The sequence below is a fragment of the Empedobacter stercoris genome (assembly GCF_020281205.1).
GTDB lineage: Bacteria > Bacteroidota > Bacteroidia > Flavobacteriales > Weeksellaceae > Empedobacter > Empedobacter stercoris.
Map to the genome: position 1 here is coordinate 1 of NZ_JACXZC010000009.1, position 57,671 is coordinate 57,671.

Consider the following 57,671-nt stretch of genomic DNA (forward strand, 5'->3'; position numbering starts at 1 on the left):
TAATTAAAGTTAATGATTTTTAAAACACTACCTTAAATTTTAGGTCTTAGATGTCCACTTTTTGCTGACGATTTACACAAAAATAAATTAATGTTTATTGATAAATCAGATAGATTGAAAAGTTTTAACTCATATCGTGTATCGCGATACGCAATATGAGTTTTTAATTTATTGTTTTTTAGAATTAAAATTTGTAATATTGCGTATCGCGATATGCAATATATGAAGAAGAACCAACAAATGAAACCACAAGATATTGTTTTACTACTAAAAATAATAGCTGTAAACAATGAAAACTGGGAACAAAAACCAATAGCCGAACAACTAGGATTAAGTCAGTCTGAAGTAAGCGAATCCGTTGCAAGATCTAAATACGCTGGTTTGTTAAATCCGAAAGGAAAATCGGTAATGCGTTTTGCTTTATTAGAGTTTCTAGAACATGGTGTAGCGTATGTTTTTCCACAAAAACCAGGATCAATTGTACGTGGTGTAGCTACAGCACATTCTACAGCACCATTAAGTACTATCATTCAAAGTAATGAATTTTATGTTTGGCCCTATGGTAAAGGAAATGAAAAAGGACATGGAATAGAACCATTATACAAAACAGTCCCAAAAGCAGTCTTACAAGATTCAAAATTGCACGAGTTATTAGCATTGGTTGATGCAATACGTGTTGGCCGTGCTAGAGAAAAAGAACTAGCTGTACAGGAACTGAAAAATAGAATTTTAAATGGAGAATAAAACAATAAATGTTGGTGTTGTTGCTAAAATTGCAGAAGCATTAAAAGATCTTAACGATAAAGTCGTGTTTGTTGGTGGAGCTGTAGTTAGTTTATATACAGATGATCCTGCGGCAGATGAGATTAGACCTACTGCGGACATCGATTTTACGGTGAATATTGCTAACATATCTAATTTCTCTGTTTGGAATGATCTAATAGAAAAATTGAATACATTAGGTTTTTCACCAGATCCATTTGGACATGCAATTTGTAGTTACAAATACATGGACATTCCTGTTGATATTATGGCGCCAGAAGATGGACCAAATGGACCATCAAACAAATGGTACAAAAAGGGTTTTAATGATCTATGGAAAGTAGATGTAAAAGAACAGACGGTAAACATATTATCTTCTCCATATTATTTGGCTTCAAAATTTGAAGCATTCAATGATAGAGGGAAAGATTTTAGAACAAGTCATGATTTAGAAGATATCATTTATATTTTAGACAATAGAACCACAATGGTAGATGAGATAATAAATGCAGAAGATGAAGTAAAGAGCTTTATCGTTTCTCAATTTATGAACTTTAAAAAAAAAGGTATTCTAGAAGAAGCTTTAATTGCGCACATTCACCCAATTATGCTAGATGAAAGATTATCAATTGTAGAAGAAAAACTTGAAATGATATTACAATACTAAGACTACTATTACTATAAACAACACTAACATGAAATTTAACGAAACAAATACTGTAGAGGCTTTTGTGGTAGATCAATTAGCTGGTGCTAAACTAGGTAATAGTTCTATTGTAGAAGAATCTCCATTAACATATAAAAATAAACCGTGGCAATACGTTGCTCCACAAGATTTAAACCGTAGTACAAATCAAGTTTTACTAGAGGAAAATCTTCATCAAGCTTTACAACGCTTAAACCCAAGCATAGCGGATAATCCACATTTGGCTGATGAGGTAATTTATAAATTACGTGCAATATTATTGTCTGTGGATCAAATTGGTTTGGTGCGAGCAAATAAAGCTTTTCATAATTGGATGTGTGGGAATGAGTCAATGCCATTCGGTGAAAATAATCAACACGTTCCTATTCATTTAATAGATTTCGAAAACTTCGAAAACAATGAGTTTATAGTTACCAATCAATTAAGGGTCCATGCAAGAGAAACAAAAATTCCAGATATTGTGTTATACATAAATGGAATTCCAGTGGTGGTTGGTGAATTAAAAACTCCAATACGACCTTCAATTTCGTGGCAAGATGGTGCGAATGAAATAATAAGTGTTTATGAAAATTCAATTCCTCAATTATTTGTTCCAAACATTTTAAACTTTGCTACGGAAGGTAAAACCTTTGGTTATGGAGGTATTCGTACACCATTGCAATTTTGGGGACCATGGCGAATGGATTTAGATGAAAGCAAGGTTTTAAAATACGCTAGTCTAGAAGATGTTAGTGCAGAACTAAATGACTTATTACATCCAGAACGCTTATTGGATATTCTTAAAAACTTCTCATTATTCAGTGCCAACAACAAAAAACAACTGATAAAAGTTTTACCGCGTTTCCAGCAATACGAGGGAGCAAATAAAATAGTTGATCGTGTAATAAAAGGTAAAGTAAAGAAAGGTTTAATTTGGCATTTCCAAGGTTCAGGAAAATCATTTTTAATGGTATATGCTGCACAAAAATTAAGAAACACATCTGTGTTAAAAAGTCCTACGGTGATAGTATTAGTAGATCGTACTGATTTAGATACACAGATTTCTGGAACACTTAAGGCAGCAGATATTTCTAATGTTGTGACGACAGAAAATATTACCGAATTACAAAACCTTTTAGAACGTGATACACGTAAAATTATCGTATCGATGATTCATAAGTTTAGAGATGCTAAACCTGATATGAATACACGCGATAACATCATTGTCTTAGTGGATGAAGCACACAGAACACAAGAAGGTGATCTTGGTCGACAAATGCGAGCAGCTTTACCTAATGCATTTTTATTTGGTTTAACAGGAACACCTGTTAATCGTGCGGATAAAAATACATTTTGGGCATTTGGAGCAGAAGAAGATAATGGGGGATATTTATCACGCTATACGTTTCAAGATTCAATAAGAGATGGAGCGACGCTACCATTACATTTCGAACCGCGTTTAGTGGATGTGCATTTGAATAAAGAAGAATTAGATAAGGCATTTGAAGAATTAAAATCAAGTGTGGATCTTAACGATGAAGATGCAGATTTATTGAATCAAAAGTCAGCTAAGATGGCAAGCTTTTTAAAAGCGCCAGAGCGTGTTGAAAAAATAGTTGAAGATATCGCAAAGCACTTTAGAGAAAAAGTGGAGCCTAATGGACTGAAGGCGATGATTGTTACTCCAGATCGTTATGCTTGTGTTCAATACAAAGAAGAGTTAGATAGGCATTTCCCAACCGAAGCAAGTAAAGTTGTTTTCTCTACGACAGCTAATGATGATGCCGATTTTAAAGCGAAATGGGCTGTAGATAAATCCCAACAAGAAAAAATAGTTGAAGAGTTTAATCAAGCAGATTCTCCACTAAAGTTTATTATTGTTACGGCTAAATTATTAACTGGTTTTGATGCGCCAATTCTACAAACGCTTTACTTAGACAAATCTTTAAAAGATGTGACGCTATTACAAGCAATTTGTAGAACCAACCGATTATATCCGAATAAAGAGTTCGGTCGAATCGTAGACTATTTTGGGATTTTTGACGATGCTGCAAAAGCTTTACAATTTGATGATCAAACGATGAGGTCTATTATTACGAATCTAAATGAACTTAAAGATAAACTTCCAGATTTAATGAAAAATGCACTTTCACATTTTGATGGGGTAGATCGTAATTTGGATGGATATGAAGGAATTCAGGCTGCACAAGAAAAACTAAAGACTGATGAGCTGAAAGATGCCTTTGCAAAGGATTTTAAACCTCTAATGAAAGTTTGGGAATCATTATCACCAGATCGTATATTAGATCCTTATCAAGCGGATTTTAAATGGTTGTCAGGCATATTTGAATCGGTTCGTCCAGCATCTACACATACTGGTAAGTTATTGTGGATGACTTTAGGAAATGCAACTACAAAATTGATGCATGAAAATATTAAGGTAGGTGACGTACATGTTTTAGAAGAATTTATACTTGATGCAGATGTAATAGAAAATATTTTCAATAATCCAGATCCAAAAGAAGCGAAGAAGATTGAGGAGATTTTAGTGAAACGTTTCAAGAAATACGGTGGCGATACTAAATTTAGAAAATTAAGCGAACGTTTAGAAGATCTTAGAACTAGAGCAGAACAAGGGTTAATCACTTCCATTGAATTCGTGAAAGAGTTGTGTAAACTTGCTAAGGATACTCTACAAGCGGAAAAAGAATTGGAGGAAGAGCTAATCAACAAAACGCCCGTTGCAGCACTAACAGAGTTATTTATTGAGCTTAAAACAGATGAAACACCAGCAGTTGTAGAGCGTATTGTAAATGATATTGATGGTATTGTAAGAGTTGTTCGTTTTCCAGGTTGGCAAACTACTGCTGCTGGAGAACGTGAAGTGCAAAAATCATTGCGAAAGGCTCTGTTGAAATACCAATTGCATAAAAATGAGATGTTGTTTCAACGAGCATACGAATATATAAAAGAATACTATTAGTATAGAAAACTCAGTATAAAGCTGAGTTTTTTTATTACCCTACTTCTGGAGGGTTCGCTCCGTATCCTGCTAAATACCCCTCCCTACTATACTAATTTAAAAGTGGAGCAGGTAGTTAAAAAACATTTTTTAAAATTTTAATTAATAGTCAATTTAATGGGACATAATCTCCATAGAAATTAAAAATTAATGTTTTTGTATAATTTTTTTATAAAAAATATAAATTCATAAACACTTGTAGTTTAGTTATTTGGTATTTATTGTAAAAATTATTTTAGGTCATAACTTGACTTTTTTGTAAATGGTTACTATGTATATATAAAAAGGGCTCATTACGCCTTTATGTTATATATATGAAAGAATATAAACCAATACGATACTTTGTAGAAAATAACCTAACTACACTTAGTACAAGACAATTAAAAAGAAATGCTTCTAAAGCTTTTATTTCAGGTTGTAATTATGTAATTCAATCCTTAACATTAAATAATAAAAAACAATATGAAATTTTAGTTGACGAAATTGAAAGAATAGGAGAGAGAAAAAGAAAACCAAAGCAATCAAAGAAACCAGTCAAAATTATTAAAGAATTTGAATCTAAAACTTCAAGAAATTATATTACGGTTGTAACTATAAATTTTAAAGACACATCAGATGTTTTATTTTATGATGATTTAGTTTTAAAATTTTTTGAATACTCTAAAAAAGAAGATATGTATTATAGTATAGAGGTTGATAACGATGGTTATACCCATGTGCATTTTGCTTCAACAGGAGACATAAATTTTACATATAATTATCTTAACCAGATAATAAATATTGAATTGAAATTAAATCAAAAAATAGCAATAAGTATGAATGGGGAAAAATCATTTGCTCCAGTTGAGATTTCGCCAATGCGAGACCACCAATGCTTTCTTGAATATATTAGTAAAGAATCATACATTATTTACTTGAACGTAGTTGCTCAGAAATGGTCTTAAATGCTGGGTTTTAATACTCAATGTTAATAATATAAATTAATTTTTGAAAATTGAAATAATTCTTCTGATAATCAAATATATAAATGTTGTATTTTAAAATTTTTTGAATTAAAAGCCCGCTATTTACATCAATTAATAATAGCTAAAAATAATGTGGGTGTAACGTAATAACTATAGATTCTTTTTGATGTTTTTTTCCTATATTTGTAAACGAAATAGAGGACTCTTTATAGAATACCAATTTATCCAAAAATCCCCCTAAATCTCACCCTCGACAAAAACACATTTTTTAAATCATTTATTTTCAGTGATTTAATGCGTTAAGAAAGGAATTGATTGGGGCTTTGATTTAGAGACCACAAAAGATTAGTGTTCTTATTGGATTGAATGATATAAATATAATTGTATATTTGATAAACGTTCAGAATGAAAATTCTGAACTTTTTGTATTTAAAATTATACAATAAGTTGTAAATTTTGTGCTCATTATTGTAGATTAATAATTAATAACCCTTTATTTATGAGTAAAGAAGTAGCAGTTTTAGGAGCTGGTTGTTTTTGGTGTGTCGAAGGAATATTTAATTCGATCAATGGAGTTGAGAAGGCTATTTCTGGATTCGCAGGAGGCGATGTAGAAAATCCAACTTATCGTCAAGTTTGCGATACAGAAACCAATCATGCTGAGGTAGTTGAAGTAACTTTTGATAATGAAGTCATTTCGTATGAAGAATTATTAGAAATTTTTTGGAATATTCATAATCCAACGCAATTAAATAGACAGGGAAATGATGTTGGTACACAATATCGTTCGAGTATTTTTTACACATCAGAAGAACAGAAAAAACAAGCAGAAAATTCGTTGAAGAAGTTTGATAACGGAACTTTATATGAGGATAAATTCGTTACAACAATTGAGCCTTTAGATCAATTTTGGCCAGCCGAAGATTATCACCAAGGTTATTATAACGAAAATCCCGATCAGCCCTATTGTTCGGCTGTAGTTGGACCAAAAATAGCCAAATTTAAATCAAAATTCAAACAGATTTTAAAATAAGAAAAGCGACCAATTGGTCGCTTTTCTATTATTTTCCTTTTTTACGTGCTTTTGCTTTTTGTTTTTGCTGACCACGATTTTTAGGTTTAGATTTTGGTGGTTTACGTTTTGTAGGACCGCCTAAATTCACCTTTTTATTTTTATCTTTTTTCTCGTGAAAAGCAGCGCCACGCTCTTCAATTTTTACAGTTGTAAGCGCTTTCATTTTTACAACTTCTTTTTCGAATTCACGTTTTACAGGATTAATTTTTACTTTGTCTTCAGGGAAGGGAAGTACATCAATCTCTTTGTTCATCAATTCTTCAATAGCATCTAATCGTTCAATTTCTTTTTCAGAAAAATAAGAAATAGCTTCACCTTTTTTATCTGCACGACCTGTACGTCCAATTCGATGAATATATTGTTCTGGTACATCAGGAATTTCAAAGTTGATAACATGGGTTACATCAGGAATATCTAATCCACGCGCCATAATATCAGTTGTAATAATACCACGATATTCATCTCGAGAAAAAGCTTCCATCGTTCTCAAACGATAATTTTGCGATTTATTCGAATGTATAACACCAAATTCATCAGGATAAATTTCGTCTAAATGATTAAAGATTAAATCTGCATGTTTCTTATTGTTTGCAAAAATCAAAACTTTTTCAAATTTTGCTTTATCTTCTAATTGATAGCTAACTAAATTTAATTTCGTATTGAAGTTTTCTACTGCAATAGCTGCTTGAGCTATTTTTTCTAATGGTGTTCCCGAACGAGCTAAAGAAATTTCGACAGGATTTTTAAAGTATTCATGCAACATATCATCAACTTGATCAGTCATTGTTGCAGAAAATAGAATGTTTTGACGTTTATCACTCATCATGGTAAACAAATGAATCAATTGCGGGCGAAAACCTAAACTTAACATTTCGTCAAATTCATCTACCACTAATTTTTTCATTTCTTTGAATGATAAAATATTGTCAATCGCTAAATCCAATACACGTCCTGGTGTTCCAACCAAAATATCGACACCTTCGTAGACCAATAATTTTTGTGTGTTAATGTTAACACCTCCATAAATACCAAGCACACGAACATTGATAAACTCAGTTAATTGTTCTAAAATATCAGTCACCTGAACCACTAATTCGCGAGTCGGAACCAGAATAACAATCTTTGGTTGATTTGTTTTAGAATATTGATAGGTATTCAGCAAAGGCAATAAATAAGCCAATGTTTTACCTGTACCTGTTTGTGCAATACCCATTATATCACGTCCAGAAAGAATCGGTCTGAACGATTTTTCTTGTATTGGAGTAGGGGTTGTGATATTCAACTTTTCTAAAGCTGAATTCAATTGTTTTGTTAATTCGAAATCCGCGAATGTAGCTTTCATTTGGCAAAGATAAGTTTTCTTGATGAATTCTTAAAAACTCAATGAGCAATCCGTTTAAATTCGTCTAATCTTTGTACTTTTGCATTTCGATTAAGTAAAAAGGAATAAAATGAGTTTAAAACAATACATCACACAGAATGTTTTAGAAGCGATTCAAAACGTTTATCAAATTAACCCAGAATCTGTTGAAATTCAGTTTACAAGGAAAGAATTTGAAGGTGATTATACATTAGTTGTTTTCCCATTAATTAGAACTTTGAAAGGTAAACCAGAAGATATCGGTACTAAAATCGGTGAAAATTTGGTCGAAAATAATAAAATTACAGCATTTAATGTTGTAAAAGGTTTCTTGAATATGAGCTTAAATTCTGTAGATTTTTTAGAAAATTATGCTCAAAATGCTCAAAATGCTACATTCGGAATTACGAAAGTTGACGAGAATTCGAGAACTGTAATGGTAGAATATTCTTCTCCAAATACAAACAAACCGCTGCATTTAGGACATGTTCGTAATAATTTGTTAGGTTTTTCGGTTGCTCAAATTATAGAAGCGGCAGGAAATAATGTGATTAAAACACAAATTATCAACGATCGTGGGATTCACATTTGTAAATCGATGATTGCATGGGAAAAATTTGGAAATGGTGAAACACCAGAATCTACAAATATGAAAGGCGATCATTTGGTTGGAAAATATTATGTAGAATTTGATAAACATTACCGCGAAGAAATCAAAGCATTGGTAGCGCAAGGAAAAACGGAAGAAGAAGCAAAAAAGGAGGCTCCAATTTTTTTAGAAGCTCAAAAAATGTTACGCCAATGGGAAGCACATGATGCGAAAGTGATTGAGCTATGGCAAACGATGAATGGTTGGGTGTACGATGGTTTTGCGAAAACATATAAACGTCTTGGGGTTGCTTTTGACGAATATTTATACGAATCAAATACGTATATTTTAGGTAAAGATATTGTTGAAGAAGGTTTAAACAAAGGTGTTTTCTTCAAAAAAGATGACGGTTCTGTTTGGATTGATTTGACTGAAGATGGTTTGGATGAAAAATTAGTTTTACGTTCAGATGGAACTTCAGTTTATATAACACAAGATTTAGGAACTGCTGTAGAGCGTTTCAAGAACAATCCAACGTTAGAAGAATTGACGTATGTTGTAGGAAATGAGCAAGATTATCACTTCAAAGTTTTATTCTTAATCCTTAAAAAATTAGGTTTTTCTTGGGCAGATGCTTTACATCATTTATCATACGGAATGGTTGATTTACCAAATGGTAAAATGAAATCTCGTGAAGGTACAGTTGTCGACGCGGACGAATTGATGGAAGATGTATACATAACAGCCAAAGAAATTTCGGAAGAGTTAGGTAAATTGGATGGCTTATCGGAAGATGAAAAAGCTGAATTGTACGAAACAATTGCGATGGGAGCTTTGAAATATTATATTTTGAAAGTAGATCCGAAGAAACGTATTTTATTTGATCCAAAAGAATCAGTAGATTTTAATGGTAATACAGGACCATTTATTCAATATGCGTTTGCACGAATTCAATCTTTGTTGAGAAAAGAATCTCCAAAAGAGTTTGATGCAAATTCTATTCAATTGAATGATGCAGAAAAAGAAATTATTCGTGCCTTATATGATTTTGAAGATACGATTAATAAAGCAGCTGTGGAAATGAGTCCAGCGTTGATTGCGAATTATGTGTACGAATTGGTGAAATTATTTAACTCGTTCTACCAAAATAATCCAATCTTGAAAAATGAAGATGAAAATGTGAAAAATTTTCGTTTGTATCTTTCTCAATGGGTTGCCAATACAATTCAAAATTCGTTACGTTTATTAGGAATAGGTGTTCCAGAAAGAATGTAATTACTGTATAAAATAAATATAGAAAAAATGCCTCATGATTGATGAGGCATTTTTTTATTCATTTATCAATTGCTCAGCGAATTGATTGTATTCTTGTTCTTTTTGAATCTTCTTTAATTTCCAAAACCAATAAATCGCACCGATTGGTAAGGCAATTGCTAAAGTAGAAAAGATTGATGTAAAGTTGAAACCATAACCAAGCAACTGAAAATTAAAAAACTGAAAATCAAAACCATCTAATGGCGCATATTTAATAGTCGGAAAATTCAAAAATATTAAAGCAATATATTTTAACCATTTAAGTTTTAATTGACTTTTTCTGATCATATTAAACACATAAATATTAAAAATAGGAATCGCTAAACCTATAATTGCAACAGCATAAAATAACACCATTGAAGGCAGAGGTTGATTAGAAAATTCTGGACTTACATTTAAAACTTTCTTGGTATTATCATCGTAAATGAATTTTATAATACCATAATTTTTATCATTCTGAAATAATATATTAACATTTGTAGAATTTGGAATAGTATTGCTGTTGGTCGAATAATGTTTATTTGCGCCTAAAAAAGTAAATTCCACCTCCTTTCCGTATTGGGATATCATTTCAGTTCTGAATTGATACAGACCTTCGTTCAAAACATTTTTATCCATGTTTTTCATTCCTTCATGTTCTAAAGCAAATAAATCAATGTTTTCATCAATCTTGCCATTCATAATGTTGTCCATAAATACAACAGCGCTTTTTTTGTATTCTTTTGTATTGCTATAAAATTGACAAGAATTGGTAATTAAAAATAGGATAAGTAGAAGTGATAAGTTTTTTAAGTGAAATTTCATAATTAGTTGAATAGAAAAATAAAAATAATAAATATTGTCTAATATAATTATAAGTTTGTTACTAAATTAAGATTTATCTTTGCTTCCTTATTTTAGTAAATAAAAGATGAAAATAGGAGATTTAATCAAACAAAAAGATCCAAACGATAAATTTAATTTGAAACGATTTCATGATGCACAAAGCTTTGTGTACGACGAAATTTTGATGGAAGTTCATGCCGGGAAAAAGCAAACGAATTGGATGGTTTTTATGTTTCCTCAACTTGCTGGTTTAGGTTCGAGTGATTCGTCATTAGAGTTTTCGATTTCTTCAAAAGAAGAAGCGAGAGCTTTTGTGAAGGATGAAGAACTTTGGGAAAATTATTTAGAAGTTTTGTCTGTACTATTAATGCGTCATAAAGGAGTTATTCCTCAATTGATTTTTGGAAAAAATGATGCAATGAAATTAAAGTCAAGTTTAACGTTGTTTAATTTTATCGTTCCAAAAGAGAAAATCATCAAGGATGTGTTGAAATTTTTCTACGCAGATCAAACGGATAAAAAAACATTAAGTATTCTGAAACAGATGAATAGATAAAAAAAACTCGCATTTGCGAGTTTTTTTATTATTAAATGAGTTATTGTTTTTCGATTTATTAAAGTTTAAGTAATTTATAATCACTAATTTATTCATTTGAAGTAGTTTGATTATTATAAAGAAATTCATTGAATTCATTGATGAATTATTAAAGAAAAGAGCTTGTAATAATATTATTTTAAAAATATTTTGGCGCATTGAACTAAAATAATGAATGTAAAATTATCGAACATGAATAAATATTTATTCAAAATATTTACGAATTAGAGAATTGGTTTGTTTTTTGCTTAATTCGAGCAAATATAATTAGGCAATAAAGAAAAGGAATACTATTTTTGGACTATGCAGCTTTCCTCTAAACAAAAGTTTTTTCAATATCTCAAAAAATCAATTAATTTTTTTCAAAATTTATTGAATCTCTTAAAACTTGTACTGACAGAAAGACAATTTTTGTACTTGTCATGTATTTTAGTTGCGATTTCATCTGCATTTGCTGTGATCGTTTTAAAAACATTTGCACACATCGTTTTCCAATTTACAGTTTACATTAATAATTTAGTTAAGCTTCCTTATATTAATAGTATACTTCCGATTATTGGGATTTTGCTTACGGTTTTTGTTGTGCAAAAATTTTTGAATGGTTCAATAGAAAAAGGAACTTCTCAAATTATGATTGCTGTAGCTAAAAAATCAGGAATAATGCCTAAAAAACAAATGTATGCACAAATTGTTACCAGCTCTTTAACTGTTGGTATGGGTGGTTCAGCAGGTTTAGAGTCGCCAATTACAATCACAGGTGCAGCCTTTGGATCAAATTATGCACAATACTATAGGTTTAAATATAAAGAACGTACTTTGTTATTGGCATGTGGAGTTGCGGCAGGTATTGCAGCGGCTTTTAATGCGCCAATCGCAGGTGTATTATTTGCTATAGAAATTGTATTAGCAGATATGAGTGTTACTGCTTTTATTCCATTGTTGTTATCCTCTGCAACAGGAGCTTTGATTGCAAATTTAACATTGAAAAGTAATATGTTATTATCATTTCGGTATGCTTTAGGTTTTGATTATCACAATGTGATTTTTTATGTTATTTTGGGTGTATTGGCAGGCTTTATTTCTGTTTATCATGCCAGATTATTTCGTAAAGTGGAACATCTTATTGGCAATTATTCGGATAATGTTTATTGGCGAGCAATGGTTGGAGCAGGGAGTTTAGCAATTTTGATTTTCTTTTTTCCCACTTTATTTGGAGAAGGTTATGAAAGTATTAAATATTTAGCAAATGATGAAGCAGGTTTTATTCTGAATAATTCTTTGTTAGAAGATTTTAGGACTAATCAATGGGTTGTTTTAGCCTTTGTTTTTGTAACTATTTTAATAAAATCTATTGCAACAGGATTGACATTAGGAAGTGGTGGAAACGGTGGAAATTTCGCACCATCTTTGTTTGTTGGCTCATATTTGGGCTATGTTGTCGCAAAAGTATTTAATCTCATCGGTTTCAAAGATGTTCCTGTTGGAAATTTTACTGTTGTTGGAATGGCAGCAGTTTTGAGTGGATTATTTCATGCACCTTTAACAGCTATTTTCTTGATTGCGGAAATTACAGGAGGTTACGGATTAATGATTCCACTGATGATTGTCTCTTCTATTAGTTTTGCAATTTCTAAACGTTATGATAAATATTCGATGGATATATACGCAATAGCGGATAAAGGAATTGTTTTTACCTCGGATAAAGATCGTAATCTTTTTAATAAAATAGATTTATTTTCTATTTACATCAAGAATATTAAAACATTGACAGTTTATGATTCAATAGAAGATATCAAAACTATTTTTTCGACTACTACCCAAGATTTTATTCCAGTTTTAAATGAAGATCAATCTATTCATGGAATTATCGTTTTAGACAATATTCGATCATTTATTTTTAAGGATAATTTAGAGGGAAAAAGTTATCTTGAATGCATTACAAGCGCTTCTTCTACATCAATCTTTACAAACGCAGCAACTGTGATGAAGATGATGGAAAGTAAAAAAACAGAATATATTTTATTAACTAAAAAAGGTAAGTTTGAAGGCTATGTTACAGAAAGTTTATTGCTTGAGAATTACCGTTCTAATTTGAATAAATTACGAATAGAATAATGTTTTAATTCTGAATGCCTTTAAAAATTAATTCATAATTATCATATTTTTTTCGAAGTCGTTGTTTTGCTTTTTTAACAGAATCTGGTGTTATACCTAACAAATGAGCTATTTCTATATTCGTTAAACCTAATTTTGTAAGGTAAATAATCCGTAAATTTGATTCAGTTAAATCTGAAAAATTATTTTCTAAATACGATACAAAATCAGCCTTTTCAGATGCAAAAACTTTTTTAAAGTTATTCCAATTTTCATCCGTCATCAAATGAGATTTCAACAAATTATTCAATTGTAATTCATGTTCTTCTGTTTTTTTATTGGATGATTTTGATAAATTATCAATTTCTTTATTCAATATTTCTATCTGTGTATTTTTATCAGCTAAATATATCTTGTAAGAATCTAAGGTTTTATTAGCCTTATTTAAGCGGCTTTCAGACTTTAATTTTTCATTATGTAATTTTAATACTTTGTTGTCATTTATAGAATTTTGAATTTTCATTTTTCTTTTAAACGATATAAAAACGAATAAAATAATGATAGTTAGTAAGATAGAAACAATTATAAGTGCATTTTTTAGCAGAATGGTTTTTTCACGTTTTATTTTTTCAGTTTCATATTTATAATCAAAATTATTTTTTTGGATATTCCAATTTATTTCATTGATTACATTTTCACCATCCGTAAGCTTTATTTCAGTTTCTAACTCACTTAATTTGCGTCGAAAATCGAGTTCTTCTGCTGTATTTCCTTTTTTTATAGCAATATCCAGTAAAAGTGTGAAGATATCTTTCTCAAAACTATTAAGATAAGCTTTTCCAGAAGTGTATTTTTTTGCTTCGTTTAATATTTCTTTTGCCTCATCAATTCTGTCTAACTGCAAATATAATTTTCCAAGTTGAATATTAGCGTACATTAAATTTCTATGATTTTTACTTTCTCTAGAAATTTCGATATCCGTTATTAAATTTTGAATTGCAAGCTCATATTCTTTATTTTGAATTTGAATACCAGCAATATCTCCTAACGCTTTTGCATACCTAATTTTATCATTATTCTTTACGGCGTGTTCTTTGGTTTGATTAAAATAATGATTAGCCTTTGCGGTATCCTTTTTTTCAAGGAAAATATGTCCAATGGCATTCAGAATTGAGCCGTATTCATTGTCTTTTTTATTTGCATATTGCAGTGCCAAAAATAGATATTTTTCACTTTTATCCAATTCTTTTACATTCATAAAGAAAAAAGCATTTTTTTTGTAAACATCACTTTTCTGGAAAACATTATTATTGTCTGCAAAATCTAATAACTTAGACGATTCCATAAAATAAGGATAAGCCTTTAAATATTGATTATAACTATAGTAATAGTAACCAAATTGAGTATTTATCCAAATTTGCATATCTATTAAGCCTAAATCTTTTGCAGTTTTTCTTGCAGAATTAAAAAGTTGTTCACTTTTTGGATTTAATTTATCTAATTTTTCAGCATAAATATTGGCTAATAAAGTTTGATAAATAATATTCAGATTTTTTGAAACGTAATCATTTGATTTACTACGTAGAATATCAAAATTTCTTTTTAATTGAATAGAATCTTTCACATCTTTATTTTGATTAATTACATAATCTAATAGCACTAAATCTTTTGCTTCTCGACTGGAAGTAAATGAAGTTGTAAATAAAGTGTTACATAGTATAAACGTAAATAAAATAAAGATTCTATGCATACATATTTTTTATCAAAGATAATAGTAAAATTTATTTATATTAACATATTGTTAATTAGTAGTCTATAAATTATTAACTTTGATTATTCTCGAAAAATATATCATCTTAAAAAGATAGATCTATAACTAATTTATAATTTTAATATAATTGAGCGTGATGATTTCATCTAAAAATTATTAATGTTGTTGTTTTTTCTAATGATTATCTCTAAAATGTTTTTTTATTCTAAATTTTTATATTACTTAAATGTTTGTTAAACAGTCTTTTATTGTTTGTCCCCTTTGATGTCCCCCACAAAAAAATGATTTTTATTTTAGATGTGCATAATTTTGACACAAGTTATTAGATGATTACTAATGCTAACCTATAAAGCAAACTACATGATAACTTTAACAACTTAAACCTATTATATTAATTACAAAATGAATTCCTCTAAAGACGACTCTTAGAGGAATTTTTTTTGTATTATTTTCTTCGTAATTTGGTCTTAGAATTTTTATAATGGAAAGATTAAAGAAAATAAATTACTCAGTGTTAGATTTGGCTTATGTAAGAGAAGGAGAGTCATTAAATCAGACATTTGAAAATACATTAGAAAATGCGAAATTTGTAGATGAAATAGGTTATAGTCGTTATTGGCTTTCGGAACATCATAATATGCAAAATGTCGCAAGTGCTTCAACTTCACTTTTAATCGGCTATGTAGCAAATGGAACATCAAAAATAAAAGTAGGTTCGGGTGGAATTATGCTCCCAAATCATTCTACTTTATCGATTGCAGAGCAATTTGGAACATTAGATGCCCTTTATCCAAATCGGATAGATTTAGGTCTTGGTCGTGCTCCAGGTACGGATCAGTTAACAGCGTCTATTTTGCGTCGTGGCAATAATTTTATGAATTATAATTTTGAAGCTGAAATCAAAGACTTACAAAACTATTTTAGCACCGATAATAAAGATAGTAAAGTTCGTGCAATTCCTGGAGAAGGTGCAAATGTGCCACTTTACATTTTGGGCTCTAGTACAGATTCGGCTTTTTTGGCGGCTAAATTAGGTTTACCTTACGCTTTTGCTGGGCATTTTGCGCCTCAACAGTTTTATAACGCGGTCGAAATTTATCGTTCTCAATTTCAACCTTCAGAATTTTTGAAAGAACCTTATACAATTGCTTGTGTTAATGTAATTGCATCAAATACAGACGAGCAAGCACATTATTTATCCATGTCAATGTACCAAGCTTTTCTCAATATTATTACCGATAAACGTCAACCAATTGTGCCACCAGAAAAAACACAATTAGAGCTCGCTTCATCAGAACAGAAATACATGCTAAAAGGTATGACCGCATTATCTTTTATTGGGAGCAAAGGTACTTTATCGCAAGCTTTTGATGAATTTATTTTCGAATCTAAAGTAGATGAAATAATGGTTTCTACAAATGTTTTTGATCAAAAAGCAAAAAGAAAATCGTATCAAATTGTAAGTGAATTGTTTCGTTAAATGAACCAAAAAAAATCATTCTCAAAAGTCGCTTATTATTGGATGTTTATTGATCAGTTTAAAGATCAATTTACACTTATTTTGATGTTTAATCTTTTGCTTTTCTTTGTTGCAAATCATTGGAGTTACCTCGTTCCTGAAGTTTATTTATTTGTCAATCACAAAGATGTTTTTAATTTATTTCGAGAACAATTTGTACCAACTGCTTTTTTCGAAGTATTGGCTTATACTTATTTGGGTTCATTATTCCTTCATTTGGGAACGTATAAATTGAATAAAACATGGATGTTTAGATTAAATGCATTACTTCTAATCATCGTTTCGACTTATTTTTGGACAATTCCTTCTTTGCAAAGTCTAAAAATGATACTAGAAAGAATGCATCCTTATTTTATCTTAGCAATTGTGGGACAAATCGCTTTGTATTTAATCGTTGGGAATGATTTTTTTTGCCTTATCAAAAATAAAAGAAAACAAGCCAAAATCAATCATTCTTAGTTATATTTGCCAAAACTTAATTTTACAAAAATCAAACTATGTACTCATTTGATAAATTTCACGAATTAATTTCCGAAACAATCGATAACAATCCATTTTCTAAAAATCCAGAAGAATTATACGAACCAATGGATTATATTTTGAATATTGGAGGTAAAAGAATTCGTCCAATTTTGACTTTATTGGGAACTGATTTGTTTGATGGTGATGTTCAAAAAGCATTGAAACCTTCTTTAGCAATCGAGTTTTTTCATAATTTTTCGTTGATGCACGACGATATTATGGATAATGCTTCTTTGAGAAGAAACAAAGCGACTGTTCATGAAAAATTTGGATTGAATACAGCAATTCTTTCTGGTGACGCCATGTTGGTAAAAGCTTATCAATATTTAGAAGATATGGAACCTGAATTGTTTAAGCGTTCTACGAAACTTTTTTCACATACAGCTTTAGAGGTTTGTGAAGGACAACAATTGGATGTTAATTACGAAACGAAATTAAATGTTTCGTATGAAGATTATATCAAAATGATCTCTCTTAAAACAAGTGTTTTACTTGGTTGTGCCCTAAAATTAGGTGCAATGATTGGAAATGCTTCTGAAGAAGATGCAGATAAATTATACCAATATGGTTTGAATTTAGGTATTGCATATCAGTTGAAAGATGACTATTTGGATGTGTTTGGTAGCCTTGAACATTTAGGTAAAAAACATGCCGGTGATATTTTCGAGAATAAGAAAACAATTCTTTATATTTCAGCTTTAGAGGCTGCAAATGAAGAAGAAAAGGAAGAGTTATTATATTGGTATAGTTCAAATACCGATAATATAGATAAGGTATATGCGGTAGAAAAATTATTCAGAAAGCTGAATGTAAACCGTAAATTATCGACCTTAATTAGAGAATATACTAATAAAGCGCATAGTTATTTGGATCAAATTGATGTTCCAGAAGAACGAAAAACGTATTTAAGAGAATTGAGTGAAGTTTTAATTGATCGTCAAGGATAAGAAAAATGCAATTTAGAACGACTTTCCAAATTCAACCTTCTGATTTTAAGCTGCATCATCAACATCAAATTTTGACGATTGGTTCTTGCTTTTCAGACGAAATTGGAAAATATTTAGTCGATTTAAAATTTAATGCATGTGTTAATCCGTTTGGCGTAATTTTTAATACAATTTCTATTCAAAAATTAATCGAAAGAAGCATTCATAAAAAATACTTTACAACTGCAGATGTACATCAGAATGGAGAAGAATTTTTCTGTTTTGATGTACATTCGTCGTTTAATGCACTTACAAAAGTTGAAGTTTTAGAGAGATTAAATTCAACTCTGGAGCAAGTTTATCAGTTTATTTACTCTTGTGATGTTGTAATGATAACCTTGGGAACTTCATGGATTTACGAATGGAAAAACACCAATCAAATTGTTGCAAACTGTCATAAAGTTGAGGCAAAACAATTTGAAAAAAAATTGTTGACTACTGAAGAAAATCTAAAATCGTTAGAATTAATTGTTTCAGATTTGAAGAAAATTAATCCAAACATCAGATTGATTACAACAGTTAGTCCAGTTCGTCATACAAAAGATGGAATAATCGAAAATAATGTGAGCAAAGCAAGATTAATAGATGCTTTGTATCAACTGAATCTTCAATATAATCAAGTTGACTATTTTCCGTCTTACGAATTGGTTTTGGATGATTTGAGAGATTATCGTTTTTTTAAAGAAGATCTTATTCATCCTTCTAAACAGGCAGTTGATTACATTTGGGAAAAGTTTTCAGTAACTTATTTAGAGCAATCAACACATACTATTAATCAAAAAATAAACAAAGTCATTTCAGCGATGAATCATCATCCTTTTAATGAAGAATCAGAAAATCATCAAAAATTTTTAGTTAAAACAATTGCTTTGATGAATGAATTAGAAAAAGACAATCAGCTTGATTTTTCGCTTGAAAAAGAATGTTTAAGATCAAAATTAAAACAATGTTAATTGATACACATACACATCTTTATTCAGAACAATTTGAAAATGATAGAGATGAAGTAATTGCGCGAGCAAAAGAAAATGGAGTAGAGCGATTTTATTTGCCTGCAATCGACAAAAGTTATACAGACAAAATGTTGGCATTAGAAGCGCAGCATCAAGATTCGATGTTTGCGATGATGGGATTGCATCCGTGTTCGGTTCATCCAGACACAATAGAAGAGGAATTAACTCATGTTCGCGAATGGATTGACAAACGTTCATTTAAAGCGATTGGTGAAATTGGAATCGACTTGTATTGGGAAAAAGAATTTCTAAAAACACAACAAGATGCATTTAAAACGCAGATTGAATGGGCAAAAGAAAAGAATTTACCAATTGTGATTCATTGTCGTGATGCATTCAACGAAGTTTTTGAAGTATTAGAGGAAGTTAAAGACGAAAAATTATTCGGAATTTTTCATTGCTTTTCAGGAACAAAAGAAGATGCGCAACGTGCAATTGATTTCAATTTAAAATTAGGAATTGGAGGAGTCGTAACATTTAAAAATGGTAAAATAGATCAATTTTTAGGTGATTTTGACATCAATCATATCGTTCTCGAAACAGATTCACCTTATTTAGCGCCAGTTCCGTTTCGAGGGAAACGAAATGAAAGTAGTTATCTAACATATATTTGTGATAAATTAGTAGATATTTATCACAAAACACCAGCTGAAATAGCAACAATTACAACAAAAAATGCATTAGACATTTTCGAACGTTAGGAAAAATCAGAATAGAAAAATTATATTTGCAAAAGAAAACCTTTGACAAAATGAAATACAAAAGAATATTACTTAAATTAAGTGGAGAAGCATTAATGGGAGATTTACAATATGGTATCGATCCAAATATGCTGAAACAATATGCTCAACAAATTAGAGAAGTAGCAGAACTTGGTTGCGAAGTGGCAATCGTAATTGGAGGAGGTAATATTTTTAGAGGTGTTCAGGGTGTAGCTTCTGGTATGGATCGCGTACAAGGAGATTACATGGGAATGTTGGCTACTGTGATAAATAGTATGGCATTACAAGGAGCTTTGGAAGATGCTGGAGTTAATACGCGTTTACAAACAGCTATTCGTATGGAACAAATTGCAGAACCATTTATCAAAAGAAGAGCGACGCGTCATTTAGAAAAAGGTCGTGTAGTAATTTTTGGAGCTGGAACAGGAAATCCGTACTTTACAACAGATACAGCTGCTGTATTAAGAGCAATTGAAACACAAGCAGATGTTATTTTGAAAGGAACACGTGTGGATGGAATTTATACAGCTGATCCAGAAAAAGATCCATCTGCAGAAAAATTTGAAACAATTTCTTATCAAGAAGTGTACGATAAAAACTTAAAAGTAATGGATATGACAGCTTTTACTTTGAGTGAAGAGAATAATTTACCTATTATTGTATTTGATATGAATACAGATGGTAACTTGAAAAAATTAATATTAGGAGAAAACGTAGGTACTCTTGTAACAAATAAATAAATCCCGAAATGGAAGAATTAGATCTAATTTTAGAAACGGCAAAGGAGCAAATGCAAGGAACAGTTGATCACTTAAATGTTGCATTTGACAAATTAAGAGCAGGTAAAGCAACTCCTGCTATGTTAAGTTCAGTTCGTGTTGATTATTACGGTAGTTTATCTCCGTTAACTCAAATTGCAAACGTAAATACACCAGATGCAATGACATTGAGCATTCAACCGTACGAAAGAAATTTAATTGGTGAAATCGAAAAAGCAATAATTAATGCTAATTTAGGTTTTGCACCTTCTAACAATGGAGATTCTATTATTATTAGTATTCCACCAGTAACAGAAGAGCGTCGTAAAGAGTTGGTGAAAATGGCGAAAGCTGAAATGGAAAATGCAAAAGTTTCTATTCGTAATGCTCGTCAAGACGCAAACAAAGCGCTGAAAAGTACAAAAGATGCATCTGAAGACATGGTGAAAGATTACGAAACACGTGTACAAGGATTAACGGATAAGTTTTCTAAGAAATTAGAAGAAGCTTTAACGAAAAAAGAAGCTGAAATCATGAAAGTTTAATCTTTCAAGAAAAAATGATATTTTAAGGCAGCGTTTCGCTGCTTTTTTTATTTATTTGCATAATCAATTTCAAAAAATGAAGAACTATTTATTCTTGCTAAATTTTTGTATTTCAATTGCTGCATTTGCTCAAATAAAAGTAAGAGTTTTCGATGCTCAAGATGAATTTCGTTTAACAGGTGCTAACATTTATAGCGATACAAAACAATTTCTTGGTCAAACAGATGATTTGGGAGAATTGAACATCAACGATTCAATTCATTTTATTGATGTGATAAAAAACGGATATTTTACAGAAAGTATTCAGACTAACGGAAAGAAATTAGTCGAAATTATGATGAAACCATCTTTCATTAGTTTAGATGAGGTAACCTTTACCACTAACGATTCTGTAGGACGAAATATCATCATCAAAGCCATTCGCAATCAATCCAAAAACACGATCAAAAAAGGAGGTAATATCTTTTTGAAATCATACACCAAATTCTGGAGTACAGTAAATAATGATTCGATTCCTTATATTATTCAACCACAGAATCAAAAGGATTCTGTCAATAATCAATGGAAAAAACTGTTAGATAATAGCCACTTATTTTTAGGTGAACGTGCGATGGATCATAAAGTTTCGAAACGATTAGGTTTGAAAAATATTGTTCAATCTTCTCGAATTTCTGGTATGCGTTCTCCGTTATATGAATATTTGGCAATGCAACCGATCGTATTTAATTTTGATCAAGATAAAATCAATTTTTTCTTCAATGGAATTGTTAATCCTATAAGTAGAGAAGGTCTTTCTCATTACCGTTATGGTTTTAAAGAAGATATTTTTATTGAAGGAAGAAAAACAGCAGTTGTTAGCTTTTTTCCATCTATCAAATCAGAAAAACGTCAGATCAAAGGAACGCTTTGGATTGATGACAAAACTAATGCTTTAATCAAATTCGAAGGAGAAAATACAAGTGCCAATTATGTTGCGGAGTTAGAAGCTGATTGGAAACTGAACAATGGAACTTGGGTGCCGAATCAGCAAAAATATCGCATGGAGGCCGGAAATTTCAAGGTTACTGAAAAATTAGCATCAGACGATTTTATAGATAAAAAAGAAAAAATATGGATTAATCTCGAAACAACTTTCAAGGATATTCAAAATCCAGCGCATTTCAAACGCAACGAGTTTCTAGGTTATGAAGACGAAATTTCTTTTCAAAATATGAACGAAAAGAAATGGGATAATGTGATGGAAGATTATCGAGATAATTCGTTGTCAAATAAAGAGCGAAATACCTACACAACAATTGATAGTATTGGCAATAAATATAAATTAGAACGTCAAATGAAGTTAATGCGTATTATCAATTCAGGAGGAAAATTATCGTTAGGAAAAGTTGATCTTGATTTGACAAAAATTTTAGCGTTTAATGATTACGAAGGTTTTCGACTTGGGGCTGCTTTTAATACAAACGAAAACTGGAGCGACAAATATTCATTGAATGCGTATTCTGCTTACGGTTTTAAAGACGAAATATTCAAGTTTGGTTTTGGAGGAGATTATTTTGTGAATAAACCTTATTCAGGTCGAATTTTCGCAAAATATTCACAAGATGTTTCTGCTTCTGGAAAAACTCCAATTTTATTACAATCAAATTATACACGTTTAATCAGTGGTGCATTTAGCAATATTTATAACCGCGAATATTTTTCTTTTAAACGATATTCTTTTGGTTATGAACAAGATATATTTAAGAATGTAACCTTCAATATTTCGACAAATTACGAAAAACAACAAGCAGAATTTAATTATTCATTCTTAAATACGAATGGTTGGTACGATTTGTATAACACGCAATTAGCAATTCGTTTTGCACCAAAAGACAAATTTATCAGAACGCCCTACGGAAAAGTGACTGTTAATAGTGGTAAATCTGTTTTCTATGCAACACTAACCAAATATTGGGATGTGTTCAATTCGGACTATAATCCATTGCGTTTTAATGTTTCTTACTTTGATGTTTTTGATACGCGTGTAGGTAAAACCAATTTAAACATCAACGCAGGTTGGGTTGAAGGTAAAATGCCGTTGATGAACTTGTTCGAAGGACAAGGTAATGCAAAACGAAATGATGTTGCTAACTTTGGTGTTGGAGGTTTAACAAATTTCGAAACAATGCGACCAGGAGAATTTTATTCGGATAAATTTGTATCTTTTCAGTTGAAACATATTTTTGCTGGTGTGAAGGTTGGAAACAGAATTATTTTCCCTCAATTTGTTTACCGTGGTGTTTTAGGGGATATGGAAGATAGAGCAGATCATCAAAATTTAGAGTTTAAAACATTGAATCATTATTACCACGAAACAGGAGTTGAAGTAAATAATTTAATTTTCAAAACATTTGGTTTAGGCGCTTTCTATCGTTTAGGTGCATATTCAGAAGAAAAATTTCAAGATAATTTCTATTTAAAATTAACGGTTAATTTGAATTTCTTGTAGGGTGCAATTTTATCATTCTAAATTCGCTTCATAACGCTCATTTTAAAAGCTAAAATCACTTCAAAAAATAAACTAAAATCAAAAATCCTTTACATTTTTATTGAAATTGTAAAGGATTTTTAGGTTGGTTAAAAAATATTCGCAAAAATTATGCCTATAATTTTTATAACTTTAAATAATAACTAAATTTGTAAGGATAAATTAAAAAATTATGCAATCGTACGGAATTAAAGCCTTATTAGAAAAAGGCAAGGATTTGTTGCTACAGGAAGTAGTTGTAAATGGATGGGTAAGATCGTTCAGAAGTAATCGTTTCATCGCGTTGAATGACGGTTCTACAATTAATAATATTCAAGTAGTAGTAGATTTCGAAAATTTTGACGAGTCGATTATAAAACAAATTTCTACAGCTGCGTCTTTACAAGTAAGAGGAGAAGTCGTAGAAAGTGAAGGAGCAGGTCAAGAGATTGAAATCATTGCGAAAGAAATCAAAGTTTTAGGAACTGCGCCGTCAGAAGATTTAAAAGGAACTATTTTACAACCAAAACAGCACAGTTTAGAGATTTTGCGAGAGCAAGCGCATTTACGTTTCAGAACAAATGTTTTTGCTGCAACAATGCGTGTTCGTAATGCCTTAATGTTTGGTATTCACAAATATTTCAACGAAAATGGATTTTGTTACATCAATACGCCTATTATCACAGGTTCTGATGCTGAAGGAGCAGGAGAAATGTTTCATATCACTAACTTAGATATGGATAACCTACCTAAAAACGAAGAAGGGAAAGTAGATTATACACAAGATTTCTTTGGTAAAGCGACGAACTTAACGGTTTCTGGACAATTAGAAGGAGAAACTGCAGCAATGGGATTAGGTAAAATTTATACATTTGGACCTACTTTCCGTGCAGAAAACTCGAACACATCTCGTCACTTAGCTGAATTCTGGATGATAGAGCCTGAAGTTGCATTTTTCCGTTTAGATCAAAATATGGATTTGGCAGAAGATTTCATGAAATCTGTCATCACTTACGCAATGGAAACATGTCAAGATGATTTGAAATTCTTAGCTGAACGATTTGATAAAGAACAAAAACAAAAACCAGAAGCTGAGCGTTCTGAATTAGGTTTGATCGAACGTTTAGAATATGTATTAAACAACAAATTCATTCGTTTAAGCTATACAGAAGCAATTGATATCTTAAAAGATTCTAAACCAAATAAAAAAGGTAAATTTAAATATCCAATCGAAGGTTGGGGAGCAGACCTACAATCTGAACACGAACGTTATTTAGTTGAAAAACATTTTAAAACACCTGTAATTTTATTTGATTATCCAGCGGAAATCAAAGCATTCTATATGCGTATGAATGATGATGGAAAAACAGTTCGTGCAATGGACGTTTTATTCCCTGGTATTGGAGAAATTATCGGAGGTTCTGAGCGTGAAGAGCGTTTAGAAGTTTTAGATGAAAAAATGGAAAAATTCGGAATTGATAAAGAAGAATTATGGTGGTACCGCGACACAAGACGTTTCGGTTCTGTACCACATTCTGGTTTCGGATTAGGTTTAGAGCGTTTGGTATTATTTGTAACTGGAATGGGTAACATTCGTGATGTTATTCCTTTCCCGAGAACGCCGAACAATGCAGAATTTTAATAAGAAATAATTTACACGGATTTATGCTTAAATATTGTAACTTTAAGCTAAATCCGTTTTTTATATAAGCCAAAACCCAAAATATGTTAAAGCAGGAATTAAATTTAAAATTACAACAAAAACTATCGCCTCAACAAATTCAATTAATGAAGTTGGTTCAACTTCCTACGGTTGCTTTTGAACAACGCGTAAAGGAAGAGTTGGAAGAAAACCCTGCTTTGGATGATCAATCTTCTGAATACGATGATGATTATGGAGGAGAGCAGGAAGAATGGGATAGTCAGAATGATGAATATGGCGATGAACAGGTTATCGATACAAGTGATATCAATATTGATGATTATTTGAGCGATGATGATGTCCCAAATTATAAAACATATACAAACAATTATAGTGACGACGATGAAGATAAATCTGTTCCTTATGCTCAAGGAGAGAGTTTTATCGAGTTTTTAACCTCACAACTGTACACTTATCGATTGACTTCAGAACAATTTCAAATCGGTGAATTTATCTTAGGAAATATTGACGACGACGGTTATATGCGTCGTGATATTAAATCTTTGGTAGATGATTTGGCATTTTCACTTAATATTTATACTTCGCCAGAAGAAGTAGAAAATTTGTTGTTGAATTATATTCAACGAATGGATCCAATTGGAGTAGGAGCACGCGATTTGCAAGAATGCTTATTAATTCAGTTAGAAAATAAAACGCAAACACAAGCGGTTGAATTGGCAGAAAAATTAATTAATGAATCATTTGATGCGTTTACTAAAAAGCATTATTCGAAATTAATGGCAAAATATGACGTTGATGATAACGAATTACGCGATGCAATTACAGAAATAGAACGCTTGAATCCAAAACCAGGAAAATCTTTTTCAAGCAGTAGCAAAATTATTGAACAAATTACACCAGATTTTACAATCAATATCAATGATGGAGATTTAGAACTGACGTTAAATAGTCGAAATGTTCCTGAGTTGAAGATATCAAGTGCATTTGCTGAAATGTTGGATACCTATAAGAAAACTGAAAATAAATCGACACAACAGAAAGAGGCTGTGATGTTTGTTAAACAAAAGTTAGACTCTGCAAAATGGTTTATTGATGCGGTTCAGCAACGTCGTAATACGCTTTTGTATACGATGGAAGCGATAATGAAATTTCAAAAAGAATATTTCCTAACGGGTGACGAAACGAAAATCAAGCCAATGATTTTAAAAGATATTTCGGATCGAATTGGAATGGATATCTCGACAGTTTCTCGTGTGGCAAATTCTAAATATGTAACAACACCTTACGGAACATTTTTGATAAAAGATTTGTTCTCAGAATCGTTAACTAATGATGACGGAGAAGAAGTATCTACTCGCGAAATAAAACGTATTTTACAAGATGTAATTGCGGATGAAGACAAGCGTAAGCCTTTAACAGATGAAAAGTTAACAGAAATTCTAAAAGAAAAAGGTTATCCAATTGCTCGTCGTACAATTGCAAAATACCGCGAACAATTAAACATACCAGTTGCGAGATTAAGAAAAGAAATTTAAGAAATTCAATTTATATCAAAAAAAAGAGCTTTTTATAAAGCTCTTTTTTTGTTTTTATCCCAAGTTGTCATCCATTCAAAATAATCATCTTTGTATTGATTATCATTTAATTGAGTGATAATTTTTCGTTGAATATCTTTATTCAAATCATCGTCTATCACAGAAAAATTTAAGAAAATATCTTTTCCAGTTAATTTAGAAAAGAACTGTTCTTCTTTTAATTCGTGTAAAACTTCAATACATTTTTCATTTAATTGATTTTGGAACTGGTAAAACCAATCTTCATCATCGTCATGTTCATCAGCAATTTCTTTACAGATTTGATTGATTTCATTAAAAGATTCTTTTGCTCCCAGATAATCAAATTTCCATTCAGAAGGCTCAAACTTGTAGAAATGAAAATCGTCCTCATCTGCAACCTGTTCCAAATATTCAGTAGAATTTGCAGAAGGGTGAATGGCTATTTTCGACTCATTATTGCACAAAGCAAAGGCATATAGGTCTAGTGAAGGATTTTCGTTATAAATTTCTAAAAAGGCTTGTTTGGTAGATTGAGCTAATTTATTTTTGAATTCATTGAAATCCATTCATTTATATTTTTTATTTGGCTGTTATTATTTTTCTTGAAATGTAGTGAAATTCTCTATATATTAAAAGTTTGTTGATTTATTTTTTTAAGACAAATTCTTATTTCTTTTCCATCTTATAGAACAATAAAATAACAAAACTGATCGCAAATGAAACACCCATTGCAAGCGCAGAAGCTTTCATTCCGCCCGAATATTCTATCAATAAACCATAAATAACTAAACCTAAGAACAAAGCAAATTTTTCGAATACATCATAAAAACTAAAATAGGTTGTTGTATCTTCTGTTTCAGGTAATAATTTTGCATAAGTAGAGCGCGATAATGCTTGTAAACCGCCCATTACCAAACCAACCATTGCAGCCATAATATAGAATTGTGTTTTGACATTTGCATCGTTTTTATTGATTAAATAACCTATAATACAGGTTATAATCCAGATGAATATACCGATAAGTAATGTCTTTTTATTGCCGATTTTTCCTGATAAATAAGAGAAAAACCATGCGCCTAATACAGCTTCGATTTGAATTAATAATATAGTCATAATTAATTCCGTAGATTGCATTCCAATTTCTGAGCTTCCAAACATGGCGGCCATTAAGAAGATGGTTTGCATCGCTAAGCTATAAAAGAAAAAGCCAGCTAAAAATACACGAATGTTTTTGTATTGATTGAGGTCGTGAAAAGTAAGTTTCAAATTTCTAAAACTTGACTTGATGATGTCTTTTGGAATTTCTCGTTCAAATTTGTGATTGGGTAATTTACTTAATGCAATTTGTCCGAAACCTAACCACCAAACACCTGTTAATAAGAAACTTATTCGTGTAAACATACCTTGATTTTCTTCTGGCGCAAATTGTATCATTGCCAAACAAATTGTCAATAAAATAACTGATCCAATGTAACCAAACATATAACCTTGTGCCGAAACTTTATCCATTTTCTCTTCCGAAACAATTTCTGGTAAATAGGCATTGTAAAACACTAAACTTCCCCAAAAACCAATACTTGCGGTGATGTTGAGCAATAAAGCCAACCAAACCAAATCGCTCGATGTAAAGAAAAACATTCCAATACATGAAAAAGAACCTAAGTAGCAAAAAAAACGAAGAAATTTGATTTTATTCCCAATTAAATCAGCAATTGATGACAAAACTGGTGATAAAACGATGACAAAAAAGAAAGCAATTGCCAACGAAAAATTGAACGCTGATTCTGGTAATAGACCTAAGAACTTGATCGGATTGTTGTCCGTATCATAGGTCATTGCAGTATAATAAACGGGGAAAATAGCAGAAGCAATAACCAAAGAATGAACAGAATTTGCCCAATCGTAAGAAATCCAAGCTTTTATCAGTTTGGGATTATCTTTTGTATTCATAAATTTTTGATAGAATTGTTGTTAAACTTAAAAATAATTAATTAATATTTTTTAAATAAAATTTTAAGTCTGAAAATTTTATCTATGATGAATTGGATTATTTTTTTCTTCTTACAGGTTCTTTATCGAGTACTTTTTGTGTATTCTCGTTTTCATTTATTAAAGGTGTATTCTCTTCTTTTTGCTTTGGGCTTCGTAATTTTTCCAATAATCTTTTCGCTTGTTTTGCTTCATCTGTTCCATCATAAGCAGTAACAACAACTTCCAAAGCTTGCTCAAACTCTTCTTGAGATGCGGTTTGTTTCAATGCATAAGCGTTTAAAAGTACAAATTTGGCAATAATAATTTCAGTCGGAAATTTTACAATTGCATCTTGAACTTTTTGCTTTACTTCTTCATACTTTTCTTCTTTGTACAAATCATACGCTATTTTATATGCTTCTACAGCTTCTTTTGTTTCTGGAGTGATGTATTCAACTTCTGGATTCAAAATATAGCCAGCGTAAATTGTATTTGGATAATTTGTTAAGATTTCTTCTTTGTATTGATTCTCTAATTTTTGATCGCGATTCTTGTAAATACGATACAATTGATACGTAGCTTTTAACTTAACATCATCTGATTTTGGAGGAGTTGCAATCAAGTTTTTTAACTCTTTTCCTGCTAATTCGCTGTTATTGAATGTATCAAAATAACCAATTCCTAAAGCTAATTGTGTTGTATCACGTTCAACTTTTAAATCATTTAATTGTTTAGTAGTAGAAGGAATTTGCTCCAAATAATACTCAATTTCAAAACGTCTTGGATTTCCAGCAGAAACCTGTCCCGTTAATTCGGCCTGTTTATCTTCTATTACGGTACTAATAGCATTAGAATTACGCCAATTATCTTTCAACGAAATTCCACCCCAAATACGTTGAAACTCCTGTTGACCAGATGATTTTAAACCTTGATTATAAAAATAAAATTTTCCTTTATCGGCATTATTAAAACTTGAAGTAAAACTTGATGTTTTGGTTTCTAATTGAAAAGTTTCCATTTCTTTTCGTTCTTCTTCCGCTTGTTTTTCTTCTTTTTTCTTTAATTTATCAATATAATCTGTAAAAAATTTGGTTTGTTCTTCTTTCGGAAGTTTTGCAATTTTTAGAATAGAATCGTTTTTCTGAACCAAATAATGTTTTTCCATTAATTTTTTCAACACATCATTTCGTTGCTGAATTCTTGCTTGATCTTCCTTTAAATTATAAGTTGTTTGAGCCGAATCGTAGTAAGCCGAAGCATACACATAGTCGTTTTGCTTGAATTTTATATCACCATAATTTTCGTAAGCGCGCCCACGAATATAAGGATCAGACATGGGATCTTTCAAACTCAGTTTGGCGTATTCTACCGCATCATCCATTTTATCTGCACGAAAAGCCATTTCCGAAATACCATAATACAATTCGTTTTTCTTTGATGTATATATTCCTTTTTTGGCAATATCAAGCAAATTCTGTTTGTAATTTCCGTAGTTATTAATTGCAGGATCAAAATTAGCAGCAATCGCTAATTGCGATTTAATTTCTAAGTCAAAACCAGGAGCCATTTTATACACTTTTGTAAACGCTTCTCCAGCTTCTTGTTGTTTTCCAAGTTTTGAAAAAACTTGTCCCATTGTATAAAATAAACGCACTCGTTCTTCTTTATTCGATGAGTAGTATTCTGCTTTTTGTAATGGATCTAATGCTTCTTCGTACTTTTTTTGATCAATTAAAAACTGAGCATACGTTCGCGCAATCATAGTTTTTAGCTCTTTACTTTTATACAGATCATTTTCGTATAAATTTTGTAAAGTTTCAGCTCCATCAAAATAATTTCCACCTTTTATTTCGGCAACTGTTTTATACACATTTGCCTCTTGTGCATATTTAGAACTTTTAAAATTCTTTACAACATAGTTTAAGGCATCTAAAGCTTCAAAATATTTTTGTTGATAGAACAGAGATTTTCCGATTAATAGATACGCACGAGCCATCAAAGGATTTTTTTCTTGTCCTTTAATTAACATCGAGTGTTTTTCGATTGCTTTAGCAGCTTTAGCTTCAACAGCAGCAAATCCTATAGGTTTCTCTACTTTATCCTGATTATTACGATTTCCACCTCCAATTCCAAAATTAGGTGTATTAAATTCAGTTAAATTGGTTGAATCCGAAACAGAGAAATATTCTATTCCAATAGGTAAAATCTTAGCGTAATTCTCAATATAATTTGTCTGTAGTTCAGTATTTTTTTTATCTAATTCGTCTTCAGCATTAAATACCCCATTAAACCATGACGTCATCTTATGATATTGTCGGTTTTTGAAACTATTTTTTTGTGTTGAACAGCCGATTAAAAAACTAGCGGCGAAAATACTCAGTATAATCTTTTTCATGATAGCGAATAAAAACAAATCTACAATAAAACGTTCGATTAGAAAAAATCTTGTATCCTTCGGAAATTTAAGATAATTTTATATGGAATAACGATAATTTAGACACTTGTTAAATTAGAAAGATTATAAAATGATTGCTAACAATTTAGCTTTAATGTAATTACTTATTTCGTTAGAAAAATCATTACAAAAGTTGTTAAATTATTAAGAATATTCACTTAAATTCGACCAATAATAATGTTTTAAAGGAACAACATGAAAGCTTTTTTAGCGAAAATTTTTGCAAAATACATTGTCAATAAAGAACAAAAATGGATTAAACATCCTTTTGAAACTCAAGACAGCATTCTAAAAGAGTTAATTGTAGCTGCAAAAAATACAACCTTTGGAAAAGATCATCATTTTGATCAAATCAATACGTACGAAGATTTTAAAAACCATGTTCCAGTCAACGATTACGAAGGTTTAAAACATTATTTTGATGAGGTGATTGCGGGAAAAGTTGATGTGCTATGGCCTGGTAAACCACTTTATCTTGCAAAAACTTCTGGTACAACTTCTGGTGCAAAGTATATCCCACTTACAAAAGAATCTGTTCCAACACATATAAATTCAGCCAGAAATGCATTGTTGCATTATATTCACGAAACAAATAACTCGAGTTTTGTCAATGGAAAAATGATTTTCTTACAAGGAAGTCCTATTTTAGAAGATAAAAATGGGTTGAAAGTTGGACGACTTTCTGGAATTAGTGCGCACTTTGTTCCAAATTATTTACAAAAAAATCGTTTACCATCTTATGAAACCAATGTCATTGAAGATTGGGAAACAAAAGTAGATAAAGTAGTTGACGAAACAGTGAAAGCGAATATGACACTAATCTCAGGAATTCCACCTTGGTTGATTATGTATTTTGAACGATTAATTAAAGTTTCTGGGAAAGAAAATGTTCAATCAATTTTCAAGGATTTACAACTAATGGTAACAGGAGGAGTAAATTATGAACCTTATCGTGAAAAAGTGAATCAGTTAATTGGACGAAAAATTGACTGTATTCAAACATATCCAGCATCAGAAGGGTTTATAGCTTATCAAGATACACAAAAAAGTGACGATTTATTACTGTTATTAAATAATGGAATATTTTATGAATTTATTCCAGTCGAAGAATTTTTTGATGAAAAACCAACTCGTATTTCAATAAAAGATGTAGAAATCGGAAAAGATTATGTGCTTATTCTCAATACCAATGCAGGTTTGTGGGGGTATAATATAGGTGATACGGTTCGTTTTACGTCTACTAAACCATACAAAATTGTTGTTTCTGGACGTATTAAACATTATACTTCGGCTTTTGGTGAGCATGTGATTGGTCATGAAGTTGAGCAAGCATTACAAAAAACAATAGAAAAGTGTGCAGCGAGTGTAAATGAATTTACAGTTGCTCCACAGGTGAATCCTATAGACGGTTTACCTTATCACGAATGGTTAATAGAATTTGACCATAAACCTCAAAATATGTCCGAATTTAATCGTGAATTAGATATTCAAATGCGTTTACAAAATCCGTATTATGACGATTTGATTACTGGAAATATACTTCGTTCTTTAATTATTTCGGTAGTTGAAAAAGATGGTTTTCAACATTACATGAAATCAATAGGGAAACTGGGAGGACAAAATAAAGTGCCTCGTTTATCAAATAATAGAGATATTGCAGATGAATTTTATCAACTTAATTTAATACAAAAAAATTGAACACACACACAACAACAGATAAAATGATTTACAAAACTGTAAAAAGTTCATTGGTAACTTTTTCGCAATTAATGCTTCCATCGCATTCCAATTTTAGTGGAAAAATTCATGGTGGATTCATTCTTTCTCTTCTCGATCAAATTGCATTTGCATGTGCTTCCAAATATTCAGGTAAGTATTGTGTAACGGCATCCGTGGATAGAGTAGATTTTTTAACACCCGTAGAAGTGGGTGAATTATTGACGCTAAAAGCTTCAGTAAATTATGTTGGACGTACTTCTATTGTCGTTGGTATTCGCGTAGAAAGTCAAAACATTCAATCAGGTGAAATTAAACATTGTAACTCTTCTTATTTTACAATGATTTGTAAAGAAGAAAATGGAGAAAAAGCAGAAGCACCGAAATTAATTTTGAAAAACTTGAACGAAGTTCGTCGTTTCTACAAAGCTTTACATCGAAAAGAAGAACACACGAATGCAAAAGAGCAAGTGAAAGACACAATCGATTATAAATCGCAAGAATTAATTGATAATCTTTTACATAATCATTGGGTAAAAATAGAACTTGAAGACACTGTTTCTAAAAGTGTCAAAGTACATAAATAAAACCTGGGTTAGATTCATTATGATTCTAACCCTTTTTTTATAAAAGATTATGATCCTTTTGCTCTTTTTTCTTAATACGATAGGTGAATTGAGATACTTTTATTCCCCAAAGATTTAAGGTTTGAAAAGTAACCAACGTATATTATGCTTAATAAGTTGCGCTCTTTCAATTTTCGTATTGCTCAATATTTTTTAACAACAAGTACACTAATAAATTAACATTGCTTTTGAAGAATTCAAATAAAACATTTACTTTTAGTCCATTAACCTTTTTGATAAAATTATGAATAAAGAACTTTTTAAAACTGTTTTGACAACGCAAATTCCAATTGCGTGGATTGCTGGAGTTCGTTTAGAATCGTGGGAAGAAAATAAAGTTTCAACTAAAGTGAAATATGGTTTTCTCAATCAAAATCCTTTCAAAAGTATGTTTTGGGCAGTGCAAGGTATGGCAGCAGAATTTTCTTCTGGTTTGATGGCGAATGCTAAAATTGAAAAATCAGGTGAAGACATTTCGATGTTGGTTTTGGGAATGCAATCAAAGTATTTGAAAAAAGCGATTGGTAAAATTGTGTTTACATGTGAAGATGGAGAAAAAATAGATTCGGCTATAAAAGAAGCGATCGAAACAAAGAAAGGGATTTCTCTAAACGTAACAAGTAGAGGCGTAGACGAGGAAGGAGATGTAGTTTCTGAATTTCAATTTACGTGGACGTTTAAGTTGAGAGAGAAAAAATAATAGAAAAGCTGAAATTTTATTCAGCTTTTTTTGTGATTTCTTCTTTCAAAATAGTAACAACTTCATCTATTTCTTCAAAATTTAGATGAGCAAATCCTATTCTTATTGCTGTTTGTTTTTTTGTTTGATATAAAATTGTTTGCGGAATAAATAACCCTTTTTTAGCACAATTTCGTTTTAATTCTATCAAATTAATTGATTGATTAAAATTAATCCAAATCGATAATCCACCTGTTGGTACATTAAAATGAAGATGTTGTCCTAATTCAACTTTCAATTTTTTGCAAAAATAATCGCGACGCTCTTGATATGTTTTTCGTAGTTTTTTTAGTATTCGATTGATTTCACCTTCATTAATCATTTCACCTAAAGTTTGTTCTATAAAAGGGTCAACTTGTTGGTCTAAAATAGATAAATGCTTTCGCGCCTCTTCTATAAAATCTTTTGGAGCAACAATAAATCCAATTCGATAGCCTGGCGCAAGGTAATTTCCAAATTTACCCGTGTAAAGTACCATTCCATTCTGATCCGAACTTGCTAACGGAAGAATAGGGTGACTGTTGTAATGAAAATCAAAATCATAATCGTCTTCTACAATTGCAAAACCAAATTCCTGTGAAAGTTGAATCAATTCAATTCGTCTTTTCGAACTTAATGTTACTGTTGTAGGGTAATGATGATGAGGTGTTACATACACAAAACGAATAGTTCGTTGTTCGCACAATGTTCGTAAATCTCTTGTGTCTAAACCAAATTCATCTGTTTTAACTTGAACTATTTTTGAATGTTGTGTCTGAAAAATCATATTACTTTTGTAGTAACTAAGATTTGAAACAGCAACATAATCATTTTGTTTTAAGAGAATTTGAGCAATCAAGAAAAGTGAAATCTCTGCACTTCTTGTGACGACTATATTTTCTTTCAAAATATGTAAACCTCTTGTTAAATTGAGATAATTAGCTAAATTTTTTAGAAAATAGTCGTTTTTTGATTGATTTATCTTCGAAATAGAAGTTTTTCGTTTTAAAATTGCCGAATATAATTTTGCTGGAATTTTTAATTCTGCCAATCGATGATCGATGGTTCCGTCAGTTAAAAACAATCGTTCGTTAAAGCTTTCGTAAGGATTATCCAATAAAATAGATTGTTCAAAATTAAAACCAGTTTTCTTTGGGTAGGAATTGATTGAAAATTGTGTAGGAATCGTAGTTTTCTGAAATTTTTGAGCAAATTGACTCAAGACATAACTTCCTTTATTAGGAACAATCTCTATCCAACCTTGCGCTTCAAGTTCCTGAAAACTATTGACTATTGTGTTGCGATGTAAATTAAGAATCAAACTCAATTGTCTTGTTCCAAGGAGTTTTGTTCCACTTGGTAAATAACCTAATTGTATTGCTTTTGCCAATTGATTTGCCAATTGTAAATAAATCGGAGTTTCTGAAAATCGATTGATTTCAATAAAACTATTGTAGGGTATTTCAGCCGGACTATTCATTAACTAAAAACTGGTATATCTTGATAGTTCGGAAAGATACTACATTCGCAGCAGTTAAACTAAAAGAAAAAAGATTAAGAAGAATGAAAAAGTTTACGCTCGTATTAGCTGTATTAGGCAATAGTGTTTTTGCCCAAATTACAAATGATACAATCGCAATTGGAGAAGTATCTATTTTAGATAATCGTCTAAACACACCACTTTCTAAAGAAAATAGAAATATATATGTTTTAAATAAAACAGAGATTAATAAGTTACCAGCAAAAACAATTCAAGAAGTTTTGCAATATGCTTCTGGAATTGATTTACGACAACGTGGTCCGTTTGGAACGCAAGCTGATATTTCGATGGATGGGGGAAGTTTTGAACAAACACTTATTTTGTTGAATGGTGTAAAAATCATGGACCATCAAACTGCGCATAATGCGTTAAATCTTCCTATTCCTATTGAAGCGATTGATCGAATAGAGGTAGTAAGAGGTCCTGCAGCAAGAGTTTATGGAAACAATAGTTTGACTGGTGTTATCAATATTGTAACGAGACAACCAAAGAAAACAGGTCTTTATGCGAATACTTATTTCGGGACGAATTTTAAAAAAGATAACGAAGATACTGGCGATACATTTACAAGTCGCGGTGTTCAACTTGGAGCTAATTTAGCTAAAGAAACGCATCAACATCAATTGTATGTAAGCCATGATTGGGGGAATGGTTACCGTTACAATACAGCGTATGAGAATAATAAATTGTATTACCAAGGTAACTTCCAATTTGATGAAGAAAATAGTTTGGTTGCATCGTATGGTTATGTGAAAAATGGCTTTGGAGCGAATGGTTTTTACGCATCACCAGGTGATAAAAATTCGAAAGAATTAGTTGAAACCACTTTGGTTAATCTTCAGTCAAAACATAAACTTTCTGATCGAATAACTTTAGTCCCAAAAGTGAGTTATCGTTACAACTTTGATGATTATCGTTATTTTAAGAATGACTTGAATACAGCTCGTTCTAAACACTATTCAAATTCAATTTCTGGAGAAGTAAATTCAACTTATCAATTGAATAAAGGACAAATTGGAGTAGGAGTAGAGTACAGAAATGAACAAATTTCTTCGACAAGTATCAAAAATCATACTCGTGATAATGTTGGTTTTTATGCTGAATACAAAACAGATCTTACACCAAAACTAAATATAAATGTTGGTACTTATGTTAATTACAATTCACAATATGGATGGCAAGCTTTCCCTGGTATTGATGCAAGCTATGCCATGAATTCTAACTTGAAATTTGTAGTAAATGCAGGTTCAAGTCAGCGAATTCCTTCGTTTACAGATTTATATTTGGATCAACGTCCTGGAAATATTGGAAATCCAAATGTAGAATCAGAAAAGGCATTTCAAACAGAAATTGGTTTCAAATACAATAAGAGAAATTTGAGTTTTAATTCCTATTATTTCTATCGTTCGATTACAGATTTTATCGATTGGGTACGTTTAACAACGAATGAGCCATGGCAAGCACAAAACTTTGGCGATTTGAAAACACATGGTTTTAATACGAAGGTGTCATATTTAGCGAACCTATCAACAAATCAAAGTCTGAAATTCTCATTAAGTTATTCTTATCTTGATCCTACGTTCGAAAATGTAGATGAACAATACAATTCTAAATATAAAATAGAAAGTTTAAAACATCAGTCAATCAATACGATAGATTACTCTATTGGAAGTACTACTATAAGTATCGCGAATCGTTATAATACACGTCAATCCTATAAATCATATTGGATTACTGATGCAAGAATAAGTCATTCGTTCAAGAATAATTTAGGAATTTATTTTGATGCTCAAAATATTTTCAATACCACGTATAACGAAGCAGGAGCTATTCCGTTGCCATCGAATTGGATGAGTTTAGGAGTTAAGTTTACAGGAATTTAAATGATGACAACCATTTAATTCTCTTTTAATAGTTTATATTTTTAAAATGCGGTGAGACAACTTTTTCAGAAAAGTTGTCTCTTTTCTTTCACGGATTTTCTGCCTAACTTTACCAAAATTTTTTCAAATGATTATTATAGATTCTCCTTCTCATGATGCATATTTCAATATAGCTTTAGAAGAATACTTGTTGTACAATTATCCTACAGAAGATATTTTTTTATTATATATCAATGCACCATCTATTATTGTGGGGAAATTTCAGAATACGTTAGCCGAAATCAACTTGGATTATGTGACAGAAAATAGCATAAAAGTGGTGCGTCGTATGTCGGGTGGTGGGGCTGTTTATCATGATTTAGGAAATCTTAACTTTTCGTTCCATACCTTGTTGGGTCAAAATGATTTTATGGATTTTTCGACGTTTACAGCACCTGTTGTTAAGTTACTAAATGAATTAAATGTTCCAGCGAAATTAGAAGGTCGAAACGATTTATTGGTTGATGGTAAAAAGTTTAGCGGAAATGCAAAGTTGGCTCGAAATGGAAAAATGATACAACACGGAACAATTCTTTTTAATTCGGATATGTCTGTTTTAGGCGATGCGTTAAAAATCAATCCTTTAAAATATGTGGATAAAGCAATTAAATCTAATCGAGCACGAGTGATTAATTTGATTGAATATTTTCCGAATGAAATGACCACTGACGAGTTGAAAGCCTTGTTGATTGATGAAATGTTAACAACAAACGAAGGTTCATCAATTTACAATTTAACACCAAAAGATTTGAATGGTGTTGCAAAATTAATCGAAGAAAAATACCAAACCTGGGATTGGAATTTTGGATTTTCACCAAAATATAATTTCAAAAATGCAAAGAAAATTCCTGCTGGATTTATCGAAGTTCATTTGGATGTAGAACGAGGCGGAACAATAGAACAAGCCAAAATTTTCGGAGATTTCTTTGCTTCGGAACCGATAGAAGATTTGGAGAATAAATTAATTGGTGTAAAACATAATGAAACTGAAATTACGAAAATTTTAAATTCTGTTGATATCACGGCTTATTTTGGAAAAGTAACATTGGAGGAGATTTTAGAATTGTTTAGATAAATAAGGTTCAATTATCCTTTATAATTTCTTTTGTTTTAGCCGTTTAATTTATATATTTTGATACATTTTTAAGCTTTCATAATTTTTAGTTGTAATGGTTTATGATTATCTTTAAATGATATAAATTATAAAAATATGTTTGATGAATTATTAAAAGAGATTAGAGCTTGTAAAGTGTGCGAACCTTTTTTAGCTCTTGGTGCAAATCCAGTAGTTCAGGCAGCTCCTAACTCTAAAATTGTAATTATTGGGCAAGCTCCAGGATTGAAAGTGCATCAAACAGGTGTGCCTTGGAATGACCCAAGTGGAGATCAGTTGCGTAAATGGTTAAATGTAACAAAAGATCAATTCTATAACCCTGAATTGTTTGCATTAGTTCCGATAGGATTTTGTTATCCAGGAAAAGGGAAATCAGGAGATCTTCCACCAAGAAAAGAATGTGCGCCCTTGTGGCATGCGCGTTTATTGGATGAAATGAAAGAAGTTCAGTTGATTTTATTGATCGGTCAATATGCTCAAAAGTATTATTTGAAAGGGAATATGCACAAAAATATTACAGAAAATGTATTGAATTTTAAGGAATATTTACCACGTTATTTTCCATTGCCTCATCCATCACCACGCAATTTTATTTGGATGAACAAAAACCCATGGTTTGTAGAAAATGTATTACCTGAATTAAAAAATAAAGTAAAAAATAGTTTGTAAATAAGTACTTTTAGGTATGTTGATAATTTATTTAAAGCTATGATTAATCAAGATTTATTAATCCAATTTGGTGGAGAAATTAGAGATTTAAGAAAAAGTGAAATTATTTTTGAGATAGGTCATTTTCCTTCCTATTATTATCAAGTGTTGGAGGGAAAGGTGAAAATGAATAATTTTTCTGACGAAGGGAAAGAGTTTATTCAGAATATTTTCACTAAAAATCAAAGTTTTGGTGAGCCACCTTTATTTGTAGATGAGCCTTATCCTGCAAATGCAATTGCGGTCACAAAAGGGAAAATAATTCAGATTGCTAAAGATTCTTTTTACGAATTATTGCAATCTCATCCAGAAGTTTCTTTGGCTGTGAACAAGAGTCTTGCTCGTCGTTTGTATTATAAATCGGTGATGGCACCAGAGATTTCTTCTCAAAGTCCCGAAAGACGATTAATCAAACTATTGGATTATTTACGAAGTCACAACCAAAATACAGATACAGAATATTTGATTGATTTATCTCGTCAACAATTAGGGGATTTAACCGGATTACGTGTTGAAACTGTTATAAGAACAATCAAACATTTAGAGAAAAAAGGACAGCTCAAAATAAGAGATGGTAAAGTGATTTTGATTGCTAAAGACTAAAATTTTGTATGATATAAAAAGCTGCCCAAGCAACAAATACAATAATAAATACCCAAACCCAAATAGGAATAGTCCTTGGATTTTCGCTCCCTTTAATTATAAAACTTTGATTTTTTCCTGTATCATAGGCGTTGATCATTAGAGGAAGTATTCCATTCACTTTCTCTTGATCAGAAAGTCCTTCTATATGAAGAATTGGTCCATTCGAAACAGTAAACCTGATAAGTTTTAGTCCTTCTTTTTTCTCGAATTTACTAACTATTCTAAGCAGATGTTCACCATCTGTTAATTTTGTTGTATCAAGTTTAAAAGTTACAGGAGGAACCAATTCAGCAATTGGTTTTTCTTCTTCGTCGATGTATAGGTAAACGATTATTTTTTTTTCTTCTGTCATGATTTCTTTTTTCTTAAAATTTTAAAACAATATTTTTGATGTGTTTTTGATCTTTTTCTCCTGGTTTTATAAGAAATTTGAATGAATAGAACAATGTATATAATGTTATAATCGTTATTAGGATAACGATGAACCAATCCCAATTAGATTCGGGACCAGTTCCGTGTGTGAAATCTTGTGTGATTTTTGGTTGTTGAAGTTTACAAGCATCACAAGCCTTTGCATATCCATATCCAAGTAATAATAATAGTCCTATTTTATATTTAATTTGTCTCATTTTATTTGATTTTATCCATTATTTCTTTCACTTCTTCTACTGTTACTTTTTTACCACTGTTACCCCAACTTGCTTTTTCGTAATTTATAATCGCTGTAACATCTTCTGGAGTAAAGCTTGCATTGTCACCTACAGCAGGCATAGAAGCATACTCTGGTCTTGGGTCATATCCTTTCATAATAATGGTGATATACAATTCTAAATTATCCCCCATAACAATAGGACTTCCTTTAAGAGGAGGAAACGCGCCAGGTAATCCCTCGCCATTTGCTTGATGACAACTTGCACAATTGGTACCGAATAACGCTTCCCCATCTGGTAGATTAGTATCGGTAGAATTACCATTCGATTTTTTCTCTTTTTTATATAAAAATTTTACAGGTTCTACATCTTCTGCAAGTTTTACTTGTTGAAGACTTAAGAGATAAGCGACCAAATCTTTCGCATCTTTTGTAGGAACAATTTTTCCTTTGACACCAATTCTAAATTCATCAGGAACATTGACTTCCATTTCTCCTTCGTCAAGAAAATCTTTCGTTGTAAAAAGCCATTTATAAGAAGGCATTACAGATTCGGGAACAACAGCACGAGGATTGTACAAATGCGAATATTGCCATTCCAAACTCGGTTGTTTTTTTCCAATATTAGTTAAATCAGGACCAGTTCGTTCAGTTCCCATTAAAGTAGCTGTATTCTGAAAAAAGTTGATACGTTTATTTCGAGCGTAATCCGCAGCAATACTTGGTCGATCTCCAAAAACTTGATCCATGTCGACATTTCTAATTTGCTGTGTATGGCAAGCAACACAACCTTCTCTGATATAAACTTGTTTTCCATGTGTTTCTTCTGCTGTAGGAGGTTGACTCTGTGGCAATGGTCGATTTATTTTTTCGTTTTTGAAGGCAGGAAGAATACAAATAATTAAGGTAAGAAAAACAAAAAATGCCAATGCCGATGGAAATAGTTTTTTATGATTATTAAAGAAGTCCATTATATTGTAGTTTTATTTGCGTGAATAATATCTAAAAGTTCAGTTGGTGATTCTGGAATTTTTATTTCTTTTTTAGGTTTAATCATTCTATAAAAATTATATGCAAACACAAAATGAGAAATCCACATCATAGTACCACCAATCGCTCGCCATAACCAATAAGGCATCATTGAAATCACTCCATCAAGAAATGGTTTTTTATCCATCCATAATAATCCTTTTTCCGTTGAACCAATCATTAATGAAATAGTATAGACAAGCAAACCTATTAAAGCAAGCCAAAAATGAATACCCACCGTAATACTTGGAGGTTCGTGAGAAGTAATCCTTGGAACAAGTGTGTAGGTAAACGACCATAACATAAATGTGATAATTCCATACATGGTTAAGTGAGAATGCGCAACCGTAAAATCAGTGAAATGCCAAACAAGATTAGTTATTCGAAAGGCTTCAACCGTACCTTGCATTGATCCTGTAAAATAGAAAATGATGGATACCACATAAAAAGGTAATACATAGCTCAGTTTTAAACGATGCCAAGATCCTCTAATAGTCATCATAAAATTAATACTTCCTGCTGCTACGGGAATTATCATACCTACACTTGCAACAATAGCAATGGTTTGCATCCACCATGGAATGGCACTAAATATAAAATGATGAGTCCCAATCAACGTATAAAATAAAATTTGGGTCCAAAAAGCAAGTATACTTAAGCTGTATGAATAGACAGGACTGTTTAATTCTTGTGGAAGGAAATAATACATCAATCCAAGGTTAAAAAACATAAACCACATTCCTACACCTTGATGCATATAATACCCTTGCGTAATTGTCTCACCCAAACCGTCTTGCCAGAATGGGAGGTAGGCTACAAGTAGTATGACAACAACAAACATCATTGCAGAAACAATATACCAATTGGATACGTAAATTTCTTCTGTTTTTCTAGACGAAATGGTTTGAAAATGATTGAAAATACTCAAAAGAATTCCGATAGCAAATAGAAGCATTACTGGCCAAACATATTCTCTATATTCTCCACCGCTATTATTAATACCTGCCATTAAACAAATACTTCCTATTAAGACAGAAGAATTAAGTAATATTAATGAGAGATAAGCAAGGTTTATGCTATATATTTTCGTATTTCCAACACGAGGAATTACATAATATGAAAAACCAACCATCGCAATAGAAGCCCAACCCCAAAACACGATATTGGTGTGTACAGGTCTTAATCTCCCAAAGCTTAGCCAACTTACATGATCAGCATCAGGCGCAACAAATTTTATACCTAAATATTCGCCAATTGTTGTGCCTAAAATAAGCCAAACTATACTACAACCTAAGAACCAAAGGATAATCTTTTTTTCGTTTGTAGGAATTAAGATGCTTTTGCCTTCTTGTCGTTTGCTTTGTAAAAATCGAATATCATGTATTTCATTCATTTGATCCACCAGTCCTCTTGGATCTTCAACGGATGTATTTAACGAAAGTTCATTTCCTAAGAGTTGAAATTCTAATTCTTTTTTCCGTTTTTCAAGTGCAGAAACATCTTCAGGATTCAAGTTTTTTAACTCTCCATAGATTCGTTTAAGCTCTTTTTTTCGCAATACATTCTTAATTAAAGCATTTATTTTTACTAACACAAGAATTAATGCAAAAAATAATGGAATAAAGAGAAGTAATATTGTTAGCTGAAGTCCAGGCTCATTGAGTAAATTATTCATTGTAGATTTTTTTATTGTGATGTAATAAGTTGTACCAATTTAAACCTTATGTGAAAGCAATACCTATGCGTAGAATCATAAGTTTAATTATAATCGTTCTTAGAATAGGTTCTAATTTTTATTGTGTAAAATAAAAAACCAGCTTTTCTATTTCTAGAAAAGCTAGCCAGTTTAAATAGGTTAGGTGGTTCTATAACTAAAAACCCTTTTATTGAAAAAAACTATGAAGAAAAATTTAATCCTTAAATAATGAAACCCTTGTTATAGACTCAATTGTAGCAGTAACAGCTTTATTGGCATCTAGATAAAATTCATACCCTCTTCCAGGATCTAAACTTTGATCATCAGCAATTGTATAAAAATAAAAAGTTAGTATACTTCCTGAAGCAGAACCGGCTGGGATTAATTGAATAGAATTAATAATAAATCCTGAGCTAGGGTTTTTCATAATGGCGTTTACTGCTCCAGCAGAATTAGCTCCAGCAGTTAAATTAATTATTAATCGCCATAAATGTACTTGCCCTTTTATTGGGTTTTCTCTAAATTTATTTGACGCTGCTAGATATATATCAGCATCTGTAGGATTTGTGATTGTTTCAGGCCAACTAGTTGTAGGAGAGGGAGCAAATGTTAAAGGAGTTGTATACACAATTTTTTTTGTACCTGTATTAGAAAAACCATTATTTTCGCCAAAAGCAAGACTAGGTTTAGTTCCATTTAGCCCACCATCTATTCTTACTACACCATCATTTCCTGCTGCTGAGCTTGTTGTTACAAACAATTGTCTCCAAAGTGTCCCATCCCAAAATTCAAAACGATTTTGAGTGGTATTAAAAATTAAAGTCCCTGCCATTAAATTAGTATTTACAACTCCAGCTGGTGGGACAGTATTGACATCGTTATCAGATAACGATGTATTTCTTTCGGTTTCTGTAAGTCTGGGAATAAGAATTCCTTTGTCTGTAGAAGAAATGTCGAGTATTGTTGCTGAGTTTGGTGTGCTTGTACCAATTCCAACTTGCGCTTTTGATTGAGACCATCCCAATATAATCAAAAAAAGTATAAATTTTCTCATTTATATAAATTTAAGTTATGTTTATAGTTTTGATTATTTTATTGGCTTTTTTAAAATAAATAACTGCTATTAATAAAGTATAATTTGTTTATTTCATTTTCTGTTACGAATTTATCAATTATTGAATTACGTTGAATAAAATGGAGGGGGACAAAAGGTGGACAAAATAGATTATAATTAATTTTTTATCATTTAAAAATTAATTAATAGATATTTAATGTGTTGATTATAATAGTGTTGAGTTTAAATAATAGAGAATGTGTAAATTACGTTTTATGGATATTGAATTCTTTCATTTATAATGTTATTATGAACGATTTAGTTGATGATTGAACTAAATAATAATTAGTTTATCAATTAGTTTATCAAAAATATAATTCTAATCCATTCAAATCTATTTTATTTGTTATAAAACAATATACAAGTATTGTAGAACTTCTGATTTTGGTATAATAAAAATAAAAGATTAATTCATATTTTTAATTATTAAAAAATCCTTCACTTTTTCTGCGAAGGATTTGTATGTTGAACGTTTGACTGTTTTGTTATTGGATTACAACTCGTTTGTTAATTTCCATTTGTGATCCAACTACTTTAATTATATAAACTCCTGGATTTTTAAAATTTATTTCAATTTCTTTTTGATTAGAAGTGTTTTGAATTTCATTAATTAATTGCCCATTAAAATTAAAAACCGAAATTTTTTGAATTGATTTTGCATTATTTTCAAGTTTAATAATTACAGAACGAGTTGTTTTATTATAAACCGAGATATCATCACGTTTTTGGTATTCAAAATCTCCTGTTCCTAAGTTATATCCCCAAACTTTTTCTACAAATTCTGGATGGTCTACATAAGGATTTCTATTTTTTTGGTACCTGTACACAATATTATTAATGTCTTTTTCACGATCAGAAACTGGATCATTTAAATGCCAAGTTATTAATATTTTTAAGAAAGTATCTGTGAAAACTTTATCTTTTGATCCATTGAACATCGCATATTTCCAATTCTGAATGCCATTTCCTTCGTATCGTGTTGCGAAATAAAAATAAGCACGAGCGATATCTCCCTTAAATTCATCTATCGGTTCGAAAACTGTACCAGAATATCCGTATGAATAACCAGAATTTAGATTATTCCCTAATTTCGAGCCATTTTGAGAAGTTTTATCTATAGTTCCTACAACTCCGTGAGGATAATTACTTCTCATTCCATTTACTACACCATCTGTTGGCCATATATGTAAAGGGTCAGATATCATAGGTGATGCCTTACTAAAAACACTCTGTGGAATTAAATGTTCTCTATTATAACAATCTCCTTCATATTTGTAATTTCCACATTCTTTCTGACCAGGTGTATAATTATAAGGATCAGTACCTGTTGGGTTTTCTGAATAAATGTCTAAAATTGAATTATCTTTTTCATAATATTTATCTTGAAAACCATTATCAGAATCATTTTGTCTATATAACCCTTTTAGAGCATCATAGCTTTTTGTACTATGATTTTTAATAATATTATATAGTTGTGTTTTTAAGGTATAACCACTACCTGTTGCATTGTCATAGTAATTAGCAGGAGCTTGAGCAAAAAGATTTGTTCCAACTAAAAACAGACCAAGATGTAAAACTATTTTTTTCATATTGAATGATTTAAAAAGAGAGTTAAGTTACAAAAAAATAGCTTTACTCTCTTAATTATATTTTATTAAAAGGTTAACATCAAGCTATTAAGCTAATTCGAATAAGACTTATAGATGAATAAAGAATCCTGAATTTGCTTGTTTAATAAATTATATAAATCTGGTTGATTAATAGAAACACTAGCGATAGATTTTAATCTTTTTTTTAAATTGTTAGAGTTTAATAAAAATTTTGAACGATAAGAATTTTTATCCATTACTTTTTTAGCTTGAAGTGCTTCAAAGTCTTTTCTTATTTTTCGGGCGTATAGCTCAGAAAGATCAAATTGTAATTGCATTTCATTTAAAATTCCTACATGTTTTATCGAAATCCAAGAATTAATTTCATCAAAACGATTAAAAACTTTTACTTTCGGAATTTCTCCATCCGTTTCAGCAATTTGCCATCCTAATTTCAAATCAAGAAAACCTTGTGGTATTTTTGTTTGAAAAGGCTTCTTTTTAAAGTTTTCGTATTTCAATCTTTCATTTTTATTCCAATCAATAATGCTTTGTGAATGAACATAAGACAATGATAAAATGAAGGAAATGATGATTGATTTATACATAGGTAGTAGCATTTTACAATTAGATATTCTCAAGTAAGTCAAGTCTCATGCCATGAGAGCCTTTTATTAAAATATTTTTAGTTTTAATAGGATTATCAATCAAGTATTTTTCGAAAGCTTTGCGATCTTCAAATTTTTTAACGTTCGGATTTGTTGTAATTGTTTCAGAAAAATGATGTCCTAAAATAAAGATTTGATCAAAATTTAAACGTTCAGCCAAGTCTAAAACACGTTGATGTTCTGTCTTAGCTTCATCACCAAGCTCGAACATATCACCAATTATAATTGTTTTAGAACCTTCAAATTTGACAAAATTATTGAGTGAAGCTTCCATACTACTTGGATTTGCATTATAAGCATCCATCACAATTTTATAATTTTCTTTATTGATAATTTGCGAACGATTATTTGAAGGAAAGTAATTTTCGATTCCATTTTTGATTGATTCAGCATCTATTCCAAAATATTGACCAATAGCAATCGCACATGAAATGTTACTAAAATTATAATTTCCAGTCAAATGAGAATGAATATCTAAATTTTTGTATTTAACAGCAAGGTATTCCGTTTTGTTTTCGATTAATTCGATTTGTACATCTGTATTATTCTGATCAGAAAAAGTGATTCGGTTAATATCGGCAGTTTTTTCTACTTGAATAGGATCGTTATAATTGACAAATGCAGTTTTTTTATTTGCTCTAAGAAAATCATACAATTCAGATTTTCCTTTAATCACGCCTTCAATTCCACCGAAACCTTCTAAATGAGCTTTTCCAAAGTTGGTGATATAACCGAAATCAGGTTGAGAAATAGAGGCTAACAATTCTATTTCCTTTTGATGATTTGCACCCATTTCAATTACAGCGATTTCTGTATCTTCTGGAATAGATAATATCGTTAAAGGAACACCAATGTGGTTATTCAAATTTCCGAATGTATAATGCGTTTTAAATTTTTCCTTCAAAACAGCCGAAATTAATTCTTTTGTTGTTGTTTTTCCATTAGAACCTGTTAAACCAATAAATGGAATTTGAAGGTGTTTTCGGTACATTCTTGCTAAGTCTTGTAGAGTTTCTAAAGCATTGTGAACTAAAAAAATATTTTGACTGTTATTTTCATATTCTTTTTCATCTACAATTGCCAACATTGCACCTTGATTTATAGCTTCTTGTGCAAATGTATTTCCGTTGAAATTTGCCCCTTTTAAAGCAAAAAAGATACAATCTTTTGAGATGTTACGTGTATCTGTCGTAACGTTTTTCGATTTTAGAAATTGTTCGAATATTTCTGCTGTATTCATGTAATCTAAATAAAATAGAAGATAAATTTCTTTTGCAAAATTGACAAAGAAATAATTGTTATTGTTCTGTACAAATATAAAATTTATTGAATCGTTTTTGTGATTTAAAGGAAGTATTTTACGATAATTGCAAAATATTTGATGAGATAAATCTTGGTGTAGTTTATTTATCTGGTTTAATTGTTATATTGAAAAATTACTGCTTGCATTTTAATTAAAGAATGAAAATAAAAGAGATTACTATAGATAATTTAGAAACAGAACGTTTGCTTCTCGTGCCATTTACAATTGATATTTGCGAAGATATGTTGTACAATGATTATCGTATTTTAGAAGAGAAGGGGTTTCTAAAAGGAAAAGATTGGCCCGATCAAGATATGATGGATACAATACCTAAGATTATTCAAAAATTGTTAATCCATAATTATGTTACGGGGTTTGAATCGTGGATGATTATTAAAAAGGATACAAAAGAAATAATTGGTGATGTAGGTTTTAAAGGTTTTAATGCAGCGGATGAAAATGTGGATATTGGTTATGGAATAATAAGAGAGGAGAGAAGGAAAGGTTATGCAGAGGAAGCGTGCACAGAATTGATTAGATGGGCATTTTCTCAAGAAATAGTGAAAGAGGTAACAGCAAAATCTTTCTCAGATAATTTTAAATCAATTAATCTTTTGAAGAAACTTGGTTTCGAAAAAGTAGTAGAACATAATGGTTTTACATATTGGTCTTTAACTCAATAAAAGCTAATTATATACATAAAAAAAACTCGGTTATTAACCGAGTTTTCTTATTTATATAAAAGGATATTTATCCTCTACGTTTACGCTTAGATTCGAAGCTACCTGTATATTCTTGAGCTACACGGAAACCAATCCAGTTTGTTGCATTTGCTTGGTGTAAATAACGTCTTTGTCCAGCATCTATCCAATAGATAGGGTCTTTCCAAGAACCTCCTTTTACAACACGTGTTTCATCAGAAATATCAGAAGTACGATTTGTTGTATCTTTTTCTAATATAACGCGACCTTTTTCGTCTACCGTAAATTTACGTTGAGGAGCATTATACATATCTTCTGTCGCCTGATTAGCAAAACTACCGTCTTCAACTCTTGGATTAAGAGAAGAGTTAGGATCACCATCACGATAATTTGTCAAATCGTATTGCGTTTGTTTTTTATATGTGCCAGGTAAACCTTTGTAAACTAATTTACCATTGTCTAATGTATCGTATTCTACGTTAGTTTCGTCGTATTTTTCAAAACCACCAGCACCATTATCAATATTAGTTCTGAACACATTACCACGGTAATAATTGAAATCATTCGCTTCTTCGTCAATGATTGGACGATAAACATCAGAGACCCATTCTGCAACGTTACCTAACATACCATATAGACCAAAATCATTTGATGGATATTTACGAACATCACTTGTAATAGCAGAACCATCGTTTCCAAATCCTCCAATACCTGAATAATCTCCACGACCTTGTTTGAAGTTATCTAAATATTGACCTCTTTGCGCTCCTTTTGTTACTCTTAAATTATTTTGAGCAACTTCTTTTCCTTTGTATTCGTTGTATTCACGGTTTCCAGGTAAAGCTAAAGCTGCATATTCCCATTCAGCCTCAGTAGGTAAACGGAAAGGTTGAACTTCTAAAGAACCTGTTGCACGATTTGCTTTTAGGATACGAGAGTTTTGAGTTTTAATTTGATTCGCTCTCATAATTTTAGTCGAATCAATAGCTTCATTTACATTCGTGTCGCCTAACTTATATTGTTCTGCATTGAATGTTTTGTTTCCGTAATTGTATTCTTCGTTATTATAGTAATCTTTTGATAAGATTCCTTTGTTCATCAAGGCTTTTTCGTTAGCACGATCTGTTAACCAATCACAATAGTTTACTGCTTGCAACCAAGAAATACCAACTACAGGGTAGTAGCTAAACTCTGGTGAAAACAAGTAATTTTCTGTTGAGAAATCATCTCTTGATAATTGATTATTGAATACCGTTTCGTCTGGTAAGGCTCCATTATAGATATCCTTGTACTGCGTATCTTCTGGTGGGAAAACAACTTTCAGCCAAGTTAAGTATTCTTTGTATTCGTAGTTTGTAACCTCAGTTTCACCAATAAAGAAAGATTTTACTTGCATACGAACTGGAGAGTTATTCCAATCGTGTAACACATCATCTTTCGTGATTCCCATTGTAAAAGACCCACCTTCGATGAAAACCATTCCAGGCCATGCTTTAATGTTTTCTTTCTTTTTACCCGAAAAAAACCAACCTTTACTATCGTTTGGTTTCCAACCTGTACGACTTGTGAAATTTTTTGTTCCACCTCCTTTTTTCTTACCTGAACTACTTGCACAACCTACAAATACACTCATTGTAACAGCTGCAAGCGCAAGAGAAAAAATACGTCCTTTATTCATTTTCATAGAATATTTCTGGTTTTCAAATATTAAATTTAATGCAAATAAAAGCATTTGACATTAATCTTACAACGAAAAAATGCTTTATTTCTTGTATCTAACGTAAGAATTATTTTTTTATTTTACGATTGAAAATATATTTGCCAAAATAGCGTTTAACAGACATGAAGAAATATTTTATTTTAGTCGCAACTTTGCTACAATTTCCTCAATTGTTTAGTCAAAATTATAAAATAAATTGGGAGAACAATCAAACAATTTCTTTGACGAATGGAAATAAAGTGAATGTTCCTTATTTTTCGAACCAAGATCATTATTCGTTGGGAGGTTATTTTCTTCCAGAATTTACGGTGGAATTAAACTCAATAAATAAGGAAGTTGAGTTAACGAACGTCCAATACAGAGAAGTTCAGAACGAATTAATTGATTTGGACACTTCTTCTATTTCGGATAAAATTAATTTTTCTTCTTATCAAATTATTGATAAAAATGGTCAACAAAAACTCATCGTTAAAGTTTTGCCATTTATCAAACAAAATAATAAATTTCTACGAATAGAATCTTTTTCGATTATTCCAAAACAGGTTTCTTCTCAACGAAAAACAGTTGCTCGTTTGACTGATAATTCGACAACAAGTGTTTTGAAATCTGGAGAATGGTACAAAATTAAAGTTTCAAAAGATGGAGTTTTTAAATTAGATAAAAATTTCTTTACGAAGAACGGAATTCCAACCAACTTCAATCCAAAATCCTTAAAAATTTATGGAAATGGTGAAGGTCGCTTAATGGAAAATTTGACTATAAATAGAAAAGGCGCCTTGAATGAAATTCCGATTAAATTTGTGGGAGGTGATGATGGAAATTTTGACAACAATGACTATGTGTTGTTTTATGCAAAAGGCCCACATCAATGGTATAGAGATCATGCGACAACGTTAAAAGATATCAAACTGCGCTATAATTTATATGATGAGTCAGCTTATTATTTTATTAGTTTTAATGGAGCAGATGGAAAAAGAGTTGTTGAACAATCTTCAATTTCTGAAACAGCAAATAAAACTTTTTCAACGTTTGATAACCTTCAATTTCATGAGAAAGATTCAATCAATTTAAATAGTCTTGGACAAATTTGGGTTGGAGAAAATATTGGATTAAAAGATGGTTTTAGGAAATCATTCAAAGCAAATTCTATTGCAAGTGGAGGTGAAGCATATTTACGATATGCTGTTGTAGGAAAAAATGCAAATAATAATTCATATGCAATAAATATAAATGGTCAAACATTTTCTGGTAGTTTAGGATCTTCAGAATTTACAAGAGTTTTGGAAGATAAATCTTTATCACTGACTTCTAATTCGATTGATATTTCGGTTACTTCTTCGGGAGCAAATCCGTCTGCATTGGCTTATTTAGACTATTTGCAGTTACGTTTCAAAGATAATTTAAGTTATACGAACGAGCAATTTACATTTCGTTTTTTAGAAAATATTAATGATAATAACGTAAATGCTTTTACGTTAAATAATTCTTCTAATGTAACTGTTTGGAATGTTTCTGATATTCATTTGATTTCTGCTCTATCTCCTGAAAGCAATTTGTATAAGTTTAGAACAACTATTCCAAATGAGTTTGTTGCTTTCCGTGATGAACATGCTTATAATGAAGTAAATTTTGTAGGACGAGTTCCAAATCAGGATATTCGTAGTTTGACAGATATTAATTATGTTGTGATCACGCATCCTAAATATATGGATCAAGCACAGCGTTTGGCAAAATTTAGAGAAAATCATGATAAGATAAATGTTGCCGTTGTGACAACAGATCAAGTATATAATGATTTTTCTTCTGGTAGTCAAGATCCAATTGCGATACGAGATTTTTTAAAGTTTTTGAAAGATAATCCAAGTCCAAACTTAGAATACGCAGTATTATTTGGTGCAACAACGTATGATCCAAAAAATAGGATAAAAGATTTCACTAATTATATTCCAACATTTACAGACGAACCTTCAACAAATATAGATGTTGCTATTGCAACAGATGATTATTTTGCAATGTTGAAAGATGAAGTAGAAATACTACCAAATAATGTTGATGGTGTTTATAAATATGATGCTCGCTGGTTTGATATAGCTGTTGGTCGAATTCCTGCATCAAATTCTACAGAAGCGAAAGTTTTAGTGGATAAAATCATTTCGTATTATGATAAAGTTCAAGGCAAAGGAACTTCATATGGAGATTGGAGAACTAAGATTGTGGCAGTTACAGACAATGATAATAATGTAAATACGCCAGCTTTTAATACTTCTATAGATGATGAGTTTACTAAAACAGAAAATCAAATTTATACGGTAAACAAAATATACACAGGTGCTCATCAACCCGAAGGTACATCGGCAGGTGTTCGCTATCCAACGGTTAATCAGGCGATATTAAATGGAATTGAATTAGGCTCTAATTTCTTGATGTATTATGGACATGGTGGTCCACGAAGTTGGGCACAAGAACGTATTATTACCGCAGAAGAATTAACAGGTTTGTCTAATTTTAGTGCTGCTTATTCGCGATTACCTATTGTAACAACTGTTACATGTGATTTTACGATTTGGGATTTACCGCAGTATAATTCAGCAGGTGAAATGATGTTGAAAAATACAAATGGAGGGGCATTGTCAATGATTACAACAAACCGTCCTATTGGAACAGGGTATGGAGATAATATGAATGGACATTTAATTCGAGAATTTTTCAAAAAAGATGGTTTAGAAAATCAAACAATTGGTAAAGCATTGAATGAAGCTAAAAAATATTGTCCACCAGAAAAAACCTCTTGCGGTTGGTATTCTCAAGGAAATCACAAAAGTGTTAGTATTTTGGGAGATCCTATGTTAGCTATTCATCGTCCGCAACAAGAGATTGAAATTTTAAGCATCGAAAATAAAAAAGGTGTAGATATTTTAGGAGGAGGAAAATTACAAGCCTTAGATTTTGTAACGATTAAAGGAAAAGTAAATCAATTATCATCTTCTTCTGTAGACAATACATTTTCAGGTAAAATAGCGGTAAGTCTTTTTGAGAAAGAGGAAATAAAAACCTTGTTAAGTGAAGGGAGTAATAATGTAGGTAAAACATTCAAAACAGAAAATAAAACGATTTATAAAGGAACTGGAAAAGTAGAAAATGGAGAATTTACGATTCAATTTTATGTGCCGAAAGATATTAATTACGAATTAGGAGATCGAAAATTAAAATTCTACGCTTGGGACGAAAAAGATGGAAAAGACGCCTCTACTTTAGAAATTGTTTCGATGGAAGGAATCAATGATGAAGTTCTTAATGATGATTGTTCAGTATCTCAAGATAATTGTCCACAAGGAAAATTATACATGAACAATTTAAATTTTGCCAATGGTGGAATTACAGATCGTTCGCCTTATTTGGTTGGTTGTTTAACTGATAATACAGGAATTAATGCAACAGGATCTGGTATAGGACATGATATTGTAGCAACAATAGATGGTAAAGTTCAAGATGCATATGTGTTAAACGAATATTATGATGGAGGTGATGCAAATCCTTGTATCAATAAAGATTTCGAAGATTATCAGAAAGGTCAAGTTATGTATCAATTAAAAAATTTAGAACTTGGTCAACATACCGTAAATCTTAAATTTTGGGACATCAACAATAATTCGAATACTGCAACGTTAGACTTTGTAGTAATGGAAAATGGAACGGGACAATTGCATATTGATAAATTACTAAATTGGCCTAATCCATTTACAAAGAATACCTTTTTCCATTTCGAACATAACTGTGATTCTGAGTTAGATGTAATGGTTCAGATTTTTACCATTTCGGGTAAATTAGTCAAAACACTACGTCAAACCGTTTCTGCAGAACCTTTCCGAGAAGGATATCGTACAGGAAAATATGCGATAGAATGGGATGGTTTGGATGATTTTGGAGACAAAATAGGAAAAGGTGTTTATATTTACAAAGTCAATGTAAAAGGTGTTGACGATACCGTATGTAAAGGTTCAGCAGCAGCAGTTGAAAAATTAGTTATTTTAAAATAATAGAAAAATAAAAATATAATCAATATAACACGAATGAAAAAAATTACCGCAAGCTTATTGATTTTAGCATCGGCTTTTACCTATGCTCAAGATACAGGAAGTAATAATACAGATAAAGATTATACAAAATCAAATCCAATTTTAACGGGAGCACCATTTTTAAGAATCCCACCTGATGCACGTGCAGGAGGTTTAGGAGATCAAGGTGTTGCGACATCGGCGGATAACTATTCTCAGTATTGGAATGCTGCTAAATTTGCTTTTGCACCAGATTACTCTGGAGTAGCGTTCACCTATACGCCATATATGAGTTCATTAACAAACGATGTTTTCTTGTTAAACGCCTCTTACTATACTTTTTTAGGACAAGATGAACGTAGTACATTAGGAGCGAGTATTTATTACTTTAAAATGGGTGATATTGAATTGAACGAAGAACATGGAGGTACAATTTATCCTATGGGAACATCAAAACCAAATGAATTTTCGATCGACTTATCGTATGGTTTACGTTTAACAGATAACTATTCGATGGCAGTTACAGGTCGTTTTATTCGTTCAGACATATTTAACGGAGTTGATGACGCTACAGTTCAACCAGCTAATACTTTCGCGGTAGATTTAGCTGGTTATTACCAATCAGAAACAATGGATACAAATAATTTTGAAGGTAAATTACGTGGAGGTTTCCAAATTTCTAATATTGGTCCTAAATTAGATTATTCAAATTCAGAAGAGAACGCATCTTATTTGCCAACAACATTACGTTTAGGAGTTGGTTATGATTTTAAATTTGATGATTACAATAAAGTAGCTATCACAACAGAGTTTTCTAAATTGTTAGTTCCAACACCTCAATATGAATATGATGAAGAAGGGAATATAACAAATAGTTACATCCCAAATAAAGGTGTAATGGAAGGTATCTTTAGTTCTTTTGGTGATGCACCAGGAGGAGGAAGCGAAGAATTAAAAGAAATTACGTATTCAGTTGGTGCAGAGTATTCTTACAACGATGCTTTATTTATACGTGCAGGTTATTTCCACGAAAGCCCAATGAAAGGGGATCGCCAGCATTTAACATTAGGTTTAGGGCTTAAATACAATGCTTTTGCATTTAATGCTTCTTACTTAATTCCAATGTCAGAAACGAACAATGCCTTAGAAAATACATTACGTTTTGGTATTGCGTGGAACTTTGGAGGAGAAACTCAAAACAGTTACGATTACTAAAATCGTTAATATAAAGTTATAAAAGAGGTTAGCTATTGGCTAACCTTTTTTTATTTGTTAACTTAAATCAAGTTTTAAAGGCAGGATTAAAACGAACTTTACATGAAATAAAAACGTATACTATATGTCTAATGTTGGATTAATTTTAGAAGAGAAAGCGGCTGATATTGGCAACTTTTTAGTGGGTAGATTATTGCCTTTTCGTCAGAAAAGACATGTCGGGCCATTTGTATTTATCGACCATATGGGACCAACAAAGCTGAAAGATTATCAAAATCTTGATGTAGGTCCACATCCGCATATTGGTTTGTCTACTTTGACGTATTTGTTCGAAGGTGCAATTATGCATCGCGATAGTTTAGGAACCGAATTGGAGATAAAACCTGGAGCAGTAAATTGGATGACAGCAGGAAAAGGTGTGGTGCACTCGGAGCGTACACCCGAATATTTACGTACAACAGACAAAACGCTTCACGGTTTACAAATTTGGGTAGCACTCCCAAAAGAATTAGAAAATATGGAACCGAGTTTTACACATGTTGATGCAGAAAAACTACCAACTTGGTCAGATGACAATGCAGATTACAGATTGATTGCGGGGAAATTTGGTGAGCACAAATCTGCGGTACCTGTTTATTCGCCAATGTATTTAATCGAAATTAAAGCGAAAAACACTTTCAATGTCTCGTTAGGAAAAGATCTTTTTGGAGAATCTGCGTTGTATGTTTTAGAAGGCTCTATAAAAGATGCAGGTGAAACCTATGGGACGAAACAATTATTGGTTGCCAAAGATGCTAAATTATGTGAATTTGAAATTGAAGCAGGTTCAACGGTTTATATTTTTGGAGGTGAAGAATTACCAGAAGAACATTTTATTTTTTGGAATTTTGTGAGTTCTTCAAGAGAAACGATCGAAAAAGCAAAAGAAGATTGGGTGAATCACCGATTTCCAAAAGTACCAGGAGATGACGATTATGTGCCAATGCCACAAGCACAAAAGAATTCAAGAATTAAAGGAAACGAAAAATAAATAAATAAAATGAGTGAAGTGAATGTGACGTCGACTTCGACGGATAAAAATTATATTTCAAAAATAAAATCAGGTAAGCACGAATTTACAGTTGATGAACCAATTGATAAAGGAGGTTTGGATACAGCTGCAAAACCAAGTGAATTGTTAGGTGCTGCTTTGGCTTCTTGTACATCGATTACATTGCAAATGTATATGAATCACAAAGAATTTCCATACAAAAAAGTGGAGGTTGATGTGAATTATGATTTGATTACAACCGAACCAATAACATTTCATCGTCACGTAATTATCGAAGGTGATTTTGATGAAAAACAGCAAACAAGATTATTAAAAGTTGCAAATTCTTGTCCAATACACAAAATCTTAGATAAAGGTCACGAAATTGAAACGACAATAGAATTCATTTAGAAATAAAGACTCCTTCTATTAACTGACTCAAAAGTGTTTAACTTTTTTAGTAATGTAAAAGAAGGAGTCTTTTTATGCTATATTATTTGTTAAACTCTTCTGCAGTTTTACGAATAATCGCTAAACATTCGTGCAATTGTTCTTCGTTCATCACAAGAGGAGGAGCGAAACGAATGATGTTTCCGTGTGTAGGTTTAGCCAATAAACCGTTATCTTTCATTGCAACACA

Annotated in this window: 47 protein-coding genes (1 of these 47 running past the window's edge); 30 read left to right on the forward strand and 17 right to left on the reverse strand. The window is 31.2% G+C overall.

The annotated features are described in order from the left end of the window. Nucleotides 1–222: 222 nt before the first annotated feature. From IF125_RS05955 to msrA, 5 genes are all read left to right on the forward strand, one after another. Nucleotides 223–744 (forward strand): hypothetical protein, encoded by a 522-nt coding sequence (locus IF125_RS05955; protein ID WP_225541839.1) that lies wholly within the window; start codon nucleotides 223–225, stop codon nucleotides 742–744. Then, nucleotides 734–1,429 (forward strand): nucleotidyl transferase AbiEii/AbiGii toxin family protein, encoded by a 696-nt coding sequence (locus tag IF125_RS05960; protein ID WP_225541840.1) that lies wholly within the window; start codon nucleotides 734–736, stop codon nucleotides 1,427–1,429. The genes IF125_RS05955 and IF125_RS05960 overlap by 11 nt, the downstream gene beginning before the upstream one ends. A gap of 28 nt (nucleotides 1,430–1,457) precedes the next feature. After that, entirely contained in the window at nucleotides 1,458–4,430 is a 2,973-nt protein-coding gene (locus IF125_RS05965) for a type I restriction endonuclease subunit R (protein ID WP_225541841.1), read from the forward strand. Nucleotides 4,431–4,783: 353 nt separating this feature from the next. Continuing rightward, nucleotides 4,784–5,413 carry a hypothetical protein gene (locus IF125_RS05970; RefSeq protein ID WP_225541842.1) on the forward strand — a complete coding sequence of 210 codons (630 nt, stop codon included), beginning with the start codon at nucleotides 4,784–4,786 and terminating at the stop codon, nucleotides 5,411–5,413. Between the two features lie 520 nt (nucleotides 5,414–5,933). After that, a complete protein-coding gene (msrA, locus tag IF125_RS05975; protein ID WP_171621746.1) occupies nucleotides 5,934–6,467 on the forward strand; it encodes a peptide-methionine (S)-S-oxide reductase MsrA in 534 nt (177 codons plus the stop codon). A gap of 28 nt (nucleotides 6,468–6,495) precedes the next feature. On the opposite strand, the gene IF125_RS05980 is transcribed toward msrA, so the two are convergent. Then, a complete protein-coding gene (locus IF125_RS05980) occupies nucleotides 6,496–7,851 on the reverse strand; it encodes a DEAD/DEAH box helicase (protein ID WP_171621747.1) in 1,356 nt (451 codons plus the stop codon). Nucleotides 7,852–7,960: 109 nt separating this feature from the next. Between IF125_RS05980 and argS the strand changes: the two genes are divergently transcribed. Beyond that, nucleotides 7,961–9,733 carry an arginine--tRNA ligase gene (gene argS / locus IF125_RS05985; RefSeq protein ID WP_225541843.1) on the forward strand — a complete coding sequence of 591 codons (1,773 nt, stop codon included), beginning with the start codon at nucleotides 7,961–7,963 and terminating at the stop codon, nucleotides 9,731–9,733. A 54-nt stretch (nucleotides 9,734–9,787) separates the two neighbouring features. On the opposite strand, the gene IF125_RS05990 is transcribed toward argS, so the two are convergent. Next, on the reverse strand, nucleotides 9,788–10,576 hold the full coding sequence (locus tag IF125_RS05990) for a hypothetical protein (protein ID WP_225541844.1): 789 nt from the start codon (nucleotides 10,574–10,576) through the stop codon (nucleotides 9,788–9,790). Nucleotides 10,577–10,682: 106 nt separating this feature from the next. Between IF125_RS05990 and IF125_RS05995 the strand changes: the two genes are divergently transcribed. Both IF125_RS05995 and IF125_RS06000 read left to right on the forward strand, forming a co-directional pair. Continuing rightward, nucleotides 10,683–11,153: a DUF1810 family protein gene (locus IF125_RS05995; protein ID WP_171621750.1), complete on the forward strand. Its 471-nt coding sequence runs from the start codon at nucleotides 10,683–10,685 to the stop codon at nucleotides 11,151–11,153. 342 nt (nucleotides 11,154–11,495) lie between these two features. Beyond that, a complete protein-coding gene (locus tag IF125_RS06000; RefSeq protein ID WP_171621751.1) occupies nucleotides 11,496–13,307 on the forward strand; it encodes a chloride channel protein in 1,812 nt (603 codons plus the stop codon). 4 nt (nucleotides 13,308–13,311) lie between these two features. On the opposite strand, the gene IF125_RS06005 is transcribed toward IF125_RS06000, so the two are convergent. Beyond that, nucleotides 13,312–14,544, reverse strand: a complete 1,233-nt coding sequence (locus IF125_RS06005; RefSeq protein ID WP_225541845.1) for a tetratricopeptide repeat protein — start codon at nucleotides 14,542–14,544, stop codon at nucleotides 13,312–13,314. 994 nt (nucleotides 14,545–15,538) lie between these two features. Here IF125_RS06005 and IF125_RS06010 point away from each other — a divergent pair. From IF125_RS06010 to rpoN, 10 genes are all read left to right on the forward strand, one after another. After that, nucleotides 15,539–16,537 (forward strand): LLM class flavin-dependent oxidoreductase, encoded by a 999-nt coding sequence (locus IF125_RS06010; protein WP_225541846.1) that lies wholly within the window; start codon nucleotides 15,539–15,541, stop codon nucleotides 16,535–16,537. Beyond that, nucleotides 16,538–17,035 carry a hypothetical protein gene (locus tag IF125_RS06015; protein ID WP_225541847.1) on the forward strand — a complete coding sequence of 166 codons (498 nt, stop codon included), beginning with the start codon at nucleotides 16,538–16,540 and terminating at the stop codon, nucleotides 17,033–17,035. 38 nt (nucleotides 17,036–17,073) lie between these two features. Next, nucleotides 17,074–18,045 (forward strand): polyprenyl synthetase family protein, encoded by a 972-nt coding sequence (locus tag IF125_RS06020; protein WP_171621756.1) that lies wholly within the window; start codon nucleotides 17,074–17,076, stop codon nucleotides 18,043–18,045. A gap of 5 nt (nucleotides 18,046–18,050) precedes the next feature. Further along, nucleotides 18,051–19,037 (forward strand): GSCFA domain-containing protein, encoded by a 987-nt coding sequence (locus IF125_RS06025; protein ID WP_225539927.1) that lies wholly within the window; start codon nucleotides 18,051–18,053, stop codon nucleotides 19,035–19,037. Next, nucleotides 19,031–19,798, forward strand: coding sequence for a TatD family hydrolase (locus IF125_RS06030; protein ID WP_225539925.1), 768 nt, complete (start codon nucleotides 19,031–19,033; stop codon nucleotides 19,796–19,798). Before IF125_RS06025 ends, IF125_RS06030 begins: the two co-directional genes overlap by 7 nt. A 50-nt stretch (nucleotides 19,799–19,848) precedes the next feature. Then, nucleotides 19,849–20,559: a UMP kinase gene (pyrH, locus tag IF125_RS06035; protein WP_225539923.1), complete on the forward strand. Its 711-nt coding sequence runs from the start codon at nucleotides 19,849–19,851 to the stop codon at nucleotides 20,557–20,559. Between the two features lie 8 nt (nucleotides 20,560–20,567). Beyond that, nucleotides 20,568–21,122, forward strand: a complete 555-nt coding sequence (frr, locus tag IF125_RS06040; protein ID WP_188320120.1) for a ribosome recycling factor — start codon at nucleotides 20,568–20,570, stop codon at nucleotides 21,120–21,122. Between the two features lie 76 nt (nucleotides 21,123–21,198). Further along, the gene (locus IF125_RS06045) at nucleotides 21,199–23,610 is read left to right on the forward strand and encodes a DUF5686 family protein (RefSeq protein WP_225541848.1); all 2,412 of its coding nucleotides are present in this window, start codon (nucleotides 21,199–21,201) and stop codon (nucleotides 23,608–23,610) included. Nucleotides 23,611–23,821: 211 nt separating this feature from the next. Further along, on the forward strand, nucleotides 23,822–25,270 hold the full coding sequence (gene asnS, locus IF125_RS06050) for an asparagine--tRNA ligase (RefSeq protein WP_225541849.1): 1,449 nt from the start codon (nucleotides 23,822–23,824) through the stop codon (nucleotides 25,268–25,270). A gap of 83 nt (nucleotides 25,271–25,353) precedes the next feature. Then, entirely contained in the window at nucleotides 25,354–26,826 is a 1,473-nt protein-coding gene (gene rpoN / locus IF125_RS06055; protein WP_225541850.1) for an RNA polymerase factor sigma-54, read from the forward strand. A gap of 32 nt (nucleotides 26,827–26,858) precedes the next feature. On the opposite strand, the gene IF125_RS06060 is transcribed toward rpoN, so the two are convergent. The 3 genes from IF125_RS06060 to porW form a co-directional block, all read right to left on the reverse strand. Further along, entirely contained in the window at nucleotides 26,859–27,413 is a 555-nt protein-coding gene (locus IF125_RS06060; RefSeq protein ID WP_171621764.1) for a DUF4303 domain-containing protein, read from the reverse strand. Between the two features lie 100 nt (nucleotides 27,414–27,513). After that, the gene (locus IF125_RS06065; protein WP_225541851.1) at nucleotides 27,514–28,797 is read right to left on the reverse strand and encodes an MFS transporter; all 1,284 of its coding nucleotides are present in this window, start codon (nucleotides 28,795–28,797) and stop codon (nucleotides 27,514–27,516) included. A gap of 97 nt (nucleotides 28,798–28,894) precedes the next feature. Beyond that, nucleotides 28,895–31,213 (reverse strand): type IX secretion system periplasmic lipoprotein PorW/SprE, encoded by a 2,319-nt coding sequence (gene porW / locus IF125_RS06070; protein ID WP_455424161.1) that lies wholly within the window; start codon nucleotides 31,211–31,213, stop codon nucleotides 28,895–28,897. A 255-nt stretch (nucleotides 31,214–31,468) separates the two neighbouring features. On the opposite strand from porW, the gene IF125_RS06075 reads away from it, so the two are divergent. The 3 genes from IF125_RS06075 (at nucleotide 31,469) to IF125_RS06085 (ending at nucleotide 34,315) form a co-directional block, all read left to right on the forward strand. Continuing rightward, a complete protein-coding gene (locus IF125_RS06075) occupies nucleotides 31,469–32,971 on the forward strand; it encodes a GH3 family domain-containing protein (RefSeq protein ID WP_225541853.1) in 1,503 nt (500 codons plus the stop codon). Nucleotides 32,972–32,994: 23 nt separating this feature from the next. Further along, a complete protein-coding gene (locus tag IF125_RS06080) occupies nucleotides 32,995–33,576 on the forward strand; it encodes an acyl-CoA thioesterase (RefSeq protein ID WP_171621787.1) in 582 nt (193 codons plus the stop codon). Nucleotides 33,577–33,859: 283 nt separating this feature from the next. After that, on the forward strand, nucleotides 33,860–34,315 hold the full coding sequence (locus IF125_RS06085) for a DUF4442 domain-containing protein (RefSeq protein WP_225541854.1): 456 nt from the start codon (nucleotides 33,860–33,862) through the stop codon (nucleotides 34,313–34,315). A gap of 16 nt (nucleotides 34,316–34,331) precedes the next feature. Here IF125_RS06085 and IF125_RS06090 read toward each other — a convergent pair whose 3' ends face one another. Beyond that, nucleotides 34,332–35,813 carry an aminotransferase-like domain-containing protein gene (locus IF125_RS06090; RefSeq protein WP_225541855.1) on the reverse strand — a complete coding sequence of 494 codons (1,482 nt, stop codon included), beginning with the start codon at nucleotides 35,811–35,813 and terminating at the stop codon, nucleotides 34,332–34,334. A gap of 83 nt (nucleotides 35,814–35,896) precedes the next feature. Here IF125_RS06090 and IF125_RS06095 point away from each other — a divergent pair, with 83 nt between their 5' ends. The 4 genes from IF125_RS06095 to IF125_RS06110 all read left to right on the forward strand — a co-directional run bounded on the left by IF125_RS06095 (nucleotide 35,897) and on the right by IF125_RS06110 (nucleotide 40,220). Next, complete coding sequence (locus tag IF125_RS06095; RefSeq protein ID WP_225541856.1) at nucleotides 35,897–37,756, forward strand: TonB-dependent receptor plug domain-containing protein; 1,860 nt, start codon at nucleotides 35,897–35,899, stop codon at nucleotides 37,754–37,756. A 127-nt stretch (nucleotides 37,757–37,883) separates the two neighbouring features. After that, on the forward strand, nucleotides 37,884–38,870 hold the full coding sequence (locus IF125_RS06100; RefSeq protein ID WP_225541857.1) for a lipoate--protein ligase: 987 nt from the start codon (nucleotides 37,884–37,886) through the stop codon (nucleotides 38,868–38,870). Between the two features lie 135 nt (nucleotides 38,871–39,005). After that, complete coding sequence (locus IF125_RS06105) at nucleotides 39,006–39,578, forward strand: uracil-DNA glycosylase family protein (protein ID WP_171621771.1); 573 nt, start codon at nucleotides 39,006–39,008, stop codon at nucleotides 39,576–39,578. A 39-nt stretch (nucleotides 39,579–39,617) separates the two neighbouring features. Then, nucleotides 39,618–40,220, forward strand: a complete 603-nt coding sequence (locus IF125_RS06110; protein ID WP_171622807.1) for a Crp/Fnr family transcriptional regulator — start codon at nucleotides 39,618–39,620, stop codon at nucleotides 40,218–40,220. Here IF125_RS06110 and IF125_RS06115 read toward each other — a convergent pair. The 8 genes from IF125_RS06115 to IF125_RS06150 form a co-directional block, all read right to left on the reverse strand. Next, a complete protein-coding gene (locus IF125_RS06115; protein ID WP_171622808.1) occupies nucleotides 40,210–40,614 on the reverse strand; it encodes a cytochrome C in 405 nt (134 codons plus the stop codon). The two genes, IF125_RS06110 and IF125_RS06115, sit on opposite strands and share 11 nt — an antisense overlap. A gap of 13 nt (nucleotides 40,615–40,627) precedes the next feature. Then, nucleotides 40,628–40,891, reverse strand: coding sequence for a hypothetical protein (locus IF125_RS06120; RefSeq protein ID WP_171622809.1), 264 nt, complete (start codon nucleotides 40,889–40,891; stop codon nucleotides 40,628–40,630). A gap of 1 nt (nucleotide 40,892) precedes the next feature. Continuing rightward, the gene (locus tag IF125_RS06125; protein ID WP_171622810.1) at nucleotides 40,893–41,882 is read right to left on the reverse strand and encodes a cytochrome c; all 990 of its coding nucleotides are present in this window, start codon (nucleotides 41,880–41,882) and stop codon (nucleotides 40,893–40,895) included. Beyond that, complete coding sequence (locus IF125_RS06130) at nucleotides 41,882–43,615, reverse strand: cbb3-type cytochrome c oxidase subunit I (protein WP_171622811.1); 1,734 nt, start codon at nucleotides 43,613–43,615, stop codon at nucleotides 41,882–41,884. Before IF125_RS06130 ends, IF125_RS06125 begins: the two co-directional genes overlap by 1 nt. Before the next feature lie 235 nt (nucleotides 43,616–43,850). Then, a complete protein-coding gene (locus IF125_RS06135) occupies nucleotides 43,851–44,690 on the reverse strand; it encodes a hypothetical protein (RefSeq protein ID WP_225541858.1) in 840 nt (279 codons plus the stop codon). Nucleotides 44,691–45,235: 545 nt separating this feature from the next. After that, nucleotides 45,236–46,339: an endonuclease gene (locus tag IF125_RS06140; protein ID WP_225541859.1), complete on the reverse strand. Its 1,104-nt coding sequence runs from the start codon at nucleotides 46,337–46,339 to the stop codon at nucleotides 45,236–45,238. 92 nt (nucleotides 46,340–46,431) lie between these two features. Beyond that, a complete protein-coding gene (locus IF125_RS06145) occupies nucleotides 46,432–46,947 on the reverse strand; it encodes a hypothetical protein (protein ID WP_225541860.1) in 516 nt (171 codons plus the stop codon). Between the two features lie 19 nt (nucleotides 46,948–46,966). Next, nucleotides 46,967–48,247: a UDP-N-acetylmuramoyl-tripeptide--D-alanyl-D-alanine ligase gene (locus IF125_RS06150; protein WP_225541861.1), complete on the reverse strand. Its 1,281-nt coding sequence runs from the start codon at nucleotides 48,245–48,247 to the stop codon at nucleotides 46,967–46,969. 221 nt (nucleotides 48,248–48,468) lie between these two features. Between IF125_RS06150 and IF125_RS06155 the strand changes: the two genes are divergently transcribed. After that, a complete protein-coding gene (locus IF125_RS06155) occupies nucleotides 48,469–48,993 on the forward strand; it encodes a GNAT family N-acetyltransferase (RefSeq protein WP_171623622.1) in 525 nt (174 codons plus the stop codon). Nucleotides 48,994–49,060: 67 nt separating this feature from the next. On the opposite strand, the gene gldJ is transcribed toward IF125_RS06155, so the two are convergent. Beyond that, nucleotides 49,061–50,695 (reverse strand): gliding motility lipoprotein GldJ, encoded by a 1,635-nt coding sequence (gene gldJ, locus IF125_RS06160; RefSeq protein ID WP_455424162.1) that lies wholly within the window; start codon nucleotides 50,693–50,695, stop codon nucleotides 49,061–49,063. A gap of 158 nt (nucleotides 50,696–50,853) precedes the next feature. On the opposite strand from gldJ, the gene porU reads away from it, so the two are divergent. The 4 genes from porU (at nucleotide 50,854) to IF125_RS06180 (ending at nucleotide 57,442) form a co-directional block, all read left to right on the forward strand. Beyond that, complete coding sequence (gene porU, locus IF125_RS06165) at nucleotides 50,854–54,768, forward strand: type IX secretion system sortase PorU (RefSeq protein WP_225541862.1); 3,915 nt, start codon at nucleotides 50,854–50,856, stop codon at nucleotides 54,766–54,768. A gap of 33 nt (nucleotides 54,769–54,801) precedes the next feature. Further along, nucleotides 54,802–56,001: a type IX secretion system outer membrane channel protein PorV gene (porV, locus tag IF125_RS06170; protein WP_225541863.1), complete on the forward strand. Its 1,200-nt coding sequence runs from the start codon at nucleotides 54,802–54,804 to the stop codon at nucleotides 55,999–56,001. 124 nt (nucleotides 56,002–56,125) lie between these two features. Next, nucleotides 56,126–57,031, forward strand: coding sequence for a pirin family protein (locus IF125_RS06175; protein WP_225541864.1), 906 nt, complete (start codon nucleotides 56,126–56,128; stop codon nucleotides 57,029–57,031). A 9-nt stretch (nucleotides 57,032–57,040) separates the two neighbouring features. Further along, on the forward strand, nucleotides 57,041–57,442 hold the full coding sequence (locus IF125_RS06180) for an OsmC family protein (protein ID WP_171623626.1): 402 nt from the start codon (nucleotides 57,041–57,043) through the stop codon (nucleotides 57,440–57,442). 82 nt (nucleotides 57,443–57,524) lie between these two features. On the opposite strand, the gene rocD is transcribed toward IF125_RS06180, so the two are convergent. Then, nucleotides 57,525–57,671: the 3' portion of an ornithine--oxo-acid transaminase gene (rocD, locus tag IF125_RS06185; RefSeq protein WP_225541865.1), read on the reverse strand. Its footprint extends 1,086 nt past the window's final position; 147 of the gene's 1,233 nt are visible here — the last part of the coding sequence; the start codon falls outside the window, past its right edge; its stop codon occupies nucleotides 57,525–57,527.

Coding starts and splice junctions, on each gene's coding strand:
- IF125_RS05955 (WP_225541839.1), top strand. CDS start 223: ATGAAGAAGAACCAACAAATGAAACCACAAGATATTGTTTTACTACTA.
- IF125_RS05960 (WP_225541840.1), top strand. CDS start 734: ATGGAGAATAAAACAATAAATGTTGGTGTTGTTGCTAAAATTGCAGAA.
- IF125_RS05965 (WP_225541841.1), top strand. CDS start 1,458: ATGAAATTTAACGAAACAAATACTGTAGAGGCTTTTGTGGTAGATCAA.
- IF125_RS05970 (WP_225541842.1), top strand. CDS start 4,784: ATGAAAGAATATAAACCAATACGATACTTTGTAGAAAATAACCTAACT.
- msrA (WP_171621746.1), top strand. CDS start 5,934: ATGAGTAAAGAAGTAGCAGTTTTAGGAGCTGGTTGTTTTTGGTGTGTC.
- IF125_RS05980 (WP_171621747.1), bottom strand. CDS start 7,851: ATGAAAGCTACATTCGCGGATTTCGAATTAACAAAACAATTGAATTCA.
- argS (WP_225541843.1), top strand. CDS start 7,961: ATGAGTTTAAAACAATACATCACACAGAATGTTTTAGAAGCGATTCAA.
- IF125_RS05990 (WP_225541844.1), bottom strand. CDS start 10,576: ATGAAATTTCACTTAAAAAACTTATCACTTCTACTTATCCTATTTTTA.
- IF125_RS05995 (WP_171621750.1), top strand. CDS start 10,683: ATGAAAATAGGAGATTTAATCAAACAAAAAGATCCAAACGATAAATTT.
- IF125_RS06000 (WP_171621751.1), top strand. CDS start 11,496: ATGCAGCTTTCCTCTAAACAAAAGTTTTTTCAATATCTCAAAAAATCA.
- IF125_RS06005 (WP_225541845.1), bottom strand. CDS start 14,544: ATGAATGTAAAAGAATTGGATAAAAGTGAAAAATATCTATTTTTGGCA.
- IF125_RS06010 (WP_225541846.1), top strand. CDS start 15,539: ATGGAAAGATTAAAGAAAATAAATTACTCAGTGTTAGATTTGGCTTAT.
- IF125_RS06015 (WP_225541847.1), top strand. CDS start 16,538: ATGAACCAAAAAAAATCATTCTCAAAAGTCGCTTATTATTGGATGTTT.
- IF125_RS06020 (WP_171621756.1), top strand. CDS start 17,074: ATGTACTCATTTGATAAATTTCACGAATTAATTTCCGAAACAATCGAT.
- IF125_RS06025 (WP_225539927.1), top strand. CDS start 18,051: ATGCAATTTAGAACGACTTTCCAAATTCAACCTTCTGATTTTAAGCTG.
- IF125_RS06030 (WP_225539925.1), top strand. CDS start 19,031: ATGTTAATTGATACACATACACATCTTTATTCAGAACAATTTGAAAAT.
- pyrH (WP_225539923.1), top strand. CDS start 19,849: ATGAAATACAAAAGAATATTACTTAAATTAAGTGGAGAAGCATTAATG.
- frr (WP_188320120.1), top strand. CDS start 20,568: ATGGAAGAATTAGATCTAATTTTAGAAACGGCAAAGGAGCAAATGCAA.
- IF125_RS06045 (WP_225541848.1), top strand. CDS start 21,199: ATGAAGAACTATTTATTCTTGCTAAATTTTTGTATTTCAATTGCTGCA.
- asnS (WP_225541849.1), top strand. CDS start 23,822: ATGCAATCGTACGGAATTAAAGCCTTATTAGAAAAAGGCAAGGATTTG.
- rpoN (WP_225541850.1), top strand. CDS start 25,354: ATGTTAAAGCAGGAATTAAATTTAAAATTACAACAAAAACTATCGCCT.
- IF125_RS06060 (WP_171621764.1), bottom strand. CDS start 27,413: ATGGATTTCAATGAATTCAAAAATAAATTAGCTCAATCTACCAAACAA.
- IF125_RS06065 (WP_225541851.1), bottom strand. CDS start 28,797: ATGAATACAAAAGATAATCCCAAACTGATAAAAGCTTGGATTTCTTAC.
- porW (WP_455424161.1), bottom strand. CDS start 31,213: ATGAAAAAGATTATACTGAGTATTTTCGCCGCTAGTTTTTTAATCGGC.
- IF125_RS06075 (WP_225541853.1), top strand. CDS start 31,469: ATGAAAGCTTTTTTAGCGAAAATTTTTGCAAAATACATTGTCAATAAA.
- IF125_RS06080 (WP_171621787.1), top strand. CDS start 32,995: ATGATTTACAAAACTGTAAAAAGTTCATTGGTAACTTTTTCGCAATTA.
- IF125_RS06085 (WP_225541854.1), top strand. CDS start 33,860: ATGAATAAAGAACTTTTTAAAACTGTTTTGACAACGCAAATTCCAATT.
- IF125_RS06090 (WP_225541855.1), bottom strand. CDS start 35,813: ATGAATAGTCCGGCTGAAATACCCTACAATAGTTTTATTGAAATCAAT.
- IF125_RS06095 (WP_225541856.1), top strand. CDS start 35,897: ATGAAAAAGTTTACGCTCGTATTAGCTGTATTAGGCAATAGTGTTTTT.
- IF125_RS06100 (WP_225541857.1), top strand. CDS start 37,884: ATGATTATTATAGATTCTCCTTCTCATGATGCATATTTCAATATAGCT.
- IF125_RS06105 (WP_171621771.1), top strand. CDS start 39,006: ATGTTTGATGAATTATTAAAAGAGATTAGAGCTTGTAAAGTGTGCGAA.
- IF125_RS06110 (WP_171622807.1), top strand. CDS start 39,618: ATGATTAATCAAGATTTATTAATCCAATTTGGTGGAGAAATTAGAGAT.
- IF125_RS06115 (WP_171622808.1), bottom strand. CDS start 40,614: ATGACAGAAGAAAAAAAAATAATCGTTTACCTATACATCGACGAAGAA.
- IF125_RS06120 (WP_171622809.1), bottom strand. CDS start 40,891: ATGAGACAAATTAAATATAAAATAGGACTATTATTATTACTTGGATAT.
- IF125_RS06125 (WP_171622810.1), bottom strand. CDS start 41,882: ATGGACTTCTTTAATAATCATAAAAAACTATTTCCATCGGCATTGGCA.
- IF125_RS06130 (WP_171622811.1), bottom strand. CDS start 43,615: ATGAATAATTTACTCAATGAGCCTGGACTTCAGCTAACAATATTACTT.
- IF125_RS06135 (WP_225541858.1), bottom strand. CDS start 44,690: ATGAGAAAATTTATACTTTTTTTGATTATATTGGGATGGTCTCAATCA.
- IF125_RS06140 (WP_225541859.1), bottom strand. CDS start 46,339: ATGAAAAAAATAGTTTTACATCTTGGTCTGTTTTTAGTTGGAACAAAT.
- IF125_RS06145 (WP_225541860.1), bottom strand. CDS start 46,947: ATGTATAAATCAATCATCATTTCCTTCATTTTATCATTGTCTTATGTT.
- IF125_RS06150 (WP_225541861.1), bottom strand. CDS start 48,247: ATGAATACAGCAGAAATATTCGAACAATTTCTAAAATCGAAAAACGTT.
- IF125_RS06155 (WP_171623622.1), top strand. CDS start 48,469: ATGAAAATAAAAGAGATTACTATAGATAATTTAGAAACAGAACGTTTG.
- gldJ (WP_455424162.1), bottom strand. CDS start 50,695: ATGAAAATGAATAAAGGACGTATTTTTTCTCTTGCGCTTGCAGCTGTT.
- porU (WP_225541862.1), top strand. CDS start 50,854: ATGAAGAAATATTTTATTTTAGTCGCAACTTTGCTACAATTTCCTCAA.
- porV (WP_225541863.1), top strand. CDS start 54,802: ATGAAAAAAATTACCGCAAGCTTATTGATTTTAGCATCGGCTTTTACC.
- IF125_RS06175 (WP_225541864.1), top strand. CDS start 56,126: ATGTCTAATGTTGGATTAATTTTAGAAGAGAAAGCGGCTGATATTGGC.
- IF125_RS06180 (WP_171623626.1), top strand. CDS start 57,041: ATGAGTGAAGTGAATGTGACGTCGACTTCGACGGATAAAAATTATATT.